Consider the following 57,671-nt stretch of genomic DNA (forward strand, 5'->3'; position numbering starts at 1 on the left):
TTTCCAGCCGGGTCAGGCCCATCAGGAGCTGGCAGGTTGGCAGGACTTTCGGATGGAGATACTGATAAAGCTTGCGCTTGTTGGAGGTCGCTCCGTCGCCGAGATTGTTTTCAATTGCATCGGTACGGCTGACGATCCGCGAAGGAAGGCTTGCATGAGCCGGCGCGCTGTTGACGTAGAATTTTGCCGGCGTCGACGGGTCGTCGCTCTCGAAGACGATCTCCTTCGTTCCCATACCGAGATAGAGCCCGTCCATTGGCTGGAGTTCGTAGGCCTTGCCGTCGGCGATGACGCGGCCCGGGCCGCCGACATTGATCAGGCCGAGTTCGCGGCGTTCCAGCAGGTATTCGGCGCCGACAATCTTCGCCAGTTCGTTGCCGACGCCAAGGCTTGCCTGCGTCGGCGCGGCACCGACCACCAGCATGCGGTCGTAATGGGTATAGACGGCCTGCAGCGTTCCCGCCGCAAAGAGGTCCTCGATGAGGAAATTTTCGCGCAACTCCGCGCTCGTCATGCGCTCCGACTGGCTGTAGTGAACGGCATGGCGCGTCCGGACGTCGATCGTCATGGTCTGTTTTCTCCGCGTTTCTCGGCACGAGCGCCGGGTAGTGTCTCAGTTTAAACTTCGGCTTCAATCCGAACCGGAAGTTCGGTCTGCCCGGCCTGGTTTCCGATACGGGCCTGGAACTCTGTGTGCGTCATGCCCGGCTCGCCCGAACACTCAGCCACCGATCATCTGGGCTTCCGATGTATCGATGTACCTGGCTGACAATCCAGCCGGCCTTTGTGAGTGCGGATTGCAGGGCAGGCTCGCGCCAATACGTTTCGACGTAGCGCCGAGGCGCTGCAGCACTGCCGTGTATGGATACATCCTCGCCATCACCTTCTCTAACCGAGGCGTGCAGCCGGCCGCCGGTCCGGGTCGCCTCCGCAAGCCGTCCAAGCACCACGCTCAAATCTTCACGCGCGACGTGAATCAGGCAGGCACAGGCCCAGATTCCATCGTACGGCGTGCCGGGGCGCTGCGGGTCGGCCAGGTCTTCGGTCAGCGGGTCCAACAGGTCGGCCTCGAAGCCAGTCTCGCGAAGCAGTTCAACGAAGCCCTTCGAAATGTCGGTGCGCCGGACGCTAATCCCCCGCTTCTCAAGCTCAAGTGCATCCCGCCCGCCGCCGCTTCCGATCTCCAGCACTCTCCCCGAGCCACCCAGTTCGGTCACGAACGCATCGATCTCTGTCGCGACCCATCCGGGCATCGCCGCGGCTTCAGCCGCGTATTCCGCCGCGACCATATCATAGGACCGTACAGTGTCCCTGTCGGTGCTCATCTAGCGCTCCTCCCTCAAGATGAAGACCCCGATGAGCGAGAGGCTCATGAGCCTGTTGCGCGCTTTACACTTTCGGCATTTAGTGACAACACGAGCGTTTTGCTTTCCACTCATAGCAGAAGTTCGATCTGATACCACCGAGCCCTGCTATCGGTTGACGGCGGCGCTGAACTCCGCCTGGTCTCCCGGCCGCCCAGACTGGGACATCATCGCTGGCGTGTCCAGCAGCGTTTCCGCATAGGCCATCATCAGCGGTCCGACACCCTTGATGTCGTCGGGGCGGATTTCCTCGGAGAGATAATAGCCGACCGTGCCGTCGCGATAACGGCCGTTGAAGCCTCCGAGACCTGCGACGCAACAGATGTTGTGAAGCCTCAACCGCCCATCCGCATCCCGCCGCAGCTCCTGTCCGGTCAGCGATTGCAGGCTCGCTCGGCCGGCCTCGGAAAAGGCGGCTGGACCGCCGAGCCGTGCGAGCTTCTGGAGGAAATAGGAGAACATCGCCGTGGCCGAGCTTTCGGGATAGTTCTGCACCTCTTCCGGCCGGTCGATCACCTGCAGCCAGCGGTGATCCGCGGTGCGAAGAGCAATGATCCGGAATGCCAGCGCCGCGGCGCGGTCGGTCAACTCCCGCCGCGCTACGCCGGCGGGCAGGTTTTCGGTGATGTCGACGAAAGCCATCGCCAGCCAGCCGATCGATCTTGCCCAATGGGCCGACGAAAGGCCGCTTTCCGCATCCGCCCAAGCCTGTTGCCGGGCCTCGTCGTAACCGTGGCGATAAAGATCCGCCTGCCGATCATAGGTGAGGTCGAGCGCCGTCGTGAACTGGCGGAGCGCGTCCTCGACAGCCTGTGGCTTTGAGACCGCTTGGGCGTATTCCACCTTGAACGGCAGCGCCATGTAAAGCCCGTCCAGCCAGATCTGATGCGGGTAACGCAGCTTGTGCCAATAGACGTCGCTGCCGGTGCGCGGATGCGTTTCGAGCTGCCGCGCCAGCGGGGCGGCGGCATCAAGCCAGCGGCTCTCGCCCGTCAGCCGATGGAGAAAGACGAGCGCCCGGCCAGGCAGGATGTTGTCAATGTTGAATTCGTCGATCGCGTAGCCGACAAGCCGGCCCTGCGCGTCGACCTGGCCGCTCACCAGACGGACGAGATGATCCAGCCAGAGGCGCTCGCCGGTCGCTTCGTAAAGCGCGATCAGGCCGCGATAGAGGCAACCGTCCTCGTAGCACCAGGCACCGCCTTTATAATATTCGTAATTGCGGGCGTAATTCTCGAAGTAGTCCTGAAGCATTGGAATTTCAGTCTTGAGCTGGATGAATGGAAACCGGAGAAAGTCGCGTCAGGCGGCTAAAAACGGTATTTTCCGAAACGATGCCGGCATGCCGGAGCGGTGCCAGAAGCGAGGCCATTTCGGGTACTTCGGCTTCTGCATCGGGCGCGAAGCTGACCGAGTAGTTCTCGAAGGCGATATCGTGGATCGCCGCTTCCGGCAGACCGTAGAAGACGGCAGCTGCGGTGCGCGCACCGGAGACCACTACGTTTTCGACCGATATAGACCCTATGCTCGGCGTTTCGGCGGAAACCGGCAGGGGCGCACGGGACTGAACATAGTCGGAGCGACCGTCCGCATCGCAGAAATAGAAGGAGTTGACGGCAACAGGGGTCGCGACATCCTCCATGAAACTGTCGGCAAGCCGGATGCCGGAAACGGATCCGCCTCGGCCCCTACGGGTCTTGATGCGCAGGCCGCGGTCAGTGCCTTTGAAGTGGCAGCGGCTGATCTCGATATCGCGGACGCCGCCGCTCATTTCGCTGCCGATGACGACGGCGCCATGGCCGCGCTCCATCAGGCAGTTGGAGATCGTTGCCCGCTCGGTCGGACGGTCCGGCACGCCCTCGGAGCTGCGCTTGCCGGCCTTCAGCGCGATGCAATCGTCGCCCACGGAGATGCAAAGGCCGATCAGGCGAATATCGGAACAGCTTTCCGGGTTGAAACCATCCGTATTGGGCGAATCCGGATCGGCGCTGATGTCGAGATCGGCCGCAAGCAGATTGCTGCAGAATGCGGGATGGACCGTCCAGGAGGGGGAATTGCGGATGGTGAGGCCGGTCAGCGTGACATTCTCGCAGCCGGAAAGAAAGAGCGTGCGTGCCCGCCGTGCACCGTTGCGGGTCTCCTTGGGCCATGTCCACCAATCGCCCCGGTTGCCGCCGCCATCGACGATGCCTCGGCCGGTGATCACAAGATTGCGGCAATCGATGGCGGTGATGAGGCTGGCGTAACAGGTCTCCGCCACGCCTTCCCAGGTGCCGAGTATCCGCCCGTCAGTATGACGGGCCGGCAAGATGGGAAATTTATCCCGGTCGGAAACGGCGGCAAGTTCCGCGCCGTCCTCGATGAGCAAGGTCATATCGCTTTTCAGGAAGATGGGCCCGCTCGACCAATGCCCTGCCGGTATCCTCACAGTGCCGCCGGCTGGAAGCGTGTCGATGGCATTCTGGATCGCCTGCGCATTGTTCGCGGCCTTTGGGGAGGCTGCGAAATCCCGGATGTCCAGAAGGGCGGTTTCCTTACGGGTGGCGAACTCGAGCCGGGCATCGCCTATCTCCAGGCAATGGAGGATATCCGGATCGAGACCCGTGACCGTGAAGACGACCTTCGCCGTCGTCCCCTCGGTCACGGCGCCGCCATCGATCTTCCTGACCTGCCAGGCAAGCGCCTTGTCACGCGCGTGGAGATGCCTTTCGGCATCGACACTGAAGGTCGCGCTGCGGGGGCCGGCGGTCAGGAGTTCGATGGCGGGTTTGCTCACGGCGTTCAGATCCCCGTCAGTGCTTCGTTGATGCCGGCGATGATCTCGGCGGCGGCGTCCTTGGCGGATTGCTGGCCGTAGGCGAAGGCTTCGAAATTGGTGTCGAAGACTTCCGTGACGCGCGGATGCTCGTTGAGCGGCGAGACGCCAGGGCTGGTCGGCTCCATCACCCGCTTATAGGCTTCCACCTGCACCGGTTTGATCTTGCCTTCCTTGTTGAGTGTATCTAGCGCCACCTTGCTGGACGGGATACCGCGCGTCGCGCCCATGATCTTGACCGCCTCCGGATCGTTCAGCAGGCAGTTCAGCACCTGGGCGGCCGCCTTCGGGTCCTTGCTGTTTTTCGAGATCGAGAAGAGCATGGAGGGCTTTCGGTAGACGCCGTCTGTCTTGGCGCCCTCGATGGTCAGGAGCTTGACCGGGACCAGTTCCTGGCCCTTTTCCATCGGCGTGGCGATCTTGCCGTAGGTGCTGTCCCATTGATATGTGCCGGCGATCTGGCCCTTCGCCCATTTCTGGTTTTCATGCAGCGGCTTGTTGCCGCCAGCGGCGACCGTCTTCCAGCTCTCTATGACGCCCTTGTCGACGAGGGTTTGGTAGAATTGGAGACCCTCGGTGAGCTCGGCTTCGGTCCAGGCGACCTTGTTGGTGGCCGGGTCGATCAGGTCCTTGCCGGTCTTCTGGGTGGTGCGCAGGATCACCATCAGGCGGGCGTCGAGTGCTGCCCCTTCGAACGGGAAATAGTCCTTGCCGAGCTTTTCCTTCATCTTCGGAGCGGCGGCGATCAGTTCTTCCCAGACCTTCGGGATCGGGATGCCGGCCTTGTCGAAGGTCGTCTTGTTGAACATGAAGACGCGGCCGGTCGTCGAGACGGAAATGCCGTTCAGTTTGCCCTTGACGGTGCCGCTGTCGAGATCCGACTTCGACCACTGGCTGAGGTCGATGATGTCCTTATATTGATAAAGATCGGCAAAGCCGTCGCCGTTCTTGGTGAAGAGCGGCAGCCAGGGCCAGTTCACCTGCATGATATCGGCCTCGGTGCGGCCGGCGAGCTGCGTGGCGATCTTTTCCTGGTGGCCCTGGAAGCCGGTGAACTCGGGCGAGATCGTGTGGCCGAACTTGGCGCCGCAGAGTTTCAGTGCCTCCTGCGTTGCGATGTGGCGGTCGTCGCTGCCCCACCAGGACATGCGAAGGTCGGCGGCGAATGCGGTCGAAAGGCTGGTGGCGGCAAACAAAGCCGCCGTCATGATCAAGGTTCTCATTTTGGCTCCTCCCCAAGTTGGAACGATGAAAGTTGGAACGATGAATGGTCACGCCGCCAGGCTGATGTTTTCCCCGGTCTGGCGGTCGAACAGGTGAACTCCCTTCGGGTCGGTCGAGAGCCAGACCCAGTCGTCACGCAAAGCGCTGCGGTCGTAGGTGCTGGACGGCACCACGGCGATCAGCCGCTTGGGGCCGATGTCGACATAGAGGTAGACTTCGTGGCCCATGAACTCGATGTGATTGAGCCTGCCCTTCAGTGTGCCTGGCGCTTCCGCCGCGGCGATGCGCAGGTGCTGCGGGCGGATGCCGAGGGTGACGTCGCCGAGGCCGCCGGCGGAGAGGCGCCGCGAAAAACCGTCGCCGAGAACGATCGTCTGGCCGGCGGCCTCGACACTGTTTTCGCCTTTCATTGCGGCATCCAGGAAGTTCATTTCCGGGCTGCCGATGAAGCCGGCGACAAAGGTGTTGGCGGGGCGGCTGTAGAGCGTCACCGGATCGGCGACCTGCATGATGTGGCCGTCCTTCATGACGCAGATGCGGTCGCCCATGGTCATGGCTTCCGTCTGGTCGTGAGTGACGTAGATGACCGTTGCCTGCTGGCCGGTGGCTTTCAATTGCTTGTGCAGGTCGGTGATGCGCACACGCATAGAGGCACGCAGCTTGGCGTCGAGGTTCGACAGCGGTTCGTCGAACAGGAAGACCTGAGGTTTCTTGATCAGCGCCCGGCCGACGGCGACGCGTTGAGCCTGTCCGCCGGACAGCTGTTTCGGCAACCGGTCGAGCAGCGGGTCGATTTCCAGCAGGCCGGAGACGTGCTGGGTGGCGGTCTCGATTTCGTTGCTGGGCCGGCGCTTCAGCCGCATGCTGAAGGAGAGGTTCTTGCGCACCTTCATATGCGGGTAGAGCGCATAGTTCTGGAAAACCATGGAAATGCCGCGGTCGCCCGGCGTCTTGTCGTTCACCAGCTCGCCGCCGATGCGGATTTCGCCGCCGGTCACTCGTTCGAGTCCGGCGATCATGCGCAGTGTCGTCGACTTGGCACAGCCGGAAGGGCCGACCAGAACCATGAACTCGCCATCCTCCACATCGAGGTTGATGCCATGCACGGCGCGGAACGAGCCGTAATCCTTTTCGAGGTTTCTCAGTTGCAGACGGGCCATGACGATTATCCCTTGATGCCGCCGGCCGAGATGCCGTCGATGAAATATTTCTGGGCGAGGAAGAAGACTGCGAGCGCAGGCGCCAGCGTCAGCACCGACATGGCGAGAACGCGGTTCCATTCGAAGGCCTCGGTGGTGTCTATCGAGAGTTTCAGCGCCAGCGAGACCGGGTATTTGTCGACGGATGAGATGTAGATCAGCGGGCCGAGAAAATCGTTCATCGTCCACATGAATTGGAAGAGGCAGACGGAGATCAGTGCCGGCATGATGAGCGGCACGACGATGAAGATCAACGTCTGGATCGTGTTGGCGCCGTCGACGCGGGCGGCTTCCTCCATGTCGCGCGGGATGGCGCGCAGGAACTGCACCAGCATGAATACGAAGAAGGCATCGCCCGCGAGCGCCGAAGGCACCCAGAGCGGCAGATAGCTGTCGAGCCAGCCGAGATCACGGAAGATCAGGTATTGCGGAATGCGGGTAACGACGTTCGGCAGAAGCAGCGTCGCGATCAGCGAAGCGAAGAGGATCTTTTTCCCCGGAAACTCGAAGCGGGCGAAGCCATAGGCGACCGCCGTGCAGGAGATCGCCGTGCCGATCACCTTCGGGACGACGATCCACAGCGTATTCAGGAAGAACGTCCCGAAGGAATAGGGCGTCGAGGTCTTCCAGCCCTTGATGTAGCCGTCGAGCGTCGGATTTTCGGGCCAGAAACCGGGGTTGGCGAAAATCTCCGAATTGGTCTTGAATGAAGCACCGATCAGCCAGATCAGCGGATAGAGCATCAGGAGACCAACGCCGCCGAGCAACGCGTAACGCAGCACGACGTTGATGTGGTGGCGGCGAAGCTCGCTGGCGCGGATGGTCTCGACATCGCGGACGGTGGCCGAGTTCTGGGTGAGGATGTGATCGGCCATGGTCTCAGCCCCTCTTGTCGCCGGCGTAATAGACCCAATGGCGCGAGGACCAGAAGGCGATGAGAGTGAGCGCCATGATGATGACGAAGAGAACCCAGGCGATCGCCGAAGCATAACCCATGTCGAAACGCTTGAAGGCCTCGTCATAGATGTAGATCGGCAGGAGATAGGTGGATTTCAGTGGGCCGCCTTGCGTGATGATGTAGGGGCCGTTGAACTCCTGGAAGGCCTGGACCATCTGCATGATCAGGTTGAAGAAGATAACCGGCGTGATCAGCGGCAGGGTGATGTAGACGAAGCTCGTCCATTTGCCGGCGCCGTCGATCGAGGCGGCTTCGTAAAGCGTTCTGTCGATGCTTTGGAGCGCGGCGAGGAAGATGACCATGGCCGAGCCGAACTGCCAGAGGCGGAGCAGCGTGATTGTAAAGAGCGCGTTGGTCGGGTCGCCGAACCAATTGACGGGTTCGAGACCGACGAGTTGCAGGCCCATGTTGACGAGGCCGACATCGGCGAAGATGTAGCGCCACAGGACTGCGATGGCGATCGAGCCGCCGAGGATGGAAGGCACGTAATAGGCCGTCCGGAAGACGTTGATGAACTTCAGCTTGTAGTTCAAGATCACCGCCATGAAGAGCGCGAAGGCGAGCTTCAGCGGCACGGTGGTGAACACGTAGATCAGCGTCACCCAAAGCGACTTGCGGAAAGTGCGATCGGCGGTGAAGAGTTTTATGTAATTGGCAAGCCCGGTGAAGACCGGCTCGTTCATCAGGTTGTAGTTCGTGAAGCTCAAATAGAGCGACGCCAGGAAGGGCAGGGTCGTGAAGACCAGGAGCCCGATTATATAGGGCGATAGATAGATGAGCCCGAGGAATTTGTTGTCGCCGCTCATGCCGCGTGCTCCGATTCGGCCGGCATTCCGGACCTGGCAAAGCCCTGTTGCGGCCTGGTCCGCCGGTTCGTCGCGCAGTTGAACGAACCGCTGCGGATATCGTCCATATGGAACGAAGAAACACTTCCCTTATTGTGCATCGCAATCTCTGGCGCTTCGATATGCTGATAGGTCAAAGCCCTATCAGGTCCCCGTAAAAGAAGCGCCATTTCCTCCCATTTATGTCCTGGACGTGTTGAGATCTCGGCTCCCACGCTGATATTCTCACTTTGCTTCAGAGATCAAATCGACAAATTCGGGGAAAAGGATGGAGAAAATCGAAGGTAGCGTTCTGGCCGCGATTCCCATGGGAGCACTGGCTTTGACGCTCACCCGTTCAACCATAAGAATGCAGCATTCCCACACTTGGAGCGTCGATAAATCCAATAGCGTGCATGACCTGATCATCTGCCTGACGGGGTCGGCTCGCTACGAGGTCGAAGGCGAGACGATCGATATGGCGCCCGGCCGGGCGATGCTTCTGCCGGCCAATACCTGGTTCACAGGCTATTCCACCTCGCGGGAGAACTATACCGGTATCGCCCAGCACTTCACGCTTGATCTCTTCGGCCGGCTCGACATGATTTCCCAGATGAACCTCAAGCGCGCCGTGACGCTTGCCCGCTGGGAGATGATGGAACCGCTGACGCGCCATTATTACGACAACTCGCCACCCTATTCGACGACGCTTCTCCAGCATCACCTCTTCATGTTCCTGCTGATCGAATTCATCGAGCAGGCGCATCTCGGCTGGAAGGAGCAGTCGGTTGGAAACGTCAACAACCCCGACGCGCTATCCTTTTCGGTCATGGTCGCGGCGAGCCAGATCGCTGCCGATCCCTTGAACCAGGAGATCGTCGAGCAGACGATTGCCGCCGCTCCCTACAACCCCGACTATTTCAAGCGCGAGTTTCGCAAACGAGTGGGCTGGACGCCGGACAAGTTTCAGGAATTCAAGCGGATGGAGCGGGCCATGGGACTGATGGCCGGCGGTTGCACGGTGAAACGCGCGGCGGAGCTTTCCGGCTATTCGGACGCCTATTACTTTTCGCGCATGTTCAAGCGTTACATCGGCATCAGCCCGCAGGGTTACCAGCTGTCGGAAAAGCGCAGCCGGGAAGGGGCTTTTCCGCGAGGCGAAGAAGATGGCCAGCTTATCTATCCGCTGACGCGGCAATAGCGAGGCCGCGGGCGGGACGCTGCAGAATAACACCCAGTCAAGGAAACATTTACGTCCTCTCGCGGTTTGCGGTTCATCAGCCAAATCATAGCGAGGATCATCCGATGGAACTGACACGACGCAACGTTCTTGCCGTCAGCGCCATGACGGCTGCGGCAGCCGTCTTCCCGAAACCCAATATCGCCAAGGCGGCATTACCCATCAGCCAGCCCGCATTGCCGTTCGAGGAAAACGCACTTGCGCCCTCGATCTCGGCAAAGACCGTGTCGCTGCATTACGGAAAGCACCACAAGGCCTATTTCGACAAGCTCAACCAGCTGGCGGTAGGCACCCGTTATGCGGACATGGATCTTGCCGGCATCGTCAAGGCTTCCGCAAACTCGGAGGCGGACAGGAAGATCTTCAATCAGGCCGCCCAGGCCTGGAACCATGTCGCCTATTGGGATCAGTTCAAGCCTGGCGGGCTGAACCGGCCGGAGGGTGAGCTCGGCGGCATGATCGCTGATACGTTCAAAGGGTATGAGGGCTTCATCGAGCGGGCGATCGCGGCATCGGACCAGGTGTTCGGCACCGGCTGGGTGTGGCTGACGCGTGACGACGGCAACAAGCTGGCGCTGGTCGGTTACGAGGACGGCAACAATCCCATGGCCCTTGGGCGTCCGGCCTATCTCGGCATCGATATCTGGGAACATGCCTATTATCTCGACTACGAGAACCGCAAGCCGGAGCACATCAAGGCCGTGCTCGACAAACTGGTGAACTGGAGCGTGGTCGCCGAACGTATGAAGGTTTAATCCTTTGGAAGAGTCATGACTTTTCTCGCCGCATAACCGCCCTATCTGCCGTGATCAGTGGGTTCACGAAAGGCGGCCATGAGATTAGAGGAACAGGACGCGGGTGCGGCGGATGTCTGTATTGTAGGAGCCGGCCCCGTGGGGCTCGCGCTTGCCTTCAAGCTGGAAGAACTGGGGCTGACGGTCACACTTCTGGAAATGGGGGGTAAGGGGGGCGTAGGGGTCGGTGGTGCCAGCGGCATCGAATTCGCGAACCGCCATCATGCCTCTCTTCCGGCCTTCTCCCGCTCCGGCATCGGCGGTGCATCGGCGCTGTGGGGCGGCCGGTGCGTTGCCTTCGACGATCTCGACTTCGAGACCCGCAGCCACGTTCCCTTCTCCGGTTGGCCAATCTCTCATGAGGCGGTACGCCGCTATTATCCGGAAGCTCTCGCCTTCCTGAACTGCAGCAAAGCCTCCGACGTACAACCCGGCGAGCTTTGCGAAGCCGATGGAGCGGTCACCACCCGGGCACTCGAATACTGGAGCAAGCATCCGGATCTCGGGCCGCTGTCTGCCGAACGCCTGCAAGCCTCACGGCATATTTTCCAATTGAACGGGCGGGCAACGGACATCGCACTTGATTCTTCGGGCGCGCGTGTCGACCATCTCGTTCTGCTGCGCGAGGGCGTGGAGGTCCGGGTGAGGGCGAAGGCCTACGTGCTGGCCGGCGGCGGATTGGAGAATGCCCGGCTGCTGCTCTCCCTGCAGGGGAAGAAGCCAGAGATCTGCGGAGGTCGCGAAGGGCCGCTTGGGCGTTTCTATCAAGGGCATCTCACCGGTTACATCGCCGTGGTGGAATTCGAGAAGCCCGAAACCGCAGACTTTTTCGCCTTCCGGCGGGACCGCGAGGGATACGTCTCACGCCGGAGGTTTCAGATCGCCCCGGCGATGCAGGCGGAAGAACGACTGCTCAATTGCGTCTTCTGGATAGATGCGATCTCGATCGCCGATCCGGTTCACGGATCGGGCGCGCTTTCGCTTATCTATCTGTTTTTAAGGGTGCTCGGGCTTTATCGCCACCTTTCGAATGGGCTTGCGCCGACGGCAAAGGGCGTGCGGAACATCGATCACCGGCAGCATGGCGGCAATATCCGCGGGGACCGCCGCGTCGTCAGGGATATCGTTTCGTCGGTCCGCAACCTCATGAGGCGGCGCGTCGATCGGCGGTACACGCTCATCAATCCGAAAGGCCGCTATCTGCTGCGTTACCATGCCGAACAGGAGCCCAATCGGGAGAGCCGCGTCATCCTTCAGCCGCCAGGTTCGGCGGACGGCCAAGGCATTCTGGCCGTGGATTACCGGGTCACCGAGCAGGACCTGAGGTCCGTCCTGAAGTCGCATCACATCCTCGACGGCTGGTTGCGCCGGACCGGCCTCGGGCGGCTGGAATATCTGCACGATGAAAGTGCCAGGCGGCAGGCGGTCTTCGATCAAGCCTTCGACGGCTATCACCAGATTGGCCTCAGCAGGATGTCGTCACATCCTGCCGAAGGAGTGGCGGACGCCGAGTGCCGTGTGCACGGCGTCGCCAATCTTTATCTTGCCGGCAGCTGCCTGTTTCCGACCGGTGGGCAGGCCAACCCGACCATGCCGGCGGTGGCGCTGGCTTTGCGGCTGGCGGATCACCTCAAGGATGTCGTCAGAGGCAAAAGTCGGAGCTAGGGCGGGTCGCGTTATCGGGCTGGCCGCCGCACGGGCAAGCGTGGGAAAGAAGGGCGTTTGCCCTTCAAAAGCATCTGTACGGGCCTTTCGAAACATTCGTAGCCGGCAATGCCTGCTATGGTGCCGAGCAGGACAGCCGCCAGCAGGATTGACGGCGCGGCAAGCGCCATCGCGGTTCCCGCCTGCACCGCGATGGAAATCGCGAAAGTATGCCACAGGTAGATCGAATAGGAACTGTCGCCGAGATAGGTGAGTGTGTGGAGCCTCGGCAGCCGATTGCCGGCTTCGACGGAAAGGGCGCCGAGGACAAGCGTCACCGCCAGCGGCCCGCATGTCCAAGCATCGAATTCCAGCTTCAGCAGATGAATGGCGGCAAAGCCGGCGATCGATAGCGAGACGAGCAGCAGACCGATCCAGGCGGAGGGCAATCCTCCGCGTCGCCATAACTTTGCAAGCGCCGCTCCGAGCACGAATTCGACGATGACCGGCGCCGTATAGAAAGCGAGGAGGGGAGCGGCGGGCTCCAGCAATAAACCGGTCAGGACAAGCGAGCCGAATACGAAAGCGAGGGCTGCGAGCCGCCAGCCCCGTTTCAGGAACAGGATCAGCGCGAAGACGGCATAGAAGAAAATCTCGTAGTTCAGCGTCCACCCCTGTACCAGGAGCGGCCAGAGGTTGCCATTGCTCGGAGAGGTGACGGGGATGAACAGGTAGGATCCGAGCGTGTGGGCAAATGCGAGCTTCAGATTTGGAAAGAGGCCGATCGTCGCTCCGACAATCATGAGCGTTGTTGCTGCCCAATAGGATGGCGCGATGCGCAGCAGGCGGTTTCGAAAGAAGCGGGCGGGGCTGACCGGCCTGTCGTCGCTGATCGCCATCATGATGAAGCCGCTCACCACGAAGAAGATGTCGACCCCGGCTGCCCCGATCGTGAATGGCATGCCCGCGCGTTCGCCGGCGTGAAAGATCACCACTGCAATGGCCGCGAACGCCCTCAGATACTGGATGGAATACAGGGTCTGCATCGCGGTGTCCTCCGGCGAATACCTGGCTTGTCGGTGCTCAGCTCGTCTGCGGGGTGTTCGGATCGGGAACAAAGGGGTCGTAATAGGGCGACCGGACACTCCGGGACTGCCCGAGAGCCAGTTTGCCCGCAGCGAAATAAAGAAGGAAAGAACCGACGTGATACGGATTGATGACGTCGATTTCCACGAAGGAGCGGATCACAAGCAGGCTCACAATGCCGAAGGCGAGGATCGATTCGGGCGTCCTGCCGATGGTGAGCAGGCGTTTCAGGTGGCCGCCGAGGGTCGTCAGCAGGATGGACACGAGGAGGAGCGTGCCGAACAGGCCGGTTTCCACCATCGTCTCGATATAGGTGTTGTGGAAATGAAAGCCGCTCCGCCCGGTGATGAAGAATTCCTGCCAGAGGCGTTCCGCCTCGGAGAAGCCCGGAACCCAGTAACTCTGGTAGCCGATGCCGAAATAGGGGTTCGCGGCGGCTGCCGCGATGCCCTGCTGCCAGAGATAGGTGCGGCCCGTGAGCGTCGTGTCCTTTCCGAAGACGCCGAGGATGGCATCCAGTGCTCCGGCCTGCAATGCGCCGACCCCGGCGGCGATCGCAAGCACGACGGCGGCGGAGAAGAATATCCGCCGGTGCCGCGGCGTGAAGATCATGAAGCCCTGCATGCCGAAGCATGCGGCGATCACCGCCACCGTGGTAATGACCGACGTCGCCGACTGCGATGCCAGCAGGGAATAGGCCGAGATCAGGCCGACGACGCCTGAGATCATGAACCAGAGGCCTTGCATCCGGAAGATCATCACTGCGGCATAACAGAAAAACAGGCCGAGCGAGGCATAGAAGCCGAGCTGGTTCTTGGAGGAAAACGCACCGACGAAACTGTAGCTGCCGTCGATCACGTCATAGAGGTAGGTGCCGAACAGGAGGGAGTAGATGAGCACCACCGCCACGCCGGCGATCACGCCTCGGGTCAGCGTCGTGGCGCTCACGGTGCGCATGGCGATGAGGGCGCAGACGATGTGGGTCAGATACTGGATCGCGGTGCGCAGTGACAGGCCGAAAGCCGGCGACCAGAAGGCGGAAATGAAACAGAATAGCGCAAAGCCGAATATCCAGACATGGTTCAGATAGTTGCCGAGCGCCCGCCGATAGTCGACGAGCACCAGCAACCCCCAGACGCCATAATAGGCGAGGATCGAAATCTGCCCGAACCGGCTCGAATAGGCGAAGACGAACAAGGAGAGCGCCACCGCCGCGATGCCGTAGACTTCGTTCCTTGCCGGATCGATAAGCGTGGATTTGGCGATCCGCATGCGGCCCTCACTGCATCAGGAGTTCGGAACTCACTTTGACCACGTCGCCGGGAAGCAGCCGATCATTTTCCCCGACCACGATCTCCTTCGGCCCCTTGCCGTCGTCGCGTACGACGACGTATTTGATCGTCGCGTCCTTGGCGGACGGATCGAATTTCAATGCTTCCGCCGATTGCGCCAGTGCTTCCGACATCAGCTCGCGGCTGGTGCCGAGCTGCAGGCCGAGCTTTTCGAGTTCGGCTTCCGTATCCTGCAGCTCCTTCGCGCGCTGTGCTTCCCAGTCGTTGCGAAGGTTGATCTCGTCCTGGTTCGCCTTGTTGATATCCTGCTTGGCACGAAGGGCCGCAGTGTCGGTGTCGAGCATGTTCGATTCCAGATCCGCCGCCCTTTCCTCGGCCGTCAGGCGACGGCTCGACGTCGCCAGCCCCTGTTCCGTCAGCTTGGCCATCTTTTCACGATCCGCGCTGACGAGTTCCAGCTGGCGCTTCTGGGTCTCGGATTTCTGGGCGAGTGACTGGACTTCGGTATTCAGCAGCGTCTTCAGGTCGGCCAGAGCCTGCAACTGCAATTCGTAACGCTGGCGGCGGGATTTCATCAGAGCGGTTTCGCTGGAAATCAGTTGCTCGGCATTCGAAATGTCCTTGAGCTCGGGCGGCACCTTGAGCTCGGAGTCTCCGGCGACTTCCGCCAGCAGCCGGGCGCGGCGGGCGAGAAGCCGCCCACGTTCCGAACCATAGACCTGGGCATCGCCGCGGGCATTGATGAAGTCGCGCGCGAAGCGCTGGCCGGCGTCGGAACGGCGAAGCCCGCCCGCAAGGCTGACGGCTTTCAAGACGGTGAGATTGGGCGCGTAGGGATATTCGCCCGGCGTGTGGACGTCGCCGGCCAGGAAGACCGGGCGGAATACCGCGATTTCGACGGAGGCGGACGGCAGGTTACGAAGGGCGAACTTGCTGCGCAGTTCTTCGCCGATGATCTTGGAAAGCTCGGTGGTCGTCTTGCCGGCTGCCGGCAAGTCGCCGACGAAGGGGAGAGACAAGGCGCCGGCCGGTCCGACCGTGTAATCGCCGCTGACGGCATCCCAGCTGCGCACCGTTCCCTCGGCCGGCTGCCATTCGGCCACCCGGATGCGCAGCTTGTCCATCACGCCAAGGCGATAGCCGTTGTCATCGGCGATGGCACTGCCGAATGTCGCCAGGATCATTCCGGCCAGAATGCATAAAACACGCAGGCTCCTTGCGGAGGCGGTTCGTAACTGCATGGATTCTTCCCTTAAAAGGCGCGGTCGGGGCCGCGCTCAGGACTTGTCCACGTTGCCGACCACGCTGGGAGGGGCGGGTTTAGGCTTGGTGGTGAGAAGTTGCTTGATCAATAACTGCCGCGCGCCAGGCATACGGCCGGAATGGTCCTCACGATGATCATCACATCGCCGACCAGCGACCAGTTCTGGACATAATGCGTGTCGAATGCAATGCGGCTCTCGTAGGAGACGTCGTTGCGGCCGCTGATCTGCCAGAGACCGGTGAGGCCCGGCCGGGTACTGAGATAGTAGGCGGCAAAGCTGTCGTAGAGGTTCAGTTCCTCATCGACGACCGGCCGCGGTCCCACGACGCTCATCTCGCCCCGAAGGATGTTGATGAGCTGCGGCAATTCATCGAGGCTCAACTTGCGAAGCACCGTGCCGATGGCCGTCACGCGGGGATCCACGCGAAGCTTTCGGGTCGCCTTCCATTCCTCGGCCGCATGGGGATTATCCCGCAGGTAGTTGCGCAGGATCTCGTCGCCATTGACTGCCATCGTGCGGAACTTGAGGCACTTGAAGATACGGCCGTTGTGGCCGATCCGGCGATGACCGTAGAAGACCGGGCCATTGTCGGAAAATTTCACCAAAGCCGCGATCATCAGGAAGATGGGACTGAAGAGGATGAGAGCAAGAGCGGCAGAGGTGATGTCGAAGCTGCGTTTTGCCAAGCCGCCAGTGGGTAGCAAGAATTCGGCTTGGGTCGTGGACGGAAACGGCGAGTCTGCCGAACGTGTCGCTGACTTCATAGAGTGAACTCCATTTAGGTTTTGCGATTAGGTCGGTGCCATTGCGGCGTGTCTTTCGATGCTCATCGGATAATAAGTCTGTGTTCCTAATTTGATGTAGGTCAAAATTTCCCGCAGATCCCCTCCGCCGAGCGTCCCTGGTCAGCCATGCCGACCAGCCAGGGGCGCGCGCTATACTTTGCGATATTCGCTACTGGCAAAAAAATACTGGTTTTTCCTCGTAGACTTTGAGATGGTTTCAATATTTCTGGAAGCGATCCATCTAAACTCCGCCTCCTGTTCTGGTCTTCCCCCAGCTATACTCCGGGCAGGTTCTTTTAAGGTGGGACCAAAGTAGCTTGGGGTTAGGACCAAAGCCCCATCCTTTTTGCGCCGCAATACAATGTTGCGCCGCAAAAAAACCCGGCGCGTTCCGGTGATCTTTGTAACAAAAGTTGATCGCGTTCGATCCGGGTCAAGCTCCCCGCAGCGTATGCTGGGATAAAATTGCAGGAAAACAGGCGGAAATGTGGCGAAAACATGGCAAGGGGCCTGTGGTATCGGGATAGAGAAGAGTTTTACCCGGAAGGTATGTTTGGGAACCTCTGCAACATTACGAAAGTTTCACCACTGGTCTGGCATACTTGAGGCTCTGGAACTTGCATCCTCTCCTGCTGCCTCATATGGTTGTTTCTTGGGAGAGGAGCCCCAAAATTGACGAGCCGAATAGTTTTGGTTCGGGAGGAAGGATCATGTACGCACCGCGTGTCTTTGTCAGTATGACAGGGGTCCTGATCGCGTTTGCGGTGTCCGCATATTTTATGACGGGTTCGTTCTATACGGCGTTTATACAGACGTTGATCTGTGCTGTGCTTCTTCAAGCCGGCTATTTCATTGGCGTTCTTTACCTGGTGCGGCGCGAAAAGATGCGCCGCGGCGAGACCGCTCCTGCGGAAGCGGCCAAGACTTCCAAAGATGGCAGCCGGCGCGACGGGCTGCGCGCCGATGCGGCGCCGAACCTTCCGGCCGGCGATACCTGACGCGCCTTTTTTTGCCTCTTCCACATCAGGGCCATTTTCGTGAGTCCATTGTTGCCTATCGATGCAACATGGAGTTGGCCATGGCTGAAGCTGCCGCCCAGACGATCTGTGTCATCATCGCGGCCAAGAATGCCGCGGATACGATCGGAATCGCAATCCAATCCGCCTTGAACGAGGTCTATGTCAGCGAGGTCGTCGTGGTCGACGACGGCTCGACGGACGGGACCGCCGCCGTGGCACGCGAGGCCGACGACGGATCGGGACGCCTGAGCGTCGTCTCGTTTGCGGAAAACCGCGGACCGTCTGCCGCCCGCAACCACGCGTTTTCCATATCGAGTGCGCCTTTGATCGCCATTCTCGATGCGGACGATTTCTTCTTCCCCGGCCGGTTTGCTCCGATGATGGGGGAGGAAGGCTGGGATATGATCGCCGACAATATCGCCTTCATCTACGAGCCGACCGAATTCCTGCATCCCGAGCGCTTCGAGGCGCGGGCGCGCACCATGTCGCTCGTCGAATTCGTCGAGGGCAATATCTCGAAACGCGGCGTGCAGCGCGGGGAAACGGGTTTCCTGAAACCGGTGATGAGCCGGGCTTTCCTTGATGCGCATGGCTTGCGCTACCGCGAGGAGATGCGGCTCGGGGAGGATTACGATTTCTATGTCCGGGCGCTTGCGAAAGGTGCCCGCTACAAGGTGATCGAGCATTGCGGCTACGGCGCGATCGTTCGCAACGACTCGCTCAGCAGCCGGCACCGTACAGCCGATCTTCAGAAGTTCTACGAGGCGGACGAGGCGATCATGGCCGACCCGGCGCTGCCGGAAGAAGCTCGCGCAGCCGTACGGGGCCACCGAGACCATATCCGCGACAAATACGAGTTGCGGGCTTTCCTGGATGTGAAAAGGGAGGCCGGGAAGATGGCGGCGGTCCGCCATGTGATGGCTCGGCCGAGGGCGCTGCCGGCAATCGCCGGCGGCATTTTCCGCGACAAACTCGATCTGATACGGGCGAGAACGGCGAAGACGCCGCTCAAGCCCCTCGGGGCGCGTTATCTGCTGCCCGGCATTCCTGCCGCTCAGAAATAATCGCGGCGAATTTCCTTCAGAACGGAGCGGAAGCGATGCTTTCGCTCTTCCAGCTTACCCTCGGGACTGAGCCGGGGTTCAGTCCGGCTCGCCTGCCACAGGGCCAGCACGGAAGGGGCTGCCAGCAACTGCTTGGCCACGCCCCGCAGGCCCGTCTGGGACGGTTGGGAGCGGGTCAGGAGGTCACCGTGGTCATCCTGCGCATTCGCGGGAGCCGGATGCTGGCTGTCGAAGCTGACGCCCCAGAAGCGCTCTTTCTTGGCAACCGCCTCCGCCCGGGTGGAGACTGGCACGTAACGCGGCTCATAGGTCGTTCCGACCGAGTTTGCCCAGTCGTTCCATTTGAAATTATTGATGGATCTTGAGGTGCTGACCGCTACCCACGGCACTCGGAACGCATCTGCCAAGATGGCGCCGTGCATGGATTCGGCGATGATCAGTTCCGATTGGGCGATGTGGCGGATGACCGCCTTCGCCTCGCCTCGCGGATCGAGATAGGTCAGCCCGACCGGCTCGCAGACCGCTTGCCACATGCCGAACTCGGCTGATTCCCAGTGAGGAATGAACGTCTTCCTGTGGATCTTCTGCAGGTTCTGGAATTCCGGCATGTCGGCGATCATCGCCGCCGGATCGGTGATCGCCAAATCGGCGGGAAGCCCGAGCTTTTCCGCCGTCAGCGGGCCACGCACCGCCCGCACGTCCCATTCATCCGTGTCGCAAACATCCGGCGGTGTGCCGTAGCCATAGCCGCTACCGACCACCAGCTTCTTTCGGCCGGCAGGCAACAAGGCCGGGTTGAGGACCGTACCGACGCCGACCAACAGGACATCAGGATGGACGTCGCGGAAGCCGGGCAGCAGCTCGTCCCAGAGCCATAGGTTGAGATCGTCGCCGAAATTGCCGTGATGGGATTCCCAGTAGTACGCTTGCATGCGGGCCTCCTTGGGAGAAGAGTTGAATCCATTTCCAAAAATCAGCGGGTGCTGCGACCCAACTTGCCGGCGCCGAGTTCGAAGGCGGCCCGGATAATCCCCGGATCGCGCATCACCCAGCGGGCGAGCAGGCCGAAATCCGGCGCCTGCCGCCGTTTCACCCGGCCGGCCTGGCTCCACAGCGCCTGCCGGCGGGCGGTGTTCTTGTAGGAGGCGATCGAGGCTACGTCGCCCGGCCGCGAGCGAAAACGTTCCTCCAGCGTGTCGAGCGCCACCCAGGTGTTGAACTGCTGGCGCAGGAACTGCGGCGAGCGGTTGTCGATGCTGTGGAAGATGTTGAGACCCATGCCACGGGCAGCACCCGCTTCGTCGCAGAGCAGGGTGCGTTTCGATTTCAGGATGCAGTCGACGAAGAAAAGCACGTCCTCGGCGGCGAGCCTGAGGGAGGGTTCGAAGCGGATCGTCTCGAAGACCGGCCTTGCCATGACCATGCAGGAAAGATGCAGGAAGCTCCAGTTCTTCAGCATGACGCTGGCGAGGTCCGGCATCTCGATGACAAGCGGTGACTCAGATAAGCGGGTGCCGCCTTCCGCCTTTTCGAGTTCGGCCATGCCGAAGTGGTAATAGAACTCGTCGCTCGGCTGCATCGAAGCCCAATAACACTCCGCTTCGAAGCGGATCATCGCCTCATGGGCATTTTTCAGATGGTCCGGCAGCCAGATATCGTCGGAATCGAGAAGCGCCACGAAACGTGTTTCCACGGGCACGTTGTCAAGCCCGGTATTGCGCGCCGCCCCCGGCCCCCCATTCGGTTGATGGACGACCTTGATGCGAGTTTTCCAAGTCTGTTCAATAGTTTGCAGTTCGATTTCGGCGGGAAGGGGTGAATCGTCGTCGATGACGACTATATCGAAGTCCTGATAGCTTTGATTGAAGATCGACTCGAGTGCGCGGACGAGAATGCCGGCTTCTTTCTGAAAAAATGGGATCACAACCGTGAACGTCGCCATGTTTTTGCCCCTGCTTCTGCGAAGAATTGAAAGCCGCTGATTTTCGGCTCCGGGTTTCAAGGCGGCAGATCGCTGCCGTATTCGATTGGCCTCCGACAATGGGATTTGACATATGGCTCCAAGCCAAGGCGTGAAGACCATCACGACCAACGTCGGTTGGAGCGTGCTCTCAAAGACCGCCACATTCGGGCTGAAATTTGTCACGGTACCGATTCTGGCAAGACTGCTGACGCCGGAAGATTTCGGATCGGTCGCAGTCGCGCTTACCGTGGTGCAGTTTCTGGCGATGATCGGCGGGGCAGGTTTGACATCTGCGCTTGTGGTCGATCAGGACGGTGACATGCGCACCGTCCACACGGTTTTCTGGACCAATCTCGCCATGTCCTGCCTGATGGCGGCGGTGCTTTTCTTCGGCGCAGAAGATCTTGCGGTCCTGATGGGCGCACCGGAAAGCGCCGGTCTTCTGAAGATCATGGCGCTGCTCATTCCGCTTCAGCTCTCCGGCGACGTCGCCTACTCGTTGCTCGCCCGGCAGATGAATTTCAGCAAGGATGCAGTGCTGAGCACGGTGTCCGAATGCACGGCGGCGCTGATCGCGTTGGCGCTCGCCTTTTTCGGTTTCGGCGTATGGGCGCTGGTCTTTCAACTTTTTTCTGCAGCGTTGATCAGGCTCGTCGGCCTCTATTTCGTCACCGGCTACATGCCGCGCTTCGTCATGGAGCCGCGCAGGATCGGGCCGCTGTTTTCCTTCAGTTCCGGGCTGATGGGCTCGGAAATCGCCAATTTCGTCACCTTCCAGGCGCCGATGGTTGTGATCGCCCGAATGCTGGGCATTGCCGATGCCGGCGCCTATTCGGCGGCCAACCGCTTCGCCAGCATTCCGAACCAGGTGGTGCTCTCCGCCGTCATGGGTGTGCTTTTTCCTGCCTTCAGCCTGATGGCCGATGATCGCAAGCGGCGTTCGGACGCGCTGATGCTGAGCACGCAGGTGACGACCGTCATCCTGGCGCCGGCAATGTTCGGCCTGTGGGCCATCGCCGAGCCGGGCATGCTGGTGCTGTTCGGCCCGCAATGGGCCTATGCCTGGCCGGTACTCGGCCTGCTGGCGCTCTCGAAGGGTATCGTTACGCCCTGCAGCACGTTCATTCCCTATCTCAAGGGGACCGGTCATAGCCGCGTGCTGTTCTGGTCGGCGGTGCTGCGCGCGGTTGCGACGACACTGGCGATTGCCGGTGCCGCCCATTATGGCAGCCTCGTGGATGCTATGGTGGCGCTCTGCGCCGTCAATGCTATTACTCTGATCGGCTATTCCTGGGCCGTCTTCCGCATCGACGATATTCCGTTCCTGCGCGGGCTGCTGGTGAGCAGCCGATCGATGATTACCGCCTTCGTCATGGCGCTCGGCGTGCGCGCCTTCCTGCATGTTTTCGCCGACCGGCTTGCCAATCCTTATCTGGAAGTGCTGGCGGGCGCTGCCGTTGGCGGCGTGATCTATGGGATGCTCTTCCTCATCACCGAGCGGGCGCTGCTCAGGAAGATTTTCGAGATCGTGAGGCGCCGCGGCCGCAGGGATGCGGCAGGTGCGTCCGCCGTCTGATCATGTCGCAAGTTTGCCCAAATCTTGCCACAAATCAGTATTGCGGGGACAGTTCGCGGTAATGCGATAACGGGGGCTTTGGTCCCTTCGCGCCCCCTGGAACATCTTTTTTCACAGTGCTGCAATGCAGCAATCCAGGTTGAGGTTCCGGCATCAACCGCCTTGAAATCATGAGCCTGTGACGGGGTCGTGATGGGTCGGACAAGACTATCGCAAGCCGTCGATTATTCTATGGGACAGTCGTTTTTTTCTGTGTCGCCACATTTTACCCCCAAGTCGGCATGACACTTTTGCGGATTGCGGGCTCAAGTCTGCTCTGATTGAAACGGCGGTGACGGGAGGCACGGCCCAAAAGGGGTGACTCGTTTGACTGTTGATCAGAACATCTCCTCCCGTATCAATTTGATGCGTATCCTTTTGATTTCCGGCATCGTCTTCGTGCATGTGCCGCATGATCAGGCCACGAGCCCCTATCTCGGGCCGAATGGTTTCTTCGACTGGCTCAGGGTGTTCCTTGCGGACAGCCTGTTTCGCGTGGGCGTGCCGTGCCTCAGCGCCATTTCCGGCTATCTGCTGTTCCAGCGGGGCTGGGACGGGTTCGATTATGGCAAGACGCTTCGCTCCAAGGCGAAGACCGTTTTGCTGCCGTTCCTGTTGTGGAATCTCGGGTTGCTGGCTGCTGTGCTGGTCATGCAGCGTGTCGATATCGGAGTCGGTTACTTTCCTGATCTCTGGGGCGCGACGACGCGCGAGTTCCTGAGCTATGCTTTCGCTACGGAAGATCTGCCGATCGATATCCCGCTCTATTTCCTGCGCGACCTGATCGTCTGTATCCTGCTGTCGCCGATCCTGGCGTTTCTGGTCCGCCGCCTCCCGGCACCGACGCTCGGCATCTTGTTCCTGCTCGCGATCCTGCCGGGCTTCACGCTTGTCATCGTGCTCAAGAAGACGATCCTGTTCTCATTCACCTTCGGCGTCTTCCTGGCACTCAACCGTGTAGACCTGAAGACGTTCGACCGGTTCGCAGGTGTCGGCACCATTGCCATGCTGGCGGCGGCGGTGTTGCTTTCCATCGCACAACATCGGACCGGCCCGGATTTCCCCTGGGCCGTCGATCTTGCCCGCAACGCGCTTTCCATGGTCGGGATCGGCGGTTTCTGGCTGCTTTCGGCGCTCCTCATCCGTTCGTCGGCTGGTCAGCGGCTCGCCAATACCGGCAGTCTGAGCTTCTGGATTTTCTGCGCGCATTATCCGCTCCTCGTGCTGATGTGGATGGTCTGGAACCGAGTGGCGGGCGATGCGGGTTATCCGGTCTTCTATCTCGGGGCCGTCGTTGCGAGCCTGGTCATCCTGGTGGCAAGCAACCTCTTCGTCTCGCGCACCATGCCGGGCCTCTACGAAGTGCTCACCGGCAGCCGAGGGCGCAGGGCGAAGCTCGCTGCCGCTCTTAAATCCGCATCGTCCGCCGGCCTTGCCCGTCCGGGCGAGCCGGCCCTGACGCAACAGCAGAGGTGAAACATGACGGCGGAAGCCAGACAGATTCAGCAAACCTGCCAGGTCATAGGCGCGATCTTGGCGCTTGGGCTTTTCACGACCGGGGCAGTCGCCCAGCAGGGCGCGACCGGCAAATCCTTCGTCGAGAATTTCGACACTATCGATCGCTCCCTCTGGTTCGTTTCCGACGGCTGGAACAACGGCAAGCACCAGAACTGCACTTGGTCCAAAGATCAGGTGAAGGCGGAAGGCGGCGAGCTGAAGCTCACCTTCGAGCAAAGCAAGACCAAGGATCGAGACTATGCCTGCGGCGAGATCCAGACCAGGGCGCGCTTCGGTTACGGCACCTACGAGGTGCGGATGAAGTCCGCCACAGGGTCTGGGCTGAATTCGGCCTTCTTCACCTATATCGGTCCGACTGACAAACAACCGCATGACGAGATCGATTTCGAGGTGCTCGGCAAGAATACCGGCGAAGTACAGGTCAACCAGTATGTCGGCGCCAAGGGCGGCAACGAGAAATTGGTGCCCGTCGCAGGCGGTGCAGATCAGGGTTTTAACGACTACGCTTTCGTCTGGGAGGAGAACCGCCTCCGTTACTTCGTGAACGGCAAGCTCGTTCAGGATGTGACGGACAAGACGAAGATCCCCTCCAATGCCCAGAAGATCTTCCTCAGCCTTTGGGGCACCGACACCCTGAAGAACTGGATGGGCAGTTTTGCTTATAGCCAGCCCGCCATCATGACGATCGACCGCATCGCCTTTACCGCACTCGGCGAAGACTGCAAGTTTCCTGAATCCGTGCTCTGCACGCTCGACTGAGGCGCCTTCGCGCCTCGTCGCCCGACGCTGCTGAAGAGCCCTTCAAAAGGTTCGTAGAAGGAGTTGGACGATTTGAAGCTGAATATTCTCTATCTCGCGCATGACCTCGCCGATGCGGCGATCCGTCGGCGCGTGCTGACTCTAAAGGCCGGCGGGGCGAATGTGACGGTCGCCGGTTTCGAGCGTGGCGCGAACCTGCTCGCGGAAGAACAGGATATCACGACGATCTCGCTTGGGGAGACTGCCGACGGGCGGTTCGTACAGCGGATCGGCACCGTGATCGCTGCACGCATGGCACTTTCAAAGAAGCTGTATTGGATATCGAAACCGGATGTGGTGATCGCCCGCAATCTGGAAACGCTGGCGCTTGCCGGCGCCGCCGCCTCGATGTTCGGCCGCAATATCCCGATCGTCTACGAATGCCTCGATATCCACAGGCTGCTGCTGGATGAAGGGGTTAAGGGGCGGCTGATGCGGCTCGTGCAGCGTCATTTCGGCCGCCGGGCAAGTCTGCTGATCACCAGTTCACCAGCCTTCGTCGAGAATTTCTTCAAGCCATGCTCCGGGCTCGATCTGCCGGTCATGCTTCTGGAGAACAAGGTGCTGGCGCTCAAGCCGGAGGCGGTGTCGGGCATGTCCGGCCCGCGGATGCCGAAACCGGGAAAGCCTTGGCGGATAGGCTGGTTCGGCGCGATCCGCTGCCGCAAGTCGCTTGATATCCTCATCGATTTCGCTGCCCGCATGGAAGGCAGGGTTGAGATTGTGCTGCGCGGCCGGCCGGCGTATCGCGAATTTGACGATTTCGACGCGAAGGTGAAGGCTGCGGCGCATGTGGAATTCCATGGACCGTACCGCAATCCGGAAGAGCTTGGTGCCATCTATCGCGACGTGCAGTTCACTTGGACGATCGATTTCTTCGAGGAAGGGCTGAACTCCAGCTGGCTGCTGCCGAACCGGCTCTACGAAGGCGGCCTTTATGGCGCCGTGCCGATCGCGCTGGCGGGCACGGAGACCGGTCGCTTCGTGAGCAGGCGCGGCATCGGTGCGACGCTTGCGGATGCTTCGCCGGAAAAGCTGGAAAACCTGTTCAACGGTATGACCGAGGCGCGTTACACGGATCTCGTATCGCGGCTCTCGGCCGTCGAGCGCAGCCAATGGGTGACCGGGCCGGCGGATTGCCGCTCCCTTGTCTCCCGGCTCGCCGCCCTACATCCCGACATGCCATCGCCGGCGGAAATGCCGGTCGTCTCAACCGCGCAGTCGTGAGGTGGAGCATGAATCAAGTACTTGATACCAAGACGCTTCTTGTCATCCCCTGCCTCAACGAGGCGCTGACGATCGAGCCGCTGTTGCGCAAGCTCAACGACCAGCGTACCGGCATGGACATGCTGATCGTCGTTGCCGACGGCGGCAGCACGGACGGCACGCAGGAGATCGTGCAGGGCCTCACGGCCGAAATTCCCGACCTGCTGCTGATTGCCAACGCCAAGCGCATCCAGAGTGCCGCGATCAACCTTGCGGTCGACCGGTTCGGCAAGGGGCGCGACTATCTCATCCGCATCGATGCGCATGGGGATTATCCGGATGACTATTGCCGGGTGCTGATCGAGGAAGCGCTTGCCATGCAGGCGGATTCGATCGTGGTCGGCATGGAGACGGTCGGTTTCGGGCTTTTCCAGAAGGCGACGGCCGTGGCGCAGAATTCCAGGCTCGGCAACGGTGGCTCCAGGCACCGGGCCGGCGGCGGCGGCGAATGGGTCGATCACGGCCACCATGCGCTGATGCGGATCGAAGCTTTCCGCGCCGTCGGCGGTTACGATGAAAGCTTCAGCCACAACGAGGATGCCGAACTGGATTTCCGCCTCCGTGCCGCCGCTTTCCGCATCTGGATGACGGGCAAGACCCATATGACCTATTACCCGCGGGCGAGCGCCGCGGCGCTCTTCCGGCAATATCTCGCCTATGGTCGCGGACGGGCGAAGAACCTCATCAAGCACCGATCCGTCCCCAAGCTGCGTCAGGCGATCCCGCTTGCGGTGGCTCCGGTGGTGATCGGCGCCCTGCTGGCTCTCCTTTACTGGTGGGCGGCGATACCGATGGCGATCTGGGCAGCGGCCTGCCTCGGTTATGGCTTCTGGCTCGCGATCGGGCAGAAGAACCCCTACGGCCCGCTCGCTTCGCTTTCCGCGATGATCATGCATTTCGCCTGGTCAGCCGGTTTCTGGCTGGAGCTGATCGGAATCCGACCGAGGAGGACTGCCTGATGGCGACGGAAACGCGGCCGGTCCGCATCGATATCGGCATCTGCACCTATCGGCGGCCGGAGCTTGAGGAGACACTTCGGTCATTGTTCGCGCTTGCCGTTCCCGCAGACGCGCGGGTTCGCCTGATCGTCGCCGACAATGATGCAGAGCCGAGCGCCGGAGAGCTTGTGGACGGCCTGCGGCGATATTCGCCGTTTCCGATCTCGTATGTCCATTGCCCGAAGTCGAACATCTCGATCGCCCGCAATGCCTGCCTTTCGGAATGCGATGCGGATTATCTCGCCTTCATCGACGATGACGAAACGGCGGAGCCTCAGTGGCTGGTCGGACTTTTTTCGATGATGATGCAGACCGGCGCCGATGCCGTGCTGGGCCCGGTACGGGCGGTTTATGAAAACGATAGCGCCAGGTGGATGCGCAAGGGAGACTTCCATTCAACCCGCCCCGTCTGGGTCGGTGGAAGGATCAGGACAGGTTATACCTGCAATGTGTTGCTCGACATGCGTTCGCCCGTCGTCGCCGGCCGCCGGTTCGCGCTAGGGCTTGGCCAGAGCGGCGGCGAGGACACGCATTTCTTCAGTGCCGTCACCGATGTCGGCGGCCGGATCGAATTTGCTCCGGACGCACTGGTCGAAGAAAGGGTGCCGGAAAAGCGGGCGAGCTTCGCCTGGCTTGCGAGGCGTCGTTTTCGGTCGGGTCAGACGCATGGACGCATTCTCGCAGCCAGGAACTCCGGCCCCCGCCGATTGTTGCAGACCGGGCTTGCCGCGCTGAAGTTCGGTTACTGCCTGGCGTTCAGCGGCGCGACCGCGTTCGCTCCGATCACGCGCAATCGCTATGCCCTTCGCGCGGCGCTGCATGCCGGAGCCGTTTCCGGCACGCTCGGAGTCCGCGAGATCCGCCAATATGGAGCGGCCGAAGCCACATGACGATATCCGTTGCCCCGCCCGATGTCAGCTTCGTCATCGCCGCCTACAACGCGAAGGATACGCTGGTGCGGGCCATCGACAGCGCGGTCGCGCAGATCGGCGTCGCCGTGGAGGTGATCGTGGTGGACGACTGCTCGACCGACGGTACGCGTGATATCGCGGAAGCCTATGCGATGATCGACGACCGGGTCCGGCTGATCGCCCAGCCCGTCAATGGCGGGCCGGCGGCGGCGCGTAATGCCGGGTTTGCCGCAGCCAAAGGCCGTTGGATCGCCGTGCTCGATTCGGACGATACGGTCTATCCGCTTCGCCTGCTCACCATGCTCGAATGGGCCGAAACCGCCGATGCCCAGATCGCCGTCGACAATATCGACGTCATACCGATCGCTGGTGGCGAACCGCAGGCAATGTTCTCCAAACCGGAACTCAAGCGACGGCCGTTCATGACGCTCGCCGATTTCATCGGCTCGAACGTGATTTTTCAGTCGACCTTCAATTTCGGCTACATGAAGCCGATCTTCGAACGAGCATTTATCGAGAAGCACGGGTTGCGTTTCGACGAGACCTTGCGGGTCGGCGAAGACTATCTGCTGCTTGCCTCGGCGCTCGCCTGTGGCGGCCGCTGCGCAATCGTGCCGGAGACCGGCTATGTCTACCATCTCCGGCATGGCTCGATCTCGCGGGTTCTCGAACAGCGCCATCTTGATGCGATGCTGGCTTCCGACCGGCTTTTCCTCTCCCGATACAAGCTGGATGCCCAGGCGATGGCGGCGCAGCGACGCCGCACCCGCAGCATCCTGGAGGCGGGTTCGTTTCTGACGCTCGTCGATGAGATCAAGAAAGGTTCATTCGGCGGCTTCCTGAAAACGGTGCTCGAAAATCCGAGAGCACTGCGGCACCTACGCATGCCGATCGCGGTCAGGATGCGGCGGCTGGTGGGGACGGCCAATGTCAGTTGAAACCCGACAGGAACAGGCGGGCGGGCCCATTTCCACCCAAACACAGCTCCGGAAAGCGAGCCATATGGACCAGGTAAATTACAGACCGAGAACGATTTTTCCGAGCGAGGCCCGGGACAATGACACGTTCATAGACCTCGACAGGCTCTGGGCGGCGCTTATTCGCCGTTCCGGCATCATTGCCATCTGCCTCGTCGTCACCGTTGCGCTCGCCGGCGCCTATCTCGTCATGGCGAAGCCGATCTATACGGCGATGACGCAGATCCTCATCGACGAAAACCTTTCCCGCTACGCCGAGGATCAGCAGGACAGCCAGACTGCGCAGCAGATCGACAACCGCATGTCGAGCGCGGTCGAGATCCTGAAATCCAAGGCGCTGGCGCTCAGGGTCGTCGACAAGGGCCAGTTCGGCGAGAACGAGATGCTCGTCGATCCGCCGCAATCCCCCATCGACCTCGTGAAGGGCATGATCAAGAGCGTCGTCACGATGCTGACCCCAGGTGCGCCGCCGCCTTCCGAGGAACTGGAACGGCTCGGCCGGCGTGAAAAGGCGGCTGCCGTGCTGCAACAGGCACTCACCGTCGAGCGCGTCGGCCGCAGCTCGGTGATCGCCCTTTCGGTACAGTCTCCTGATCCGCAGCTCTCGGCGCAGATCGCGCGAACCTACGCCGCCGCCTACCTGACGGATCAGCTCAACGCGAATTTCGATGCGTCCGAGCAGGCTTCGCTGTGGTTGCAGGAACGGCTTAACGATCTCAACACCCGCTCGCAGCAGGCAGCGCTCGCCGTCGAACAATACAAGAGCGAGCACGGTCTCATTTCGCCGCGCGGCGAGCTTCTGTCGACCCAGCAGCTTTCCGATCTCAACAGCCAGCTCATCGTCGCCCAGGCCGATGCCGCGACCGCTTCCGCACGTTATCGACAATATCAGGCGATCATCGACAAGGGTGCCGATGCCGCGGTCCAGAATGCTGTCGTGTCCGCGCGCGATACGGACAATACCGTCATCCAGGACCTGCGCAAGCGCTACATCGCCATCAATGACCGCGAGCAGGGAATCATCCAGCAGTTTGGCGCCGACCATCCGCAAGCCGTTGCGCTGAAAGCGGAAAAGGCCGACCTCTCGCAGCAGATCTATCGCGAGCTGCAGCAGCTGACCGGCAGTTTCCGCAATGAATTCGAGGTGGCGAGCTCGCGTGAAAAATCGCTGCGTGAAAGTATCGACAAGGTGGCTGGCCGCAATTCGCAGGCCAATGTCTCCATGGTACAGCTTGCCGAATTGGAGCAGAAGGCGAACGCGCTGAAGACGCTTTATCAGTCCTATCTCGGCCGTTTCGAAGAGGCGACGCAGCGGCAATCCTTCCCGATCGCCAAAGCGCGGGTGATTTCCGAGGCTGGCCTGCCCACCGCCCCTTCGAGCCCGCGCAAGACGCTGACCATGGCGCTTTCCGTCGTGCTCGGCCTGATGATCGGCGGCGTGGCCGCGACGCTGCTCGAGTTCCGCGAACGGTTCTTCCGTACCGGCGACGACGTGCAGGAGAAGCTGGGTCAGCGCTTCCTCGGTTATCTGCCGATGATCACCGGCGCAGGTGCGGAAGAGAAACCGGCGCCGCAGCCGACGGAGGCGGAAGTCGCGGCAGCACCGCCCGGCAATCCGATCGCTTTCCGGCGGCTGATGCGGGTGGCCGTCGAGGCGCCTCGCTCGCAATTCGCCGAGACGCTACGCAGCGCCAAGCTTGCCTGCGATATCATGCTGCAGGAGCGCCGGTGCAAGGTGATCGGCGTCGTCTCCTGCCTGCCGGGCGAGGGAAAGTCCATGGTCGCGGCCAATTTCGCGGGGCTGATCGCCTCGACCGGCGTCAAGACGCTGGTGATCGATGCGGACCTGCGCAATCCCGGCCTCAGCCGCATGCTCGCATCCGAGCCGGAGATCGGGCTGGTGGAGGTCGTGCTGCAGAAGACCTCATGGACCAATGCGGCGCGCGTCGACCGCCGCTCCCGCCTGACGATCCTGCCGATGACGACGCGCAGCAAGCAGCTCGCCCATACGAGCGAACTTCTCGCCTCGGCGGGCATGAGCCAGTTCCTCGAGAGTATCAAGGGCACGTTCGATGTCATCGTCGTGGATCTTGCGCCGCTCATCCCGGTCATCGACGCAAAGGCCTTCGAACCTTATGTCGACGGCTTCGTCTTCATTACCGAGTGGGGCGTGACCCCGGTCAAGGCAGTGCAATCAGTGCTGCGCGGCGAACCGCAGATCGCTTCGAAGACGGTCGGCGTGATCCTCAACAAGACGGAAATGTCCGAACTGCACCGCTATGCGGATCCGGGCGCTCCCGAACGCCTGAGGAGCAGCTATCTTTCCTATTACAAGGAAGGTTCCGCATCCGCGCCAAGGTGAGTGGGAAGGGGGCGGTTCTCTGCTCCTTTGATATCCCCTCTCAGCCGAAGGCGAGTTCTGTTGCAGGTATGGGTTGGGTTTCCATTGCTGTCAGGGTCTTGCCGAAGACACGGCCGATGCCGATCAAAACAGGTTCATCCACGCCGATCGACGTCATTGCGGCGGGCATGTCGCAGAGAGGGCCAGCCCAGCGCTTTTCGTTCGGCCGAGTGACGGCGCTGACGATGACGACCGGCATGTCGAGCGCCATGCCGGTCTCGATCAGCCGGTCGGTGATCTCGCCGGCGGTGCGGCCGGCCATGTAGTAGATCGTCGTGGTGCGCGGATCGGCGAGGCCTTGCCAGTCGAGATTGTCGGGCAGCACACCCTGTCGCGAATGGCCGGTGACGAAGCGGACGCCTTGGGCATGATCGCGGTGGGTCAGCGACACGCCAAGCCGTGAAGCCATGGCGCTGGCCGAGGTTATGCCCGGCACGACATCGACCGGAATGCCCTGTTCCTCCAGGCAGGCGATCTCCTCGCCGGCGCGGCCGAAGACCATCGGATCGCCGGATTTCAGCCGCACGACACGTTTGCCGGCCTTGGCGAATTTCACCATCATCTCGTTGATGTCTTCCTGCCGGCAGCTTTCGCGGCCACCGCGCTTGCCGACAAGCATGCGTTTGGCCTCGCGCCGGGCAAGTTCCAGCACTTCGTCGGAAACGAGGTCGTCGAAAAGAATGACATCGGCCGCCTGAAGTGCCCGCACGGCCTTCAGGGTCAGGAGTTCGGCGTCCCCTGGGCCGGCGCCGACCAGCGTGACGCGGCCATGGTGGCAAGAGTGGGCGGGTGCCTCCCGGAGCCGTTCGGCATCCTTGAGAAGCAGCCCGCCGACGCCCTCCTCCGGCGTATCGGAATTTGAGAAGGCCCGGTCGACGAACCGTTCCCAGAAGGCCCGCCGCAGGGCGCCGGGTGCGAGACGTTCATTGACCTTCTCGCGTAGCGACTGAGCGAGTTCGGCCCAGTTCTTCAGCGATCGAGGCAGCAGCGTTTCGATGCGACGACGGATGGCCTGTGCAAGGATGGGTGCCGAGCCGTCGGTCGAGATCGACACGACGACCGGCGAGCGGTTGACGATCGAGCCGAACTGGAACTGGCAATAGGCCGGCTTGTCGATGACGTTGACCGGCACGCCGGCTGCCCGAACCGCGCTGAAGAAGGCCTGTGCTTCGTCCTCATCCTCGCAATCGGCGATGGCGAGCGCGGCACCCGCGAACTTGGCGGAATGCCAGGTCTGGTTATGGCGAATGAAACTGCCTCGAGGATGCTCTGCGCCGCGAGCGATCGACTTCTCGAACGTGTCCGAAAGTTCCTCCGCATAGACATGCACTTCCGCGCCGCAGGCGGCGAGAAGTTCTGCTTTCCAGGCAGCCGCGTCCGAGCCGCCGGCGACGATCACCGACTTGCCTTCCAGCGCCCAGAAGACAGGGAGCTTGGCGAGCGGCGCCATGCGGGCGCCCCGGTCCGATAGCGCTTCATTCCGCTGCGGCTGCAAGACATCCATCGATGATCCCCCTGATTTCGGCGCGGCAGGAGCCGCAATTGGTGCCGGCATTGGTTTCTTTCCCGACGGCTTCGACGCTGTGGCAGCCGCCTCGCACGGCGCCGATGATCCGGTTGGCGCCGACCGAAAAGCAGGAACAGACGGTGGCGCCGGGATCCGGCTGGTCGGCCCCGGGGCGACCGGCGACGATCGCAAAGCGTTTGCGCAGGTCGGAATGGCTGATGGCGAGCTGGCTTATCGCCCAGTTGCGGGCGACTGCGACCGGTTCCCGAGCGAGGAAGAGCGCGGCAAGCAGTCTTTCGCCGTCAAAGAAGGCGAGGCGCAGATCGCCGGATTGGTGATCTGCATAACCGATCGGTTCGAGCCCGGCGGGGATTTCGAAGGTGCTGCGGCACCAGCCGGCCCAGTCTTCGACCGTCTCCTCGAAGGCAAGTTCTGTCCGCCAGCCGCTATCGGCTTTGGCAAGCGCCCAGTAGTCGGCCTTCGGTGTCGCCGGTTTGGTGGTGGAAACCGCGAACCCGTAAAAGGCGGCGCCGAAAGAACGGACGGCGATCGCAACGTTCTTGGAAGCCGGCTGGCCGGAGAACGGATCTGTGACCGGCGCGACCAGCGCATCGATGCGGGCTTTTGCAGCGAACTGATCGTTCCAGTGCATGGGTACGAAGACGTTTCCCCGTGCCTGCCTTTCCGTGACCAGGGCGCGGACGACTGCCAGGCCGTGCTCGCTTTCGATCTCGACCAGGCTGGCATTGCCGATGCCGAGTTCCATGGCATCGCGCGGGTGGATTTCGGCGAAGGGCTCGGCGATATGGCCGGAAAGCCGGGCGCTTTTGGCCGTCCGCGTCATCGTATGCCAGTGGTCGCGGATGCGGCCTGTGTTCAGCGTCAGCGGATATTGCTCGTCGGTGCGGTCGGTGGACGGGGCGTGGACAGGGATGAAGCGCGCCTTGCCGTCGGGGTGATAGAAGCCACCATCGGCAAAGAAGCGCTTGTCGCCATCTCTCCGGAGGGGGGTGACTTCGGCAGGTGCCGGCCATTGGAAGGGAGACAGGCTGTCATAGGCCGCGCGGTCGATAGCCGCGTGAGCGCCGATATCGAAATCCCGGCTGCCGTCATTTTCGAAGGCCGAAAGCGCCGCATGTTCGGCGAAGATCTCAGCCGCAGATCGATAATCGAAGCCGTCAAAGCCCATCCGGCGGCCGACTTCCGCCATCTGCCACCAATCGGGCGTGGCTTGGCCGGGTGCGGACAGGAACCCGCGCTGACGGGAGATGCGGCGCTCCGAATTGGTGACCGTCCCGTCCTTTTCGCCCCAGCCGACCGAAGGCAGCAGGACATGCGCGTGGCGGGCTGTGTCGGTGTCGCGAAGGATGTCGGAGACAACCACGAAGGGACAGGCCTTGATGGCGGCTTCCACCGCATCGGCATCCGGCACCGAAACCACCGGATTGGTGGCCATGATCCAAAGCGCCTTGATGCGTCCGTCGGCGACGGCGCGAAACATGTCGACGGCCTTCAGGCCCGGCTTTTCAGCAATTCCGGGTGAGGCCCAGAAGCGCTGCAGGCGGTCGCGGTCTTCGGTGTTTTCGATCGCCATATGGGCGGCGAGCATGTTGGCAAGCCCGCCGACCTCACGGCCGCCCATGGCGTTCGGCTGACCGGTCAGCGAGAAGGGCCCCATGCCGGGCCGGCCGATACGGCCGGTCGCCAGGTGACAGTTGATGATGGCGTTGACCTTGTCCGTGCCGGAAGCGGATTGATTGACGCCCTGACTATAACAGGTAACGGTCTTTTCGGTCGTTTCGAACAGGTGAAAGAATTCGCGGAGCTGCATCGCCGGCAGGCCGGTCCGCTCCATGAGGTCGGCCGATGACAAGGCAGAGGCGGCGGCGAAGGCCTGGGAAAAACCCTGCGTATGAGCACCGATATAGTTCTGGTCGATGGCCGGGCCGCCGGCGAGATGGGCAAGCAAGCCCATGAACAGTGCCACGTCGCCATCTGGCCGGATCGCAAGATGCAGGTCGGCGATATCGCAGGTCATCGTCCGGCGCGGATCGATGACGACGATCTTCATGGAGGGGCGGGCGGCTTTTGCCGCGGCAAGGCGCTGGTAGATGACCGGGTGACACCAGGCAAGATTCGAACCGGTCAGGACGACCAGATCCGCCAGCTCAAGGTCTTCGTAGGTCCCCGGCACCGTGTCCGATCCGAAGGCGCGGCGGTGGCCGGCGACGGAGGAGGACATGCAGAGCCGCGAATTGGTGTCGATATTGCCGGAGCCGATGAACCCCTTCATCAGCTTGTTGGCGACGTAATAATCCTCCGTCAGCAATTGGCCGGAGACGTAGAAGGCGACGGAGTCCGGGCCGTGCTCTGTGACCGCCTCCGAGAATTTTTCCGCGACGAGGTCGAGGGCCTCGCTCCACTCCACCCGCCGCCCATCGATCTCCGGAAACAGCACACGTCCGTCGAGATCGATGGTCTCGGCGAGCGCCGATCCCTTGGAGCAGAGCCGGCCGAAATTGGCCGGGTGCTCGGGATCGCCCTTTACCGTCACGGCGCCGTGGTCCGCCACCGTGGCGATGACGCCACAGCCGACGCCGCAATAGGGGCAGGTCGTCCTGGTGGTGGTTCCACCCGCCTGCATTTCCGTTTCCAGAACACCGGCCCCCATGAGCTTACTCCGCCGGAACGGCAGCAGGATTGCCGATGCGACCGGCCGACGCGCTCTGTTTGCCGCTCTTGCGGCCATGGGTCGAGTAGAGCGTCAGGCCGACGAAGGTGAGGCCACCGACAAGATTGCCGATCACGGTCGGGATTTCGTTCCAGATCAGATAGTCCATGATCGAGAACTTGCCGCCGAGCAGCAGACCCGACGGGAACAGGAACATGTTCACGATGGAATGTTCGAAACCCATGTAGAAGAAGAGCATGATCGGCATCCACATGCCGATCACCTTGCCGGAAACGGAAGTCGACATCATCGCGGCGACGACGCCGGTCGAAACCATCCAGTTGCACAGCACGCCGCGAATGAAGAGGGTCAGCATGCCAGCGGCCCCGTGCGCGGCATAACCGAGCGTGCGGCCTTCGCCGATATGGCCGATCCTCTGGCCGACCTCGTTCGGGGCCTCGCTGAAGCCGAAGGTGAAGATGATGGCCATCATGACGGCGACGAGGAACGCGCCGGCGAAATTACCGACGAAAACAAGCGTCCAGTTGCGCATCACGCCGCCGGCGGTGACGCCCGGCCGCCTGTCTATCAGGGCAAGCGGGGAGAGCGTGAAGACGCCGGTCAGCAGATCGAAGCCCATCAGATAGAGGAGGCAGAAGCCGACGGGGAAGAGGATCGCGCCGGCAAGCGCATTGCCGGTCTGCACGGTGATGGTCACGGCGAAGGCGGCGGAAAGCGCAAGGATTGCGCCCGCCATGAAGGCCCGGATCAGGGTGTCGCGCGTCGACATGAAGATCTTCGCCTCGCCGGCATCGATCATCTTCGTCACGAATTCCGTTGGATGGACATAGGACATTTTTTTGCTCGTCTCCCTAGAGTGCATGTCGTCTGGTAGTGGTCACGCCGGTTACTCGGCTGCGACCAGTTGTTCTTCGAGGGCCATGAAGATGTCTTCGCCGCGCAGTTCGAGCCGGATTGTCCGGACCGAACCCTCGTCGGCGCCGAGTGCCTTGCCGGTTTCGAGCGAGATCACCCAGTTGTGCAGCGGGCACGTCACCGATGTACCGTGCACGATGCCCTGGCTCAGCGGCCCGCCCTTGTGGGGGCAGTGGTCCTCGATGGCGAAGACCTGGTTGTCGGCCGTGCGGAACACGCCGATCTTGCCTTGCGGGGTCTTCACGCAGCGTGCGCCCCGGAGCGGAATATCCGTCAGTTTGCCGATCGCGATCCAGTTCATGTCCATCTCCTTATTCGGCCGCATGCGAATAACCGACCGTCGCCATCGGCCGGAACTCGTGTTTGTCCTTGCCGGAGACACGCTCCGACCAGGGGTCGATCTGGGCGAATTTCTGGGAGAAAACGAAGCGCTCGTAATAGGCCTGGCGCTTCTCCGTATCGGTCATGATCTGCCGGCGGATCTCGTCGAGACCGATGCGCTTTGCCCATTTGTAGATGCGCTCGAGGTAGCGGCCCTGTTCGCGGTACATCTGGGTGAGCGCGACGATATGCTCGAGCGCCTCGTCCTCGGTCTTGACCAGCCCCAGCACTTCCGTGCCCTTGATGTCGAGGCCGGCGGCGCCTGCAAAATGGATCTCGAACCCTGAGTCCACGCAAATGACGCCGATATCCTTGCAGGTCGCCTCGGCGCAGTTGCGCGGACATCCGGAGACGGCCATCTTGAGCTTGGCCGGCGTCCAGGAGCCCCACATGAATTTCTCGATGCGGATGCCGAGGCCGGTCGAATCCTGGGTGCCGAAGCGGCACCAGTCCGACCCGACGCAGGTCTTCACGGTGCGCAGGCCCTTGGCATAAGCTTGGCCGGAGATGAAGCCCGCCTTGCCTAGGTCGGCCCAGACTGCCGGCAGGTCTTCCTTCTCGACGCCCAAAAGGTCGATGCGCTGGCCGCCGGTCACCTTCACCATGGGGATGGCGAACTTGTCGACCACGTCGGCGATGGCGCGCAGTTCCTGCGAGCTGGTGACACCGCCCCACATGCGCGGGACGACGGAATAGGTGCCGTCCTTCTGGATGTTGGCGTGGACACGTTCGTTGATGAAGCGCGACTGGTAATCGTCGGCATATTCATCCGGCCAGTCGCAGACGAGGTAGTAGTTGAGCGCCGGGCGGCATTTGGCGCAGCCGCAGGAGGTCTTCCATTCCAGTTCCTGCATGACCGCGGGAATGGTCTTCAGGCCCTTCGCCTTGATCAGGCGGCGGACGTCGTCGTGGCCGAGCTCGGTGCAGGTGCACATGGGCTGGACGGCCTTCGGATTGTAGGCGTCGCCGAGGGTCAGGCTCATCAGCTGTTCGACGAGGCCGGTGCAGGTGCCGCAGGAGGCGGACGCCTTGGTGTGAGCCCGCACGTCGTCCAGCGACGTCAGGCCCTTGGCCGTGATGGTCGAGGTGATCTTGCCCTTGCAGACGCCGTTGCAGCCGCAGATTTCCGCATCATCCGGCAAGGCTGCAACGGCCGCCATAGGGTCCAGCGGGGCACCACCCTGATAGGCCTGGCCGAAGATCAGCGTGTCGCGCATCTCCGAGATGTCGGTCGCCTTCTTCTTCAGGTCGTTGAACCAGGCGCCGTCGGAGGTCTCGCCGTAGAGAACCGTGCCGATGATGCGGTTGTCCTTGAGGACGAGGCGCTTGTAGATGCCGGCGGTGGCGTCGCGCAGCACGATTTCCTGCCGATCGTCGCCATCGGCGAAATCGCCGAGCGAATAGAGATCGATGCCGGTGACCTTGAGCTTGGTCGGGGTATCGGAATGCACGAAAGCGGGCTTCGTATCGCCAGCGAGGTGGGCGGCCGCGACGCGGGCCATCTCGTAGAGCGGTGCGACGAGGCCATAGACCATGCCGCCCACCTCGGCGCATTCGCCGATGGAATAGATGTCTCCGTCGGAAGTCTGCATTCCCGCATCGACGACGATGCCGCGGTTGACCGCAAGGCCGGCTTCCTTGGCCAGGCCGGCGCTCGGGCGGATGCCGACGGCCATGACCACCAGAGTCGCCGGAATGATCGTGCCGTTGTCGAGCTCGACGCCCTCGACCTTGCCGTTGCCGATGATCTGCTTGGTGTTGGCCTTGCAAATCACCTTGATGCCGCGTTCCTCGACGGCCTTCTGCAGCAGGTAGCCGGCGGCCGGATCGAGCTGGCGTTCCATCAGCGTCGGCATCACGTGCAGAACGGTCACGTCCATGCCGCGCTGGGCGAGGCCTGCCGCAGCTTCGAGGCCGAGCAGGCCGCCGCCGATGACGATCGCCTTTTCGCGCGACTGGGCGGCGAGCAGCATGGCCTGCACGTCGTCAAGGTCGCGATAGGTGATGACGCCCGGCAGGTCCTTGCCCGGCACCGGAATGATGAAGGGCACGGAACCGGTGGCGATCACCAGCTTGTCGTAGCTCTCGGTGACGCCGTGATCGGAGGTGACGGTCTTGGCGGCACGGTCGATCGAAACGATCCTATGGCCCTTGTAGAGCGTGATGCCGTGGTCGATGTACCAGCCGTCGCCGTGGATGACGATCTGCTCGAAGCTCTTTTCGCCCGAAAGAACCGGCGAGAGCATGATGCGGTCGTAGTTGACGCGCGGTTCGGCGTTGAAGATCGTCACTTGGTAGCGACCGGGCGCCTGTTCGAAGAGATGTTCCAGCATGCGCCCCGGCGCCATGCCATTGCCGATGATAACGAGTTTTTCTGTCATGGTTCTTACTCCGCGGCTTCGACGAAGCGGTGGCGTTCGTAGAGGAATTTCAGCACGGCCTCGCGGCACTTGAGGTATGTCCGGTCGGAAGCGAGCTCGATGCGGTTGCGCGGCCGGGGTATGGTGACGTCAAGGACTTCGCCGATCCTGGCGGCGGGGCCGTTGGTCATCATAACGATGCGGTCGGACAGCAGCACGGCCTCGTCGACATCGTGGGTGATCATCACCATCGTGTTGCCGAGGCGCGAGTGGATCTCCATGACCGCGTCCTGCAGGTGGGCACGCGTCAGCGCGTCGAGCGCGCCGAAGGGCTCGTCGAGCAGCAGGATCTTCGGCTCCATGGAGAGTGCCCGGGCAATGCCGACGCGCTGCTTCATGCCGCCGGAGATTTCCGAGGGACGCTTGTCCTTGGCATGCGCCATCTGGACCAGGTCCAGATTGGCCATGACCCATTCGTGCCGTTCGCTCTTGTTTTTCGCCCGGCCGAAAACCTTGGAGACGGCGAGGTTGACGTTTTCGTAGACCGTCAGCCAGGGCAGCAGCGAATGGTTCTGGAAAACGACGGCGCGTTCCGGACCCGGTGCGTTGACCTCGCGGTTTTCAAGCAGGACAGCACCTGCCGAAACGGGCGTCAGGCCGGCGATCAGGTTGAGCAGGGTGGACTTGCCGCAGCCGGAATGGCCGATAATCGAGACGAACTCGCCTTTCGCGATCGTCAGGTTGATGCCCTTCAGCACCTCGGCGCGGATGCCGCCGCGGTCGAAATATTTGTCGATATGGTCGAGCTTGAGGTAGGCGTTCATGTGTCGGCTCCTTAGCTGGCCATTGCGCCGCGGGTCACGAGCTTGCCGAGTGCCGCGACCAGCTTGTCGAGCGCGAAGCCGACGATGCCGATATAGGCGAGGGCGACGATGATGTCGGGCAGGCGCGACGAGTTCCATGCATCCCAGATGAAGAAGCCGATGCCGACGCCGCCGGTCAGCATCTCGGCCGCGACGATCGCCAGCCAGGAGAGGCCGATGCCGATCCTGAGGCCCGTGAAGATGTAAGGGGCGGCGGAGGGCAGCATGATCTTGAAGAAGAATTCGAACTGGTTGAGCCGCAGCACCTGGGCGACGTTGCGGTAGTCCTGCGGGATGTTGCGCACGCCGACGGCGGTATTGATGATGACCGGCCAGATCGAGGTGATGAAGATCACGAAGATCGCGGAGGGGTTGGCGTTCTGGAACGCGGCGAGCGACAGCGGCAGCCAGGCGAGCGGCGGTACGGTGCGCAGCACCTGGAAGATGGGGTCGAGTCCGCGCATGGCCCAGACCGACTGGCCGATGATCGCGCCGACGACGACGCCGGTGACGGCGGCAAGGCCGAAACCGTAGGCGACGCGCTGCAGCGAGACCAGCACGCGCCAGCCGAGCCCGATATCCTGAGAGCCGTAATTGAAGAAGGGATAGGCAATCAGGTCATAAGCTTCCGTCCAGACCACGTGCGGCGAGGGCAGGGAGGCGTCCGGTGCCGAACAGAGGACCTGCCAGACGAGCAGGATCAGCGCCAGCACGACGACCGGCGGCGCGACGTTGAGCAGGGCGGTCTTGCCGATCCGCTTGAAATCGATCTTGGACACGGGCTTTCCGGAAAAGCGGAGGATATTGGCCGCCGGCTTTGCGGCAGCGACTGCGGGGACTTTTTCTTTTTTTGCCAGGGCGGACATCAGCGCGCTCCTTAGAAAGGGAAAAGGCCGGCGCGTGCGTCCACGCGCCGGAGGTGGGGAAATCAGGACGCCGCCTTGATTGAAAGGCTGTCGAGATAGGCCGAGGGGTTTTCCGGATCGAAGACCTTGCCGTCGAAGAAGGCCTCTTTGCCGCGCGAAGAGGAAGCCGGGATGTCCGCCGCCGCGACGCCGAGATCCTTGGCGGCGTCGCGCCAGATGTCCTCGCGGTTCACCTGGTTGACCAGCGCCTTGATGTCGGTACTGGCCGGCAGGTAACCCCAGCGGATGTTCTCGGCCATGAACCAGGCGTCATGGCTCTTGAACGGGTAGGATGCGTGATCCTTCCAGAACTTCATGAAGAGGTCGGTGCCCTTCACGTCGCGGCCGTTGCCGTAGTTGATATCGCCCTTGAGACGGCCGAGCACGTCCTTCGGCGGTACATTGAACCACTGGCGGCGCCCGAGGATTTCGGCCATCTCCGCTTTGTTGTCCATCTTCTCGCACCATTGCTGGGCTTCCATGACGGCCATCAGCAGAGCCTTGGCGGCGTTCGGGTTCTTTTCGATCCAGTCGGCGCGCAGGCCGAGCGCCTTTTCCGGATGCCCCTTCCAGAGCTCGCCGGTGGTCGCGGCCGTGAAACCGATGCCCTGGTTGACGAGCTGCTCGTTCCAGGGCTCGCCGACACAGAAGACGTCCATGTTGCCGACTTTCATATTCGCCACCATCTGCGGCGGCGGCACGACGATGGTCGAGACGTCCTTGTTCGGATCGATACCGCCGGCGGCGAGCCAGTAGCGGATCCATAGATCGTGGGTGCCGCCGGGGAAAGTCATGGCGGCCTTCACTTCGCCACCGGCCGCCTTCTTCTTGGCGAAGACTTCCTTGAGCTTGGAGGCGTCGAGCTGCACGCCGGTCTCGGCATATTCCTTGGCGACCGAAATGCCCTGGCTGTCGAGGTTGAGGCGGGCAAGGATCGCCATCGGCACGGGCTTGTTGTTCTGGGTCACCTTGCCGGTATGCATGAGATAGGGAAGCGGCGAGAGGATATGCGCGCCGTCGATGCCGTTGGCGCCGCCACCGAGCACGAGATTGTCGCGGGTGGCGCCCCAGGAGGCCTGCTTGGCGACATCGACCTCCGGCAGGCCATGTTTCTCGAACAGGCCCTTTTCCTTGGCGACGATGAGCGCTGCGGCATCGGTGAGCGCGATATAGCCGAGCTTGACGCCCTTCACTTCAGGCCCTTGGGCGGCAGCAAATGCGCCGGAGGGGAATGCGGTCTTGACGGCGCCGACGAGAGCGGCGGTTGCTGTGGTCTTGAGCATGCTGCGGCGGGTGATGCCGGTTGTCAAAATCTTGCTCATGCGCAGGTTCCCTCTGCTGGTTGCTCGAATTTCGGGCATAAAAAAACGCCGCTCGGAGATTGCGCCTGCGGGATTGGGAGGGCCCCGGGCAGCAAAAACCTTGCGACGTCGATGTCTTTCTAAGCGCTTATCACGCGCCCGTTTACGCCAGTCGCCGTTGACTGGTGCGTTTTATACCAAGCAAGCTCCGTGCCAGTTTCGATGATTTCTGTTATACATTTGAAAAATAACCGAGATTTCTTTTGGTTGGTTTTGGCTTAAATTATCGGCAGCGCATTGCGCTGCAATATTTTTATGCGACTGCCAAATTAAGAGCGGCAACGAATTGGGCAATAGCGGCCCGGTCTTCAGATTTCATGGCCGTTCGAGGGGGTTGCGGGATCGCTTCGCACCGCAAAACCCTGAACATAGTCCGCCATCTTCGAGGGATCGAAAACGTGGCCGTCCATGAAGCGGTCACCGTCGCGATTGCCTTCGATACCGGTGTCGGCTTCCGCGGGGCCTGCGCCGAGTGCCGTCCGGTACAGATCCGGTCGATAGGCGCTCGCCGCTGCTCGCAAGCCGTCTTCCCTGAATTCCACCTGGCCCCAGCGGATCATCTGGCTATAGAGCCACAGCGCATGGCTCGGGCGCGGATAATTGGCAAGACCGCGGTGGAACATGAAATAGTCGGCGATGACGCGGCGGTTACCCTTGGCGTCGAGGCTGAATTCGCCGGAAAGCACGTGCCTGATGATATCGACGGGGGCGGCGATGAAGCGCGAATCGGCCAGCGTCTCGGCCAGCGCGTCGTGATTTTCCGCCTCGTCGCACCACCGGGCTGCGGCATCGAGCGCGACGATGAGGCGGGAGACGGTTTCAGGATGCGTTTCGGCCCATTCCGGCCGCATGGCGATCACCTTTTCCGGCGCCGAGGGCCAGATATCCTGCTTGGCGGCGACGATGCGGCCGACGCCGCGCTCGGAGGCGACCATGTTCCATGGGGCGCCGACGCAGAAACCGTCGATCGCGCCGGCGGCCAGCGCATCCGAGGTCAGCGGCGGCGGCACGACGACGAGTTTCACGTCCTTGTCCGGATCGATGCCCCCCGCGGCAAGCCAGTAGCGGAATTCGTAGTTATGGGAAGAGAACGGATAGGTGACGCCGAGCATGGGCAGCGGCTCGCCGCGCGCCTTCATGACCTGCAGCACCTTTGCGAGCGCCTCGGCATTTTCCAGCGCGGTCGCATTCTCGGCAATCCCGCCCACTTCGCGCATGCGGTCGAAGAGGCGGGTCGAGAGTGTGATCGCATTGCCGCCGCGGCCGAGCGAGAAGGGCGTGATGGTCGGCGACGGGTTGGAGCCGAGGCCGAGCATGGAGGCGACCGGCATGGGCGAAAGCATGTGGGCGATGTCGAACTGGCGGAAGGCGAGGCGGTCGCGGACGTTTGCCCAGGAGACATCCTTCACCAGATCGAGCGTCAGGCCCTCCTTCTTCGCAAACCCGAATTCGGCGGCGGCGATCAGGACGGAGGCGTCGACCAGCGGAATGAAACCGGCGCGCAGCACTTTCGGGCCTTCGCCGCTGGTGCGCACGGGCGCGGCGGGATTTTTTCCGGATTTGCCGATCTTGCTCATCATATCCACTCCGGCTCTCTCCCGGACATTTCACTCGTAACCATCACATCAAAAGCCCGGCTGCCGTCACCACGCTCTGGGCGATATCCGACATCTTCTTCTTTTCGTTCATTGCGGTCTGGCGCAACAGCGCGAAGGCCTCTTCTTCGGAAAGGCCGCGCATCTTCATGAGGATACCCTTGGCGCGCTCGATCACCTTGCGCTCTTCCAGCGCCGATTTCGCTTCCGCCAGTTCCCGTTGAAGCCGGCTGAAGGCATTGAAACGGCTCACCGCCATGTCGAGGATAGCCTTGACGCGCTCCTTCTTCAGCCCGTCGACCACATAGGCAGAGACGCCGGCTTCCATTGCCGCTTCGATCAAGGCCGTATCGGAGCGATCGACGAACATGGCGATCGGCCGGCTCACCGTGCGGGTGAGCTGGAACAGATGCTCCATCATGTCACGATTGGGGTTTTCGATATCGATGACGATGACATCCGGCTTCAACGTCTCGATGATCCGGGCGACGCCCTGGACCTCGTGGATGACTGTGACATTGCCGTGCCCGGCCTCCCTCAGCCCTTCCTCGATGATGGAAGCGCGGATGGCATTTTCATCGATGACCAGAATGGTGAGATCGGGAGCCGGCATTCCTATAGTGATGACGCAGTGCAGCAATCTTGGCAAGCGGCCTGATGCGTCCGCAGGGATCTGTTCGATCATGAGGCGGCGGAAAGAACCAGTTAACCTTTATTTTCTACTTCATGGGTTAATGTGCCCTTCTCGTTTCTCGTACGGTTCTCATGCAGTTCACACGCAATAATATTTCCCAGAGTTCCGATAACGCCGGCGCCGAAGACGATGCAGTCGATACGGCGCGGCAGTCCGTGCGTCCCCAGAGCCTGGCTGATTTCAATCAGCCGGTGCTGGAGCAGGCGCCCTGGCAGGCAGCCTTCCGGCTGGCACCCAACGTGCGTTTTACCCGCACGCCCGAAAATGTCGTGAGCCGCAAGGCCAATGGCAGGCCGGCGCCCATCGAACGGGCCGCCGCGCGGCTGGTCGAAGCCGTCACCGAGGAAATCGAGGTGATTCCTTCGGAGGTGCTCGCGGCGGAGGCGGCAAACGATTCGCAGGCTGCTTCCGCTCCGCTCGAACAGGTTGCCGGCCTTCAGCAGCTTGCCGCCACGATGCGCCATCACGTGCCGGAGATCCGGAAGTTCGTACCGCCGCAACCTGTTCCGGCACAGCCGGCGCCCGCCGCGCCGCGTCCGGCGGCTGAAACGCCGCGCCAGGACATTGCGATCTCCGATTTCGCCTTCTGGGACGCCATGCCCTTCGATCTGGAAGGGCCTCCGGCCGCCGCGGTTCCCGTCACGCCGGTTCATTCGGAAATCCCGCCGGTGGCGGCGCAGCCTGGCGCACCTGTTACCGATCTCTATCGCGAAGTGCCGCGCAGGACCGTTGCCCGGACTGTGATCGTCGCGCCGTCTCCGAGACCGGAAGCTGTGAAGGCGCCGGAACCCGCGACGTCCGCTCCGCCCGTCTCCGAGCCAGTCGTGACAGTTGCGGCACCCGTTGCTGTCGAAGCCGTGCAGCCGGCACCTTCCGTCACCCCGGCCCCTGTGACCATGCCCGCTCCGGTGCCCCAGGCCGCGCCTCAGGCCGTCAACCTGCCGGGCTCCGGCCGGCCCCGAAGCGTCCGCCCGGCAGACGCCGAATACGAATTCCCGCCGATCTCGCTGCTGCAGGAGCCGCAGGGGGAGCGTGGTCAGGCCATGCAGCCGGATGCGCTTCAGCAGAGCGCCGGCCTGCTCGAAAGCGTGCTGGAAGATTTCGGCATCCGCGGCGAGATCATCGACGTGCGGCCAGGCCCCGTCGTCACGCTCTATGAATTCGAGCCGGCGCCGGGTGTCAAATCCTCACGCGTCATCGGCCTCTCCGACGATATCGCCCGCTCCATGTCGGCGCTCTCGGCTCGCGTCGCGGTCGTGCCCGGCCGCAACGTCATCGGCATCGAACTGCCAAACGCGACCCGCGAGACCGTCTATTTCCGCGAACTGATCGAGTGCGAGGATTATTGGGAGACCAAGCAGCGGCTGGCGCTCTGCCTCGGCAAGACGATCGGCGGCGAACCGGTGATTGCCGAGCTTGCCAAGATGCCGCATCTGCTGGTCGCCGGCACCACCGGTTCGGGCAAGTCGGTCGCCATCAACACGATGATCCTGTCGCTCCTCTACCGGCTGCGCCCGGAAGAATGCCGGCTGATCATGATCGACCCGAAGATGCTGGAACTCTCCGTCTATGACGGCATCCCGCACCTGCTGACCCCCGTCGTCACCGATCCGAAGAAGGCCGTGTTGGCTCTCAAGTGGGCGGTGCGCGAAATGGAAGAGCGCTATCGCAAGATGTCGCGCTTGAGCGTCCGCAATATCGACGGTTACAACCAGCGCGCCGCGGCTGCCCGCGAAAAGGGCGAGGTGATCACGGTCAGCGTGCAGTCGGGCTTCGACCGCACGACCGGCGAGATCGTCTACGAAGAGCAGGAACTCGATCTCTCGCCTATGCCCTACATCGTCGTCATCGTCGACGAGATGGCCGACCTGATGATGGTGGCCGGCAAGGATATCGAAGGGGCGATCCAGCGTCTGGCGCAGATGGCGCGTGCCGCCGGCATTCACCTGATCATGGCGACGCAGCGTCCTTCGGTCGACGTCATCACCGGCACGATCAAGGCGAACTTCCCGACCCGCATTTCCTTCCAGGTCACCTCGAAGATCGACAGCCGCACCATTCTCGGCGAGCAGGGTGCCGAACATTTGCTCGGCCAGGGCGACATGTTGCACATGGCGGGCGGCGGGCGCATTTCCCGCGTTCACGGGCCGTTCGTCTCGGATGCCGAAGTGGAACAGGTCGTTCGTCACCTCAAGGCCCAGGGCCGGCCGGACTATCTTGGCACAGTCACCGAGGACGAGGAAGGCGAAGAGGACGACGACGCCCAGCAGGAAGCGGTGTTCGATAAGAGCGCCATGGGCGGGGACGACACGGATGACCTTTACGACAAGGCCGTCAAGGTGGTGATGAAGGACCGCAAGTGCTCGACGTCCTATATCCAGCGGAGGCTTTCCGTTGGCTACAACCGCGCCGCGTCGCTGGTGGAGCGCATGGAGCAGGAAGGCCTGGTGGGGCCGGCCAACCATGTGGGCAAACGGGAGATCATTTCCGGTGGACGTTCCGCTATCGCGCCGGATGGGTTTGAGGACTGACGCCGGCAGCTTTGTCCGGAGTCCAAAAAAGGGCGGATACGATCGTCGAAATAATTTTTTTATCCCCGCTTTTCCCCGCCCCTCAAACCCGTGCCTATAATCTGCCCGCTTCCGTCGCCGGAGTGTTTCGCGAGACGTTCGCGGGCAGGCGGGAGCCGGCGCCCTGGTCGGACCTGTAACGTGCAGGAAAGGCCAGGGAGGTGAAAGCCATGGGAGAGGGGTCGCAAGACACTTTTCCCTATCAAGCCTCCCCCTGGCCGCCGGGCCGGGTTCGGTTGAGCCGTGCAAGTGGCGGAAATGCCATGCAGCGAGGCGAGGTGATCACCTGTAGGGGCCGGAAGCCCCGACAAGACGCTGAAGGCCACGCGAATGCGGAGCCATATTATAAACTAAATGAGGTTCCGCATTCGCGTGAGCTCTCCGATCTTTGACAAAACCACGGCAGGAAGCTGCGCGGGGCTCCGGAGTGTTGGCCGAAGCCGTTGATGGCGCGCTCGGTTTTATCCGGCCTGCAGCCGGCGCTACCGGCTGCGGATATAATCGCCGAGCCGTTGCGCGGCGTCCTCGATCTGCCTCGGATCGCGCAGATAACAGGCGCGCATGAAGGCAGCGCCGCCAGGACCGAAGGCGGTGCCGGGCGCCATGCCGACACCCGTCTGATCGACGATCCTGAACGCCTCGTCGCGGCTGTCGGTGACACCGTCGATCTTCAGGAAGGCGTAGAGAGCGCCCTCCGGCTTGCGGGTCTCGACCCGGTTTGTGGCGATCAGCGCATCGCAGAGGATGTCGCGGGAGGTGCGGGCGCGCTCGATATTGGTGCGGACGAAATCGTCACCGTGGTCGAGCGCGGCGATCGCGCCCTTCTGCATGAACTGCGCGACGCCGGAGGTGGAATACTGGATGAGGTTGGTCAGCGTCTGGCCGATCTCCGCCGGAGCGACCATCCAGCCGACGCGCCAGCCGGTCATGCACCAGTTCTTGGAGAAGGAATTGACGAAGATGATCCGGTCTTCCGGCTCCATGACGTCCATGAAGGACGGAGCGCGGGCGCCTTCGAAATAATAGAGGCCGTAGATCTCGTCGGCAATGATCCAGAGGCCGCGTTTGCGGGCGAGTGCGAGGACCGCCTTCAGGTCGTCATGTGTTGCCGTCCAGCCGGTGGGATTGGAAGGCGAGTTGATGAAGAGCGCGCTGGTCTTCGGGGTGATCGCCGCTTCGAGGCGTTCGATATCGAGCACCCAGCGGCCATCGGCAAAACCGAGCTCGACGGTGACGGGCTTGGCTTCCGAAACGGTGATGGCGTTGACGACATTCGGCCAGGCGGGCGAAAGATAGACGATCTCGTTGCTGGCGGAGGCGACCGTCTGGATGGCCAGCACGATCGACTGCATGCCGGAGCCGGTGACGTAGATATTGTCGGTCCAGAGGTTTTTGCCATAGTGGCGCTGGTAATAGCGTATGATCGCCTCGCGCAGCGCCGGGATGCCCTGCGTCCAGGTATAGAACGTTTCGCCGGCCAGCAGCGCCTCGCTCGCGGCGCGGGTGATGAAATCCGGGGTTGGAAGATCGCCTTCGCCAATCCAGAGCGGCATCAGGTTTTCCCGGCCCCGGGCATAGGTGACGATTTCGCCAATGCCGCTGCGCGGCGCTGCCGCGGCGCGGGCGCTGATATCCGGTCTGATGATGGTCATGGAGGGCCTGTCGATGCTGGAATGGTGCTTTCCTGCGTAGGCCCGACCCATGCGCCGGTCAATATGTTTCCGGCGTCAGTGGCTCTGAAAACGGCCGAACGCGCCACGCGAGAAACATAGGGGATCGCCTTCGCGATGGGCTGCACGCAGCACGCGGCCAAGGATCAGCGTGTGATCGCCCGCATCGTGCATCGAAGAGAGTTCGCATTCGAAGCGAGCCAGCGTGCCGGGTATGACCGGCACGCCTTCGAGATTTTCCAGCCAGTCGAGACCGTCGAAGCCCAATCCGCCTCGGGTGAAGCGGGCACTGAGCGGATTTTGCTCGGCACTCAGCACATGGACAGCGAAATGGCTGGCAGTGGTGAAGGCCGCGTAGCGTGACGAGCTTTTGGCCGGAGACCAGAGGACGAGGGGCGGATCGAGCGACACCGAGGTGAAGCTGTTCACCGTCATGCCGATCGGTCCGGCCGGCGTTCTTGCCGTCACCACAGTCACTCCGGTCGTGAACGCGCCGAGAGCCGTGCGATAATGCCGGGCGGTCGATGCATCGGGAATGAAAACATTCTCGCTGGGGGTATGCGTGGTGTCGGCGGATATCGTCATGGTACCGGCTTTCCAATCGCTGCAGTGTAGAGTTCGAACCAGGTTTCGCGGTCGATCGACACCTTTGCGGCGTCGCCGATCTTCCTGATGCGGTCAAGATTATTAGTGCCGAGCACGGGCAGGATGCTGGCCGGATGGGCAAGTAGCCAGGCGACAGCGACGGCGGTTGGATCAACGCCCTGTTCGCCAGCGATGCGCTCCAGGATCGCCATGAGACCGGCGTTCTGGAAGAGCTTGCCGCCAGCGAGCGGGGACCAGGCCATCGGCGCAATGGCGCGTTCTTGCAGATAGGCAAGATCGCCATTGGTAAAGACGTCTGCGGCCAACAGGCTGATTTCGATCTGGTTGGTCACCAGCTGCTGTTCCATGGAGGACTGCAGCAGCGAGAAATCCCAGGGGCGGAAGTTGGAGACACCGACGGCACGCACCTTGCCAGATTCGACCAGCGCATCGAGCGTCGAACCGGTAACATCCGGGTCCATGAACGGGTCCGGGCGGTGGATCAGCAGGAGATCGACATAGTCGGTCGCCATGTCACGCAACGAAGCTTCGACCGAGGCGGTGATGTGTTCTGCACTGGTATCGTAGTGTTTGCCGCGAACCGCGGAGTGCCGGCCCGCCGGCGCGACGATTCCGCATTTGGTGACGATTTCGATTTTGGCTCGCAGGGAAGGCGAAGCCTTCAAGGCGGCGCCGAAGATCGCTTCAGCCGCGTAGCCGCCGTAGATATCGGCATTGTCCATAGTCGTGATGCCCTGCTCCAGGCAGGCTCCGATCTTGGCATGAACGTGCCTGGCCGAGGTGTCGGCATCGTCGCCGATACGCCACATGCCGTAAATCAGGCGGCTGAGTTCAAGGTCGGGTGAAAGCTGGATGCGGTCCATCAGGGGCGTCTCCCATTAGCGGCGTATGCCTGTGCCGAGCGGGGTTGCAGGGGTGCCGGCCGGCACGCGACCGTAGGCGTGCGGCAGCGAGCAGGTCTTGAGCTGCGGCAGCACCTTCTGGCCGAAATGTTCCGCTTCGTCGAGATGGGGATAGCCGGAAAAGATGAAGGCGCGGATGCCCATTTTTTGATAGGCCTCGATTTCCGAAAGCACCTGGTCGGCGGAGCCGACCAGTGCGGCGCCGCAGCCGGAACGGGCGCGGCCGATACCGGTCCAGAGGTGCGGCTCGACGTAGCCGAACTTGTCGGCGAGTTCTCGGGTGCGGGCCTGATGCGCGACGCCGAGCGAATTGCTGTCGTGGGCGCGGCCGCGGATCAGCCGGCCGTATTCGTCGTCGAGCTTCGAGACGAGATGCTCGGCATACTCGCGGGCCTCCCGCTCGGTGTCGCGGACGATCATGTGGACGCGCAGACCGTAATCCAGCGTGCGGCCATGGGCTTCGGCGCGGGCGTGGACCGCCTTCATGCGTTCGGCGATCTCTTCCTTCGGTTCCGGCCACATCAGATAGACGTCGCACTGGGCGCCGCAGAGCTCCAGCGCATCCGGCGAATAACCGCCGAAATAGAGCAGCGGGCCGCCGTTCTGCTGATAGGGGCGAGCGGGATCGGCGGGAACGTTCCTGAAATTGTAGACTTCGCCCTCGTGGTCGATCTTGTCGCGCGTCCAGGCCTGGCGGAGGATCTGCACGACCTCGTGGCTGCGGCGGTAACGGAAGGCGCTGTCGGCGACTTCGCCCGGGAAATCCGAGCTGATGACGTTCAGCGTCAGCCGGCCTTTCAGCATATGATCCAGCGTGGCAATCGTGCGCGCCAGCATGATCGGCTGCATCTCGCCGCAGCGGATGGCGGCCAGCAGGTTGATCTTCTCCGTGACCTGCGAGGCGCCGGCGACGAAACTCAGCGTGTCCTGGCCGACCTGGTACGAAGAAGGGCAGAGGATGTTGCGGAAGCCGAGCGCCTCACTGCGCCTGACGATGTCCGAGCAGTGCTCCCAGCTGGATTTCAGCGCGCCATCCGGCACGCCGAGATAGGCGTAGTCATCCGAGCAGAGTGCCGCGAACCATGAGACTTCGGCCGCATCGAGATCGGGCGACGTAATCGGTACAACGGTCATCAGTTCCTCCTCATGGTCTTCCGCATTCCCTCTTGCATATCATCCGGTTTGATGTAGATCAATGATGTATCAATTTTGTTCGTGGTTCGCAGGAGGAGGCGAAGCGAAATCATGGAAAGCCGTCCCGGTAGCCTGCCCATCTATCTGCAGATCACCGAGCTTCTGGTGCGCGACATCGCTGCCGGGCGGTTGGTGGATCGAGAGAAGCTGGCACCCGAGCGGGATATGGCGGCCCAGCTCGGCATTGCCGTCGGCACCTTGCGCAAGGCACTGGCGGAATTGCAGAGCCGGGGCCTTCTTGAGCGGGTGCAAGGGTCGGGGAATTACATCAGGGCGATCAGCGACCCGAAGAGCGTCTATGCGATGTTCCGGCTGGAACTGATCCAGGGCGGCGGCTTGCCGACGGCAGAGGTCATCGACGTGGCGCGGCTCGACAAGCCGAAAGATCTTCCGAAATTCGGTTTTTCGCCGGAAGGGCACCGGATCCGCCGCGTCCGCAGGCTTTCCGGACAGGTGGCGGCATTGGAAGAAATCTGGCTCGATGGCTCCTATGCGCCGAAGATCCTGCAGGAGGACCTGTCGGAGTCGCTCTATCTCTACTACCGTACCCGCTTCAATCTCTGGATCGGGCGGGCAGAAGACCGGATCGATCTCGACACCGTACCCGATTGGGCGCCGCCGGTCTTCGGCCAGAAGCCCGGGGCGCCGATCGCGCATGTGCTGCGCGTGAGCGAAGCCCAGGACGGCGCAGTCGCCGAAGTTTCCCACACATGGTTCGACCATTCCGTGGCCCGTTACGTATCACGCCTGAGGTAGGCCGATGGATTTGAGCGCCCGAAAGATGAAATTCGAAACCACGCCTGACGGCTTTTCCCTCTCGCTCGACGGCCGGACCATCCTCCGGCACAGCGCCGCCTCGCCCGCGATCTTCGTCGGCCAGGGCCAGGAGCGGATGGACATGTACCGCGGCAATTTCGAGATCGAGGATTACATTACCGAGCGCAGCGCGCTCAAGCACGCTGTGATCGAGGGGCAGACCATCAGCCTCGCCGAATTCGAAGGCAGGGCGGTGCGGCTCGAACTGACGGTGGCCGGCACCAATATCCATTTCCGCGCGCTGGATGATAGCATCAACCGTTTCTGGATCCGCATTCATGCGGAGAGCGACGAGCATGTCTGGGGCGGCGGAGAGCAGATGTCCTATTTCGACATGCGCGGAAGGCGTTTCCCGCTATGGACCTCGGAGCCCGGCGTCGGGCGCGACAAGTCAACCGAGATCACCTTCAAATCCGACCTGGCCAAGGCGGGCGGCGACTATTACACCACCAACTATCCGCAGCCCACCTACATATCCTCGCTGAGGTATGCGCTGCATATGGAAACGACGGCGTATTCGGTCTTCGACTTCCGTCGCAAGACGTTTTACGAGATCGAAGCGTGGGCGGTGCCGGAGCGGATAGAGTTTTATTCCGCTCCGACCTTCATCGAGCTCGTCGAACAGCTTTCGTCGCGCTTCGGCCGGCAGCCGGAACTGCCGGATTGGGTCTACAAGGGCGCGATCATCGGTCTGAAAGACGGCGTCAATTCCTTCGAGCGGCTGGAAAAGATGCGCAATGCCGGAGTCCAGGTTTCGGGCCTCTGGTGCGAGGATTGGGTCGGTCTTCGCCAGACCTCGTTCGGCTCGCGCCTTTTCTGGGACTGGCAGGCGAACGAGGAGCGTTATCCGGACCTGCGCCGGCGCATCGCAGAGCTGAACGGCGAGGGCATCCGTTTCCTCGGTTACATCAATCCCTATCTCTGCGTCGATGGTTCGCTCTTCCCCGAAGCGGAGGCGGCGGGCTATTTCGCCAGGGATCAGCTTGGCCGCACCGCGATCGTCGATTTCGGCGAGTTCGATTGCGGCGTCGTCGATTTCACCAATCCGGAGGCCGCAGACTGGTTTGCCGAGGAGGTCATCGGCCGCCGCATGCTGGATTTCGGGCTGACCGGCTGGATGGCCGATTTCGGAGAATACCTGCCGATCGACGTGGAGCTTGCGAACGGCATCGACGCCAAGCTGATGCACAATGCCTGGCCGACGCTCTGGGCGGAGGTCAACGCGAAGGCAATCGCCAGCCGGGACAAGACGGGGGAGGCGCTGTTCTTCATGCGGGCCGGCTTCACCGGCGTGCAGAAACACTGCCCGCTGCTCTGGGGCGGCGACCAGTCGGTTGATTTCTCCCGTCACGACGGCCTCGTCACAGTGATGTGTGCCGCACTTTCATCCGGCCTGCTCGGCAATGCCTATCATCACTCGGATATCGGCGGGTACACGAGCCTGTTCGGCAATGTCCGCACGCCGGAACTCCTGATGCGCTGGGCGGAGATGGCCGCCTTCACCCCAGTCATGCGTACCCACGAGGGCAACCGGCCGCGCGACAACATCCAGATCGACCAAGACGCGGAGGTGCTGGAGCATTTCGCCCGGATGACGCGGATCTATGTGCATCTGGCGCCGTATCTGAAGACGCTGTCCACTGAGGCCGCCGCGCGAGGACTGCCGGTGCAGCGGCCGCTGTTCCTGCATCATGAGCATGATCCGAAGACTTATGCGGTTCAGGATGCGTATCTCTACGGCTCGGAACTGCTGGTGGCACCTGTCTGGCATGCGGCGCAAGAAATGCGTGTCGTCTACCTGCCGGAAGGGGCCGATTGGGTGCATGTGTGGAGCGGGGTGGAATATGCGGGTGGGGAAGAGGTGACGGTGGCATCGCCGGTTGGCAGTCCGCCGGTGTTTTATCGCAAGGGGGCGGGCTTTGCGAAGATGTTTGCGGCGTTGAAGGGGATGTGAGGGGAGCGGCATCCACCCTCTTCCCCCTTGCGGGGAAGATGTCAGCGGAGCTGGCAGATGGGGGTGGTTCAGCGTACTCAACTGGCGAGGAGGATGTTGAACCACCCCCCTCTGCCTGCCGGCATCTCCCCCGCAAGGGGGGAGATCGGACTGCCGCACCACTGGCGATCCCAGACTCACCGCGCCGCCCAGTTCGCCCCACGCCGGAAAATCGTCTTCATCTGCGGCACGTCGAACTCCTTCGCCTGATGGCCGAGCGAGGAGTAGAAAACCCGACCCTTTCCGTATTTGCGTTTCCAGACCACCGGCATGACGACGCCGTCGATCCAGTAGGCGTGGTCGCCGGTGAACGTGGTCGTCGCCAGCACCTCGTTCGAGGGGTCGACATGCATGTAATATTGCTCGGACGTGTAGGGAAAATCGGTGATCCCCTCCATCAGCGGATCGTCCGGGCGGGTGATATTGACCGTGTAGTCGATGATATTGCCGGGATGGGCCACCCACTGGCCGCCGATGATGAACTGGTAATCGACCGACTCGCGGAACGCGTCACCCGCGCCGCCGTGATAGCCGGCAATGCCGACGCCGTTCTTGACGGCTTCGGCGAGGTTCTTCACCTCCTCCTTCTCGATCTTCGACATGGTCATGATCGGCACGATGAGGCTGAGATCATGGATGGAGGGATCGGCGAAGGCCTCGGTCGAATGCTCGAGATAGACCTTGAAACCGTCCTCTTCGAGCATGTCCTTAATGATTTCGGCGCATTCCTGCGGTTCGTGGCCGCTCCAGCCGCCCCATACGATGAGTGCTTCACGCATTTATTCGTCCTCCAGATTATTTCGCGAGCTTGCCGTCGACCAGCGAGTCGGAAAGCGGCGCCGGCCGTTCGGTGGCGGTGGTGATCTTGACGGTGCGGCCTTCGGCGGCAGCGACATGGAAGGCTTCCATAACTTCCAGCACATGCAGCGCCAGGTCGCCATTCGCCCGATGCGGGCGGTTGGAACGGATCGCATAGGCCATGTCGGCAACGCCGATGGAACGGAAATTGCCGTCCGCATAGGGCGCGGTGACGGGCAGATCTTCGAACTGGCCGCCTTTCCTCAGATATTCGACAGGGCCGGTAAAACGGTTGGGGTCAGGCACGATCAGCGTACCCTCGGTGCCGTAGACTTCGATCGGCATATGCTTGTGGCCGGCGACGTCGAAGCTCATGGCGATCTGCACGACCGCGCCGTTGGCAAAGGCCATGACGCCCGCCACATGGGTCGGAACATGCACCGGAATGTGCTCGCCATTGCGCGGTTCGCTGGTGATGATGCGCTCCTGGCGGGGCGTGATCGCAAAACCCGCGACCTGCGAGACGGGGCCTAGCAGGTTGACGAGGTCGGTGATGTAATAAGGACCCATATCGAGCATGGGGCCGCCCCCGACCTCGTAATAGAAGGCCGGGTTCGGGTGCCAGCGCTCGTGGCCAGGGCACATGAAGGTCGCAGTGCCGCCGACGGGGATGCCGATCACGCCTTGGTCGATCAGCGCACGGGCGGTCTGGTGACCGCCGCCGAAGAAGGTATCGGGTGCCGCGCCGATGCGCAGGCCCCTGCTTCTTGCGGCATCCGCCAATTTTTTCCCTTCGGCGAAATTAATCCCGAGCGGCTTTTCCGAATAGGTGTGCTTTCCGGCATCAAGCGCCTGCAGGCCGACGGCGACATGTGCCTTCGGAACGGTGAGGTTGACGATGATCTCGATCTTCGGGTCGACAAGCAGTTCATCGATGCTTCTGGCGGCCAAATTGAACTCGGCGGCTTTCGCCTCGGCGATCTCGCGGTTCAGGTCCGCCAACCCGCGGATATCGAGGATCGGGAAGAATTCGGTCATCGCCTTCAGATAGGCGCCCGAAATATTACCGCATCCGATGATGCCGATACCGACTTTATCCATTCTTTCCTCCCGATGAATGCTGGATTTCAAGCGCGTCAAAGCGCCGGCCCGGTGGTGCTCCAGGGCGATTCGTAGAGTTCGTAAAGCGCGACCGCTGCTGCCCCCTGAGCCCAGAAATCGTCGGTCGAATCGTCGAAGACGAGCTCGCTGACGCCTTTCAGCGATGGCGGAATGGCGAGCGCATAGGCGTCGCGCAAGCTGTTCAGGAACGGTTCGCCGAGCGCCAGCGAGGAGCCGACGAGGATCACCCGCGGCGGCGCGAAGAGCGTCACGATATTGGCGATGGTCAGGCCCACGGCCTCGCCGGCGCGAACGGCTGCGCCGATCAGCCGGTCATCGTCGGCCTTGATCAGCGCCTGGACATGGGTCATGCCGCGGCCGAGCCGGACCGCTTCGGCGAAGCGCCCGTCCGTCTGCTGTTCGCCGAGGATCGCGCTTTCTCCGGCCTGGCTCGACAGGCGTATGACGCCCTGCGGCCCCATGCCGAGCACAAGGTCGCCGAGATTGTGGCTGAGGCCGCCAGCGCCGCGGAAAAGCCGGTTTCCATGCAACACGCCGAGACCGAGCGTTTGTTCGAGCGAGATCAGGACCATATCCTGCAAATCGCGGGCCTTGCCGAACCAGTGATGGCCGAGCGTTATCGCATGAGCATCGCTCTCGACGATCGTCGGCGTCGATAGGCGCGTGGACATTTCGGCGGCAAAATCGATGTTGATCTCACGAAAAATCGGGCTCGAACGGATATGTCCGGTGCGATGTTCGATGACGCCCGGCAGGCCGAGGCAGACGCTGTCCACATCCTCCAGCGACAGGCCGGCATCGACGACGCAGCGGCGAACGCCATCCTCCACGAGATCGGCGATGACGGCGATCGGCTGGCGGTCGATGCGGATCGGCAAGGTGAGCTTGGAGAGAACATCGCCGCGGAAATTCGTCACGACGAAGACCATGCGGCTCGCGGCGATCTTGGCACCGACGACGCGGGCGGCATCCGGATTGACCTCCAGCATGACGCGTGGCCGGCCGCGCACCGTTTCGTTGCGGATATCGCCTTCGTGGCGGGTCAGGATCAGCCCATCGTCGAGCAGCGAACCGGTTATAGCCGAAACGGTGGTCGTCGAGAGCTCGGTGCGCTCCGAAATTTCCACGCGGGAGATGGGGCCTCGCCGCCGGATCGTATCCAGCACGCTGAGACGGTTCATCGCACGCATGAGTTCTGGATCGGCGGTTTTCATCTCTTCTGCGCGCTCGTCGGCTTCTGCACCAAACCATTATTTAATACGAGGTGCAAATTAAATTCGGCTTGTTCTAAATCTGATTTTATGGGGTATGCAAGAGATAAAAGCACCAAATGCCGCAATTTTCGCCAAAATCCAGCGATGTTATGCAAGGCTATTGACAGATGCGCTAGCCTTGCCGATTATTTAATTCGGATACAGGAATAAAGCTTTGGGAGGAGCGCCTTCAATGTCCAACAGATATCACAGGATGCGTTTGATTTCCGCGACCGCCGTGGCCCTCGCGGGTGGCGTGTTTACGGCCGGCGCCGCTGCAGCGGACAGCGTCATTCGCTGGATGCATGTCGAGCAGGTGCCTGCGAACCTCGCGGTCTGGAACCAGATCGCCCGAGATTTCGAGGCCAAGCGCCCGGGCGTCAAGGTCGAGCTGCAGTTTCTGGAAAACCAGGCCTTCAAGGCGAAGCTGCCGACGCTTCTGCAATCGAATGAT

48 protein-coding genes (2 of these 48 only partly in view) are annotated in these 57,671 nt (G+C 61.9%); 17 read left to right on the forward strand and 31 right to left on the reverse strand.

Annotated features, from left to right (window positions below; all coding sequences use genetic code 11):
• The 8 genes from kduI to DMO26_RS11005 all read right to left on the reverse strand — a co-directional run.
• A protein-coding gene (gene kduI, locus DMO26_RS10970) for a 5-dehydro-4-deoxy-D-glucuronate isomerase (protein ID WP_117192091.1) crosses the window boundary here: on the reverse strand, positions 1 to 568 show its 5' portion. It extends 281 nt beyond the left edge of the window; the window shows 568 of its 849 coding nt (coding positions 1-568); the start codon lies at positions 566 to 568; its stop codon lies beyond the left edge, outside the window.
• Between the two features lie 130 nt (positions 569 to 698).
• Entirely contained in the window at positions 699 to 1,325 is a 627-nt protein-coding gene (locus DMO26_RS10975; protein WP_117192092.1) for a class I SAM-dependent methyltransferase, read from the reverse strand.
• 147 nt (positions 1,326 to 1,472) lie between these two features.
• Positions 1,473 to 2,618 carry a glycoside hydrolase family 88/105 protein gene (locus tag DMO26_RS10980; RefSeq protein ID WP_117192093.1) on the reverse strand — a complete coding sequence of 382 codons (1,146 nt, stop codon included), beginning with the start codon at positions 2,616 to 2,618 and terminating at the stop codon, positions 1,473 to 1,475.
• A 7-nt stretch (positions 2,619 to 2,625) separates the two neighbouring features.
• On the reverse strand, positions 2,626 to 4,140 hold the full coding sequence (pglA, locus tag DMO26_RS10985) for a polygalacturonase PglA (RefSeq protein WP_117192094.1): 1,515 nt from the start codon (positions 4,138 to 4,140) through the stop codon (positions 2,626 to 2,628).
• A gap of 5 nt (positions 4,141 to 4,145) precedes the next feature.
• Positions 4,146 to 5,402 carry an ABC transporter substrate-binding protein gene (locus DMO26_RS10990; protein ID WP_117192095.1) on the reverse strand — a complete coding sequence of 419 codons (1,257 nt, stop codon included), beginning with the start codon at positions 5,400 to 5,402 and terminating at the stop codon, positions 4,146 to 4,148.
• A gap of 48 nt (positions 5,403 to 5,450) precedes the next feature.
• Complete coding sequence (locus tag DMO26_RS10995) at positions 5,451 to 6,563, reverse strand: ABC transporter ATP-binding protein (RefSeq protein ID WP_117192096.1); 1,113 nt, start codon at positions 6,561 to 6,563, stop codon at positions 5,451 to 5,453.
• A gap of 5 nt (positions 6,564 to 6,568) precedes the next feature.
• Positions 6,569 to 7,477, reverse strand: a complete 909-nt coding sequence (locus DMO26_RS11000) for a carbohydrate ABC transporter permease (RefSeq protein WP_117192097.1) — start codon at positions 7,475 to 7,477, stop codon at positions 6,569 to 6,571.
• 4 nt (positions 7,478 to 7,481) lie between these two features.
• On the reverse strand, positions 7,482 to 8,366 hold the full coding sequence (locus tag DMO26_RS11005; protein ID WP_117192098.1) for a carbohydrate ABC transporter permease: 885 nt from the start codon (positions 8,364 to 8,366) through the stop codon (positions 7,482 to 7,484).
• A 307-nt stretch (positions 8,367 to 8,673) separates the two neighbouring features.
• Between DMO26_RS11005 and DMO26_RS11015 the strand changes: the two genes are divergently transcribed.
• From DMO26_RS11015 to DMO26_RS11025, 3 genes are all read left to right on the forward strand, one after another.
• Positions 8,674 to 9,585, forward strand: a complete 912-nt coding sequence (locus DMO26_RS11015) for an AraC family transcriptional regulator (RefSeq protein ID WP_117192100.1) — start codon at positions 8,674 to 8,676, stop codon at positions 9,583 to 9,585.
• Between the two features lie 104 nt (positions 9,586 to 9,689).
• On the forward strand, positions 9,690 to 10,379 hold the full coding sequence (locus tag DMO26_RS11020) for a superoxide dismutase (RefSeq protein WP_117192101.1): 690 nt from the start codon (positions 9,690 to 9,692) through the stop codon (positions 10,377 to 10,379).
• Positions 10,380 to 10,457: 78 nt separating this feature from the next.
• Positions 10,458 to 12,083, forward strand: a complete 1,626-nt coding sequence (locus DMO26_RS11025) for an FAD-dependent oxidoreductase (protein ID WP_117192102.1) — start codon at positions 10,458 to 10,460, stop codon at positions 12,081 to 12,083.
• Between the two features lie 11 nt (positions 12,084 to 12,094).
• Here DMO26_RS11025 and DMO26_RS11030 read toward each other — a convergent pair whose 3' ends face one another.
• The 4 genes from DMO26_RS11030 to DMO26_RS11045 all read right to left on the reverse strand — a co-directional run bounded on the left by DMO26_RS11030 (position 12,095) and on the right by DMO26_RS11045 (position 16,469).
• A complete protein-coding gene (locus tag DMO26_RS11030; RefSeq protein WP_117192103.1) occupies positions 12,095 to 13,108 on the reverse strand; it encodes an acyltransferase family protein in 1,014 nt (337 codons plus the stop codon).
• Between the two features lie 37 nt (positions 13,109 to 13,145).
• A complete protein-coding gene (locus tag DMO26_RS11035) occupies positions 13,146 to 14,420 on the reverse strand; it encodes an O-antigen ligase family protein (protein WP_117192104.1) in 1,275 nt (424 codons plus the stop codon).
• A 7-nt stretch (positions 14,421 to 14,427) separates the two neighbouring features.
• Positions 14,428 to 15,681: a polysaccharide biosynthesis/export family protein gene (locus tag DMO26_RS11040; RefSeq protein WP_117192105.1), complete on the reverse strand. Its 1,254-nt coding sequence runs from the start codon at positions 15,679 to 15,681 to the stop codon at positions 14,428 to 14,430.
• 107 nt (positions 15,682 to 15,788) lie between these two features.
• Positions 15,789 to 16,469, reverse strand: coding sequence for a sugar transferase (locus DMO26_RS11045; RefSeq protein ID WP_117192106.1), 681 nt, complete (start codon positions 16,467 to 16,469; stop codon positions 15,789 to 15,791).
• Positions 16,470 to 17,200: 731 nt separating this feature from the next.
• On the opposite strand from DMO26_RS11045, the gene DMO26_RS34925 reads away from it, so the two are divergent.
• Positions 17,201 to 17,488, forward strand: a complete 288-nt coding sequence (locus DMO26_RS34925; RefSeq protein ID WP_117192107.1) for an exopolysaccharide production repressor protein — start codon at positions 17,201 to 17,203, stop codon at positions 17,486 to 17,488.
• A gap of 80 nt (positions 17,489 to 17,568) precedes the next feature.
• Positions 17,569 to 18,573 (forward strand): glycosyltransferase family 2 protein, encoded by a 1,005-nt coding sequence (locus DMO26_RS11055; protein WP_117192108.1) that lies wholly within the window; start codon positions 17,569 to 17,571, stop codon positions 18,571 to 18,573.
• Here the strand turns inward: DMO26_RS11055 and DMO26_RS11060 are convergent.
• Together DMO26_RS11060 and DMO26_RS11065 are read right to left on the reverse strand one after the other, a co-directional pair.
• Complete coding sequence (locus tag DMO26_RS11060; RefSeq protein WP_117192109.1) at positions 18,564 to 19,505, reverse strand: polysaccharide pyruvyl transferase family protein; 942 nt, start codon at positions 19,503 to 19,505, stop codon at positions 18,564 to 18,566. The two genes, DMO26_RS11055 and DMO26_RS11060, sit on opposite strands and share 10 nt — an antisense overlap.
• A 41-nt stretch (positions 19,506 to 19,546) precedes the next feature.
• Positions 19,547 to 20,515 carry a glycosyltransferase gene (locus DMO26_RS11065; RefSeq protein ID WP_117192110.1) on the reverse strand — a complete coding sequence of 323 codons (969 nt, stop codon included), beginning with the start codon at positions 20,513 to 20,515 and terminating at the stop codon, positions 19,547 to 19,549.
• A gap of 112 nt (positions 20,516 to 20,627) precedes the next feature.
• On the opposite strand from DMO26_RS11065, the gene DMO26_RS11070 reads away from it, so the two are divergent.
• From DMO26_RS11070 to DMO26_RS11100, 8 genes are all read left to right on the forward strand, one after another.
• On the forward strand, positions 20,628 to 22,112 hold the full coding sequence (locus tag DMO26_RS11070) for a lipopolysaccharide biosynthesis protein (protein WP_117192111.1): 1,485 nt from the start codon (positions 20,628 to 20,630) through the stop codon (positions 22,110 to 22,112).
• 366 nt (positions 22,113 to 22,478) lie between these two features.
• A complete protein-coding gene (locus DMO26_RS11075) occupies positions 22,479 to 23,627 on the forward strand; it encodes an acyltransferase family protein (RefSeq protein WP_162894813.1) in 1,149 nt (382 codons plus the stop codon).
• Positions 23,628 to 23,630: 3 nt separating this feature from the next.
• A complete protein-coding gene (exoK, locus tag DMO26_RS11080) occupies positions 23,631 to 24,428 on the forward strand; it encodes an endo-1,3-1,4-beta-glycanase ExoK (RefSeq protein ID WP_117192112.1) in 798 nt (265 codons plus the stop codon).
• Between the two features lie 72 nt (positions 24,429 to 24,500).
• Complete coding sequence (locus tag DMO26_RS33655; protein ID WP_162894814.1) at positions 24,501 to 25,694, forward strand: glycosyltransferase family 4 protein; 1,194 nt, start codon at positions 24,501 to 24,503, stop codon at positions 25,692 to 25,694.
• 8 nt (positions 25,695 to 25,702) lie between these two features.
• On the forward strand, positions 25,703 to 26,692 hold the full coding sequence (locus tag DMO26_RS33660) for a glycosyltransferase family 2 protein (protein WP_162894815.1): 990 nt from the start codon (positions 25,703 to 25,705) through the stop codon (positions 26,690 to 26,692).
• Positions 26,692 to 27,621 (forward strand): glycosyltransferase, encoded by a 930-nt coding sequence (locus DMO26_RS11090; protein ID WP_117192113.1) that lies wholly within the window; start codon positions 26,692 to 26,694, stop codon positions 27,619 to 27,621. Before DMO26_RS33660 ends, DMO26_RS11090 begins: the two co-directional genes overlap by 1 nt.
• Positions 27,618 to 28,580, forward strand: a complete 963-nt coding sequence (locus DMO26_RS11095) for a glycosyltransferase family 2 protein (protein WP_117192114.1) — start codon at positions 27,618 to 27,620, stop codon at positions 28,578 to 28,580. Before DMO26_RS11090 ends, DMO26_RS11095 begins: the two co-directional genes overlap by 4 nt.
• Positions 28,581 to 28,644: 64 nt before the next feature.
• A complete protein-coding gene (locus DMO26_RS11100; RefSeq protein WP_117192115.1) occupies positions 28,645 to 30,981 on the forward strand; it encodes a polysaccharide biosynthesis tyrosine autokinase in 2,337 nt (778 codons plus the stop codon).
• 40 nt (positions 30,982 to 31,021) lie between these two features.
• Here DMO26_RS11100 and cysG read toward each other — a convergent pair whose 3' ends face one another.
• The 10 genes from cysG to DMO26_RS11150 form a co-directional block, all read right to left on the reverse strand.
• Complete coding sequence (gene cysG, locus DMO26_RS11105; protein ID WP_117192116.1) at positions 31,022 to 32,524, reverse strand: siroheme synthase CysG; 1,503 nt, start codon at positions 32,522 to 32,524, stop codon at positions 31,022 to 31,024.
• On the reverse strand, positions 32,496 to 35,171 hold the full coding sequence (locus tag DMO26_RS11110) for a nitrate reductase (protein ID WP_117192310.1): 2,676 nt from the start codon (positions 35,169 to 35,171) through the stop codon (positions 32,496 to 32,498). Before DMO26_RS11110 ends, cysG begins: the two co-directional genes overlap by 29 nt.
• Before the next feature lie 31 nt (positions 35,172 to 35,202).
• Complete coding sequence (locus DMO26_RS11115) at positions 35,203 to 36,054, reverse strand: formate/nitrite transporter family protein (RefSeq protein ID WP_117192117.1); 852 nt, start codon at positions 36,052 to 36,054, stop codon at positions 35,203 to 35,205.
• A 51-nt stretch (positions 36,055 to 36,105) separates the two neighbouring features.
• A complete protein-coding gene (nirD, locus tag DMO26_RS11120; RefSeq protein ID WP_162894834.1) occupies positions 36,106 to 36,441 on the reverse strand; it encodes a nitrite reductase small subunit NirD in 336 nt (111 codons plus the stop codon).
• A gap of 4 nt (positions 36,442 to 36,445) precedes the next feature.
• Entirely contained in the window at positions 36,446 to 38,896 is a 2,451-nt protein-coding gene (gene nirB / locus DMO26_RS11125) for a nitrite reductase large subunit NirB (protein ID WP_117192119.1), read from the reverse strand.
• 5 nt (positions 38,897 to 38,901) lie between these two features.
• The gene (locus DMO26_RS11130) at positions 38,902 to 39,699 is read right to left on the reverse strand and encodes an ABC transporter ATP-binding protein (protein ID WP_117192120.1); all 798 of its coding nucleotides are present in this window, start codon (positions 39,697 to 39,699) and stop codon (positions 38,902 to 38,904) included.
• Positions 39,700 to 39,710: 11 nt separating this feature from the next.
• The gene (gene ntrB, locus DMO26_RS11135) at positions 39,711 to 40,604 is read right to left on the reverse strand and encodes a nitrate ABC transporter permease (RefSeq protein WP_117192121.1); all 894 of its coding nucleotides are present in this window, start codon (positions 40,602 to 40,604) and stop codon (positions 39,711 to 39,713) included.
• A 62-nt stretch (positions 40,605 to 40,666) separates the two neighbouring features.
• Positions 40,667 to 41,965 carry a CmpA/NrtA family ABC transporter substrate-binding protein gene (locus tag DMO26_RS11140; protein WP_117192122.1) on the reverse strand — a complete coding sequence of 433 codons (1,299 nt, stop codon included), beginning with the start codon at positions 41,963 to 41,965 and terminating at the stop codon, positions 40,667 to 40,669.
• Positions 41,966 to 42,312: 347 nt separating this feature from the next.
• Complete coding sequence (locus tag DMO26_RS11145) at positions 42,313 to 43,590, reverse strand: CmpA/NrtA family ABC transporter substrate-binding protein (RefSeq protein WP_226951263.1); 1,278 nt, start codon at positions 43,588 to 43,590, stop codon at positions 42,313 to 42,315.
• A 34-nt stretch (positions 43,591 to 43,624) separates the two neighbouring features.
• The gene (locus tag DMO26_RS11150) at positions 43,625 to 44,212 is read right to left on the reverse strand and encodes an ANTAR domain-containing response regulator (protein WP_117192124.1); all 588 of its coding nucleotides are present in this window, start codon (positions 44,210 to 44,212) and stop codon (positions 43,625 to 43,627) included.
• A 152-nt stretch (positions 44,213 to 44,364) separates the two neighbouring features.
• On the opposite strand from DMO26_RS11150, the gene DMO26_RS11155 reads away from it, so the two are divergent.
• A complete protein-coding gene (locus DMO26_RS11155) occupies positions 44,365 to 46,824 on the forward strand; it encodes a DNA translocase FtsK (protein WP_117192125.1) in 2,460 nt (819 codons plus the stop codon).
• Positions 46,825 to 47,345: 521 nt separating this feature from the next.
• On the opposite strand, the gene DMO26_RS11160 is transcribed toward DMO26_RS11155, so the two are convergent.
• The 4 genes from DMO26_RS11160 to DMO26_RS11175 form a co-directional block, all read right to left on the reverse strand.
• Positions 47,346 to 48,515, reverse strand: a complete 1,170-nt coding sequence (locus DMO26_RS11160; protein WP_117192311.1) for a pyridoxal phosphate-dependent aminotransferase — start codon at positions 48,513 to 48,515, stop codon at positions 47,346 to 47,348.
• A 75-nt stretch (positions 48,516 to 48,590) separates the two neighbouring features.
• Positions 48,591 to 49,118, reverse strand: a complete 528-nt coding sequence (locus DMO26_RS11165; RefSeq protein WP_117192126.1) for a flavin reductase family protein — start codon at positions 49,116 to 49,118, stop codon at positions 48,591 to 48,593.
• Positions 49,115 to 50,002 (reverse strand): aldo/keto reductase, encoded by an 888-nt coding sequence (locus DMO26_RS11170; protein ID WP_117192127.1) that lies wholly within the window; start codon positions 50,000 to 50,002, stop codon positions 49,115 to 49,117. Before DMO26_RS11170 ends, DMO26_RS11165 begins: the two co-directional genes overlap by 4 nt.
• A 15-nt stretch (positions 50,003 to 50,017) precedes the next feature.
• On the reverse strand, positions 50,018 to 51,175 hold the full coding sequence (locus DMO26_RS11175; RefSeq protein WP_117192128.1) for an LLM class flavin-dependent oxidoreductase: 1,158 nt from the start codon (positions 51,173 to 51,175) through the stop codon (positions 50,018 to 50,020).
• A gap of 111 nt (positions 51,176 to 51,286) precedes the next feature.
• On the opposite strand from DMO26_RS11175, the gene DMO26_RS11180 reads away from it, so the two are divergent.
• Both DMO26_RS11180 and DMO26_RS11185 read left to right on the forward strand, forming a co-directional pair.
• Positions 51,287 to 51,991, forward strand: a complete 705-nt coding sequence (locus DMO26_RS11180; protein ID WP_117192129.1) for a GntR family transcriptional regulator — start codon at positions 51,287 to 51,289, stop codon at positions 51,989 to 51,991.
• 25 nt (positions 51,992 to 52,016) lie between these two features.
• A complete protein-coding gene (locus tag DMO26_RS11185) occupies positions 52,017 to 54,005 on the forward strand; it encodes an alpha-glucosidase (protein ID WP_117192312.1) in 1,989 nt (662 codons plus the stop codon).
• 176 nt (positions 54,006 to 54,181) lie between these two features.
• On the opposite strand, the gene DMO26_RS11190 is transcribed toward DMO26_RS11185, so the two are convergent.
• The 3 genes from DMO26_RS11190 to DMO26_RS11200 are packed head-to-tail and all read right to left on the reverse strand — an operon-like array spanning position 54,182 to position 57,178.
• Positions 54,182 to 54,823 carry a ThuA domain-containing protein gene (locus DMO26_RS11190; RefSeq protein ID WP_117192130.1) on the reverse strand — a complete coding sequence of 214 codons (642 nt, stop codon included), beginning with the start codon at positions 54,821 to 54,823 and terminating at the stop codon, positions 54,182 to 54,184.
• A 16-nt stretch (positions 54,824 to 54,839) separates the two neighbouring features.
• A complete protein-coding gene (locus DMO26_RS11195) occupies positions 54,840 to 55,943 on the reverse strand; it encodes a Gfo/Idh/MocA family protein (RefSeq protein ID WP_117192131.1) in 1,104 nt (367 codons plus the stop codon).
• Between the two features lie 35 nt (positions 55,944 to 55,978).
• Entirely contained in the window at positions 55,979 to 57,178 is a 1,200-nt protein-coding gene (locus tag DMO26_RS11200; RefSeq protein ID WP_117192132.1) for an ROK family transcriptional regulator, read from the reverse strand.
• A gap of 232 nt (positions 57,179 to 57,410) precedes the next feature.
• Here DMO26_RS11200 and DMO26_RS11205 point away from each other — a divergent pair, with 232 nt between their 5' ends.
• Positions 57,411 to 57,671, forward strand: the start of a protein-coding gene (locus tag DMO26_RS11205; protein WP_117192133.1) for an ABC transporter substrate-binding protein. The gene runs 1,035 nt beyond the window's last position; the window shows 261 of its 1,296 coding nt (coding positions 1-261); it begins with the start codon at positions 57,411 to 57,413; the stop codon falls past the right edge of the window.

This window comes from Rhizobium terrae (genome assembly GCF_003425685.1).
GTDB classification, from domain to species: domain Bacteria; phylum Pseudomonadota; class Alphaproteobacteria; order Rhizobiales; family Rhizobiaceae; genus Neorhizobium; species Neorhizobium terrae.

Bases quoted from the DNA above. Each gene is read 5' to 3' on its own strand.
- DMO26_RS11140 (WP_117192122.1), bottom strand. From the start codon at position 41,965: ATGAGCAAGATTTTGACAACCGGCATCACCCGCCGCAGCATGCTCAAG.
- DMO26_RS11170 (WP_117192127.1), bottom strand. From the start codon at position 50,002: ATGGACCGCATCCAGCTTTCACCCGACCTTGAACTCAGCCGCCTGATT.
- DMO26_RS11200 (WP_117192132.1), bottom strand. From the start codon at position 57,178: ATGAAAACCGCCGATCCAGAACTCATGCGTGCGATGAACCGTCTCAGC.
- DMO26_RS11100 (WP_117192115.1), top strand. From the start codon at position 28,645: ATGGACCAGGTAAATTACAGACCGAGAACGATTTTTCCGAGCGAGGCC.
- DMO26_RS33660 (WP_162894815.1), top strand. From the start codon at position 25,703: ATGAATCAAGTACTTGATACCAAGACGCTTCTTGTCATCCCCTGCCTC.
- DMO26_RS11155 (WP_117192125.1), top strand. From the start codon at position 44,365: ATGCAGTTCACACGCAATAATATTTCCCAGAGTTCCGATAACGCCGGC.
- DMO26_RS11110 (WP_117192310.1), bottom strand. From the start codon at position 35,171: ATGCAGGCGGGTGGAACCACCACCAGGACGACCTGCCCCTATTGCGGC.
- DMO26_RS34925 (WP_117192107.1), top strand. From the start codon at position 17,201: ATGTACGCACCGCGTGTCTTTGTCAGTATGACAGGGGTCCTGATCGCG.
- ntrB (WP_117192121.1), bottom strand. From the start codon at position 40,604: ATGTCCGCCCTGGCAAAAAAAGAAAAAGTCCCCGCAGTCGCTGCCGCA.
- DMO26_RS11160 (WP_117192311.1), bottom strand. From the start codon at position 48,515: ATGACCATCATCAGACCGGATATCAGCGCCCGCGCCGCGGCAGCGCCG.
- DMO26_RS11180 (WP_117192129.1), top strand. From the start codon at position 51,287: ATGGAAAGCCGTCCCGGTAGCCTGCCCATCTATCTGCAGATCACCGAG.
- DMO26_RS11055 (WP_117192108.1), top strand. From the start codon at position 17,569: ATGGCTGAAGCTGCCGCCCAGACGATCTGTGTCATCATCGCGGCCAAG.
- cysG (WP_117192116.1), bottom strand. From the start codon at position 32,524: ATGGATGTCTTGCAGCCGCAGCGGAATGAAGCGCTATCGGACCGGGGC.
- DMO26_RS10975 (WP_117192092.1), bottom strand. From the start codon at position 1,325: ATGAGCACCGACAGGGACACTGTACGGTCCTATGATATGGTCGCGGCG.
- DMO26_RS11000 (WP_117192097.1), bottom strand. From the start codon at position 7,477: ATGGCCGATCACATCCTCACCCAGAACTCGGCCACCGTCCGCGATGTC.
- DMO26_RS11165 (WP_117192126.1), bottom strand. From the start codon at position 49,118: ATGACGATATCCGCCGACACCACGCATACCCCCAGCGAGAATGTTTTC.
- DMO26_RS11045 (WP_117192106.1), bottom strand. From the start codon at position 16,469: ATGAAGTCAGCGACACGTTCGGCAGACTCGCCGTTTCCGTCCACGACC.
- DMO26_RS11020 (WP_117192101.1), top strand. From the start codon at position 9,690: ATGGAACTGACACGACGCAACGTTCTTGCCGTCAGCGCCATGACGGCT.
- DMO26_RS11060 (WP_117192109.1), bottom strand. From the start codon at position 19,505: ATGCAAGCGTACTACTGGGAATCCCATCACGGCAATTTCGGCGACGAT.
- DMO26_RS11035 (WP_117192104.1), bottom strand. From the start codon at position 14,420: ATGCGGATCGCCAAATCCACGCTTATCGATCCGGCAAGGAACGAAGTC.
- exoK (WP_117192112.1), top strand. From the start codon at position 23,631: ATGACGGCGGAAGCCAGACAGATTCAGCAAACCTGCCAGGTCATAGGC.
- DMO26_RS11015 (WP_117192100.1), top strand. From the start codon at position 8,674: ATGGAGAAAATCGAAGGTAGCGTTCTGGCCGCGATTCCCATGGGAGCA.
- DMO26_RS11005 (WP_117192098.1), bottom strand. From the start codon at position 8,366: ATGAGCGGCGACAACAAATTCCTCGGGCTCATCTATCTATCGCCCTAT.
- DMO26_RS11115 (WP_117192117.1), bottom strand. From the start codon at position 36,054: ATGTCCTATGTCCATCCAACGGAATTCGTGACGAAGATGATCGATGCC.
- DMO26_RS11070 (WP_117192111.1), top strand. From the start codon at position 20,628: ATGGCTCCAAGCCAAGGCGTGAAGACCATCACGACCAACGTCGGTTGG.
- DMO26_RS11030 (WP_117192103.1), bottom strand. From the start codon at position 13,108: ATGCAGACCCTGTATTCCATCCAGTATCTGAGGGCGTTCGCGGCCATT.
- DMO26_RS11150 (WP_117192124.1), bottom strand. From the start codon at position 44,212: ATGCCGGCTCCCGATCTCACCATTCTGGTCATCGATGAAAATGCCATC.
- nirB (WP_117192119.1), bottom strand. From the start codon at position 38,896: ATGACAGAAAAACTCGTTATCATCGGCAATGGCATGGCGCCGGGGCGC.
- DMO26_RS11090 (WP_117192113.1), top strand. From the start codon at position 26,692: ATGGCGACGGAAACGCGGCCGGTCCGCATCGATATCGGCATCTGCACC.
- DMO26_RS11025 (WP_117192102.1), top strand. From the start codon at position 10,458: ATGAGATTAGAGGAACAGGACGCGGGTGCGGCGGATGTCTGTATTGTA.
- DMO26_RS11195 (WP_117192131.1), bottom strand. From the start codon at position 55,943: ATGGATAAAGTCGGTATCGGCATCATCGGATGCGGTAATATTTCGGGC.
- DMO26_RS10995 (WP_117192096.1), bottom strand. From the start codon at position 6,563: ATGGCCCGTCTGCAACTGAGAAACCTCGAAAAGGATTACGGCTCGTTC.
- DMO26_RS10980 (WP_117192093.1), bottom strand. From the start codon at position 2,618: ATGCTTCAGGACTACTTCGAGAATTACGCCCGCAATTACGAATATTAT.
- DMO26_RS11040 (WP_117192105.1), bottom strand. From the start codon at position 15,681: ATGCAGTTACGAACCGCCTCCGCAAGGAGCCTGCGTGTTTTATGCATT.
- DMO26_RS11130 (WP_117192120.1), bottom strand. From the start codon at position 39,699: ATGAACGCCTACCTCAAGCTCGACCATATCGACAAATATTTCGACCGC.
- DMO26_RS11175 (WP_117192128.1), bottom strand. From the start codon at position 51,175: ATGACCGTTGTACCGATTACGTCGCCCGATCTCGATGCGGCCGAAGTC.
- nirD (WP_162894834.1), bottom strand. From the start codon at position 36,441: ATGGACATGAACTGGATCGCGATCGGCAAACTGACGGATATTCCGCTC.
- DMO26_RS11190 (WP_117192130.1), bottom strand. From the start codon at position 54,823: ATGCGTGAAGCACTCATCGTATGGGGCGGCTGGAGCGGCCACGAACCG.
- DMO26_RS11095 (WP_117192114.1), top strand. From the start codon at position 27,618: ATGACGATATCCGTTGCCCCGCCCGATGTCAGCTTCGTCATCGCCGCC.
- DMO26_RS10990 (WP_117192095.1), bottom strand. From the start codon at position 5,402: ATGAGAACCTTGATCATGACGGCGGCTTTGTTTGCCGCCACCAGCCTT.
- DMO26_RS11185 (WP_117192312.1), top strand. From the start codon at position 52,017: ATGAAATTCGAAACCACGCCTGACGGCTTTTCCCTCTCGCTCGACGGC.
- DMO26_RS11065 (WP_117192110.1), bottom strand. From the start codon at position 20,515: ATGGCGACGTTCACGGTTGTGATCCCATTTTTTCAGAAAGAAGCCGGC.